Genomic DNA, 55,002 nt, shown 5'->3' with positions numbered 1-55,002 from the left:
GGGTGAGCCGGTCGAGGCGGGCGCGTTCGTTGAGTTGGGCGACGAGGTCGTTGGTGGGGGCCAGCAGGATGGAGTCGCGGCCGGCGGCGCGGTCGGCGGCCCAGGCTTGGAATGCCATGTCGGCGGCGGTCTGGTCGGCGCCGACATGCACCCGGTGGTGGTCGATGTAGAAGCCGATTCCGGCAGGGTCACCGGCGCGGATGGCCAGGCTGGCGGCGGCTTCGGCTTTCCCGGTTTCGGGGTGGGTGAAGCGCACGACGGTGCTCAAGGTGACGGTGTCGTGGCGCTCGGCCAGGTCGCGCAGGACGCCGCCGGCCGAAACCGACGCCAGTTGTTGGTCGTCGCCGATCAGGCGCACGCTGGCTCCGCGTGCCAGGGCGTGGGCGATGAGGGTGGCGAGGTCCGCGGTGGAGGCCATGCCGGCTTCGTCGACGATGAGCAGGGTGTCCGAACTGATGCGGTCGAACCATGCTCGGGCGGGGTCATCGGCGGGTGCGGGGGTGACGGTGCTGGTGTCGGTGAGTTGGTTGAGTTTGGCGATGGTGTCGGTGGGGGAGGCGAGGTCTTGGGCGAGGACTTCGGCCGCGCCGGCGGTGGGGGCCAGGCCGATGACGGTGCCGCCACTGTTGCGCCAGGCGGCCGCCAGGGCGGCCATGGCGGTGGTTTTGCCGGTGCCGGCCGGTGCGAGCGCGAGCTGGAGGCGGGCACCGGAAGTGGCCATGTCGCGCACCAGGGCGACTTGTCCTTGGTTGAGTGTTAGGCCGTGGTTGGCGTGGGTTTCGGCCAGGGCTAAACCGATGTTGATGTCATCGACGGTGCGCCCGTCGCGCGTGGTGGCGGCGGCCAGGATGCGCCGTTCGGCGGCCATGATGGCGGCACTGGTGTAGACGGTGGTGTCGTGGCGGGTGTAGACGCTGGCGCCGTCGCGGCGGCGCAGCACGGCGGGCTCGTTTTTGTCCGTATCAGCGTCGGTCGTCAAGGTGATGCTGTGTGCGCCAAGGGCGCTCGCCACGATGCGGTTGACGAGCTCGGGGCCGCCGGGGTGGTTGGCATAGCGCAGCGCTCGTTGGGCTTGGGCGCGCACGTGGTTGACCGTCCAGGTGGCCCGGGTTTGGGCGACGGTGGCGATGACCGCCGCGGCCTGCTCACTGATCCATTTTTCGGTGATTTCGACTTGTTGTGCGACGACCTGATTGGTGGCGTCGACGATCATGGCGGTCAGGGCGCGCTGGCTGCCCAGCACCTCGACGGCCTGCACGCGCCACACGTGGCGCTGCTCGGCCAGCGAGCGCGGTTCGTGTTTGGCTTGCCGAGTTTCCAAGGTGGCCTGCTGCGACAACGCCAGCATCTCCACCATGGTCGGTTCACGCCCGTGCGCGGTTTGGAATTGCTTGGCCAGCTGGCCGACGCGATGGTCAATGGCCGCGCTGCGTGAGGAGTATTTTTCGATCAATTCGGTGGGGATGCCGGCGATTTCGCGCACCGGCCGTTTACCCGGTTTGGCATCGGTTTCGGCGAACCGGACACCGAGTTGTGCGGTGAGCAGGGCTTCGATGCGGGTGTTGTACAACTCCGATGCGGCGACGGTGGCGTGGTGTAGCGGGGTGCCATCTAACGCCAGCCAGCGCGGGATGCCATCGGCGCCAACGGCTTGCACTTTGTTGCTGATCACCAGGTGGGTGTGCAGGTTAGGGTCCCCGGCGCGGGAGTCGCGGTGATCGAAGGCCGCCGCGGTCAATCCGGTGGTGTTGACCTGGGCGACACCGTGGGCTCCGATGCGGGAAAACGCGGCGTTGTCTTCGAGAAATTCCAGGGTTTCGGCCACGGCGTGGTGGTGGCATTCCTCGATCGCCCGCGCGATCGGTGTCGGCGCGATCGCCCACAGCGCCGACACCGATTTGACCGGGGTGAATGTCAGGTCATAGCCGGCCACCGCGGTGGTGGCCGCACGCGAATTGCGGGCGATGAACCCCGACAGTTCCCGGTCATCGGCGGGGGGTCGGGCGTAGCTTTCGGCGAACATTTGGCGCCCGAGTGCGGTGCGAATGCGGGCGCGGATGTCGGCGGCGAGGGTGGCGTGCTCGTCGTTGCCCACGGTGGTGTTGTAGTCGCGGTAGGCCTGGCGCAGCCGGGTGACGAACTGGTTTTCGCTGTTGTTGATGGCAAACGGCCGGCCCAGCCGCGCGGCCGCGATCGCGCCGGCCTGGGCGAGGCCAAATCCGCTGAGATGCCGGGTGATTCGGTCGGCGTTGGGGTGTAAGCCTTCACCGAAGAGGGCTTTCATTTGGTCTTCGCTGACTTGTGATCCGTGCGGGACCGCCCACAGGTCGGCGACCAGCGGGTCTGAGGCATCCCGGGCGATGGGCTGCCCGAGTGCGGGCAGGCCGCGGCCCATCCAGGTGCCCGGAGTTTCACCCTTGGCGCTGTAGTAATCCGAAAGGCTAGGGCGCCCACGGTCGGTCGCATCCGAGGCGGCGACTTGGCGGATCAGGTACATGTAGCCGTCGCCAGCGGTCAGTTTGTGTAGGCCCATCACCGCGGCATCACCACAAATTCGACTCTGACATCGCCTCGGGCGTTACGCGACGGCCGTGGGCAGAAAAATCGCTGCGGTTAGCCGCCCTAACGATCGGCCGTTAGCAAACCGTGACCTGAGTGCAAGAGGTGTGATGTTTGGTGAGGCGGTGAAGTTAGGGTGCCCTAAGTGCTGTTTGGCTGGGGTGGTGACTGGTCGGGTCCGGGCTTGGTGAGGGGCTCGGTCGGGAAACTTTTTGGGTTCGGGTGCGGCGTAACGGGTTTGAGGGTCTTAGCGTGTGGTCCATGGGAAACAAGGCGATAAGCAAGGAAGCGCGCCGGGCGGCGCGCGAGGCGGCCGCGGCCGCGCAGGCGGAGCTGGCGCGGCGCACGCGGGCCAACGTCGAGGATTTGGCGCGGTTTTTTTCCGCGCGCGAACGCGCCGACGGTGTTGATGAGTGGTTCGCCGAGCGCCTGCAGGCGCTGCGCGAGCAGGCGGCGCAGCGGCGCGGCGAACAGCGGATGCAGTGTGGTCTGGCGTTGCGGGCAATGCGGGATCGCGGTGAGAGCCTACGGGAGGTCGCGCGGATGGCCGGTGTGGCCGAAAAGACTGCGCGGGAATTGATCCGCGAGGCGGACGCGGCGACCGACGCGACAGAAGCGGTCCCGCCGGCGCCGGAGGCGGGCGGGCCGGCGGGACCGCCTGAGGGCGTATGGCAGACGGAGGAGGCCGAGTTGGCCAAGACGTCCGGCGAGCGGCTGCAAGCCGCGTCGCGGGTGTGACCGACCGATGTCGGTGGTGTCGGTGATGACGAACGCCAGGAGGGACCAACCGGGTTCCGGGACTTCGAAAAGCATCGGGATCTATGGGGGGCGTCGCAACCACTACGGCTGCTGGTGGATCGGCGTTTGCATGCCGAGGAGTTACGCCGTTTTGAGGACAACGTGGTGCGGGGGCCAGGAGACGATGATTGCGCGATCTGGACGGGCGCGGTCGGTGGTGATGGCTACGGGCGGTTTTGGGCGCGCCGCGGCGGCTCGCGGATCATGGTCCGCGCCAACCGGTATGCGTTGGCGGCGGCTCTGGACGGTGAGGTGCTGGAGACGTGGGTGCGGGCGCTGCACGGCTGCGACAATCCGCCGTGTGTGCGGGTGAGCACACCGGCAAACAGCGGTCTGCTACATGTGGTGGGCGGAACGCAGCGCGACAACATGCTGAGGATGGCGCGCGCCCGCCGCGGCGGCGGGCGGGTGGCGGTGCGCCGCGGCGACAACGGCATTAAGGCGTGGCGGGCACGCGCGGTAGCGTTGCGCGACGCGGTCCGAAATGGTTGGGACAGTGAGGCGGTGGCGGCCGCGCTGCTCGGCTCACCGGAACCGGTACTGTGCTGAGGATCGGTGCTCTCACAACCCGCACGGTCGGCGTCCACCGGTGAGGGGTCTGGCGGGCCGGTGGCAAACCCGTGTCGACCGCTTCGACCACAGGCCTGCTCTGATGTCCGTTGTTCGCGCCGGGGCGCCCTGTTTGGTGCGTGTGACGCACGTCGGTTTACCTTCGTTGCCGGAGGGCCGGCGCGCGCCTGGCGGAGCGCCGGGGCCGGAAGAAAAAAAGGGGGGCCCGGCCAACCCCCTCTGGTGGGCAGCTGGCCGGGCCCCGATGCGGTGTGGCGCGGTTACAGGGTTTGCAGCATCCGGAACGCTTGGGCCTTCAGCGATTGGGTGCTGCCGGCGGCGCTGATGTTGCGCAGCGCGCGGGCCTCACTGGCGGCGCCGGCGGTGCGTGCGCCGCGGACCGGCACGATGTGATCCAGGAACTCGGTCACCGCGTTGTAGGCCGCCCAGCGAGTCCCTGCGATCGGGGCGATTGTCGGTGAGGACGTCCACAGTTTCACGATCCCGGCGGCCCGCTCGCGGCGGTGCCGCGCGGTGGCCTCACTACCGGCCGAATCGACCTCCAGGAGGGCGTTGGCGAAAACGCGGACCTGATCGGTGTCCATCGCCTCGGCGTACAGTTTCGCCGCTTCGGTTTCGAATGCCTCGATGTAGCGCCAGCTCAGTTTGAGCGCGGTGCGCGCCTCGTGGATCGAGGTATGCGCCCCGCCGGTGTGGCGGATGGCGAAACTGGCTTTGGCCGAACCGATCGCGGCGCTTTGGGTGTTGGCGCACACGATGCGTACCGGTGTGACGAGGAACCGAAACGCCGACGAACCGTCGTGAGAGTTCAGGGCCGCAAGGTAGAAGTCGGTGCGGTCCTTGGTCCCGTCGATGCCGTCGAACACCATGGAGTTCGGCAGCTTCATGGTGACGAACGTTTCGCGGCCGCCGCGCAGGGCGCCGGCGGTTTCGAAGTGGGCGCCGCTTTCGTCAACGAGGGCGTCGAGCAGCTCGCATGAGGCCTCGTTTTGGACAGGCTCGTACTTGCCGCCGACCACGCCCAGAACGTCGAGCGCACCGTTGATGGGGTTGGTGCGCACGGTGGCGTAGAAGTCCGGCACTTGCAACGGTGGCGTTGTGGTCACTCCGTCGTCGTGAAGGACGGGCCGTTGGGGGACCTGTAGCGCCATCTTGCGGACGTTCCAGCCGGCCAGGTGCGCAGCATCGAGAGCTTGGCGCGCCGTCATGGTGTGGCCGACTGATTGGCCGAGGCGGTGCCAGGCATCGCTGCGCGAGTTCGCGAAGGAGACCTGTCCGTCGGTGGTGTCGAGTTCGTGTGCCATGGGTGGTTCTCCGTTCCGGGAAGGTGATTGGTTGCGCCGGTTAGCGCTGGGTGTTGGGGGACCGGCGGGGTGGCGGTGTCAACCCCGAAGAGGCCGGCGGATAAGCAGGAGGCGGATTTTCGGCCCGGCGAGCCCGGTGCGCAGCGCCTGGGGCGAGCTGTCATAGGGCCGCAAAATGCCGTCGGTGCCGCACGGGCGCAGCGGCAGCCGGCCGTCAGGCCGGCGAGAGCGTAGAACGGGCGAGCCCGCCGGGCGTGGGTTGATGCCGTCGGGGTCCCTGTCGGTCAGACTTGGCACCCTGCTGACGGCTTAAAAGGGTGAGGGGCTACGGATTTCGGCCGCCGTCAGGTGGCCGGTCCGGCCCACTCACCGGAAGAAAAAAGGGGGCCCGGCCAACTCCTCCATGGTGGGGGAGCTAGCGGGGCCCCGGCAGGGACTAATCCTGCTGGGGTTTGGATGCGCGGTCGGCGATGATCTGGCGGATCTGGTGCGGCGGTATGCCCGCTTGCAGCGCGCTGGACAACAGCACGGCCAGCCGGGGCGGCGCGGTGTCGATCGCCTGGGCTTCCTCGAGCGCGATGTCGGTGGCGATGCCGGCACGCACCGCGTCGCCGAGTAGGCAGTAGCAGACGGCGGCGACGGTAAGGGCTTCGGCGCGGGGCGCGCCGCGCAGGCGGCGCGCGATGTGGGTCCACAGATCGGCTGCGGCCTGTGGGTGGTCGAGAGCTACGGCGAGCATGGCGTCGCGGACCGCGGGCTGCGCGGTGATGACGATGCCGGCCCGCGTGGGCAGGGTTCGGCTGATGGGATATCCGTTGAGGGCGTCGTTGATCTCTTCGGCCGTGGTGGTGACGAGCTCACCTTGGTCGCCGAGGGCGACCGGCGGTGCGGGCTCGATCGGGGCGAATTCTGCCTCGATGTCGCTGCGCCCGCGCGAGATTCGGTCGCCGGCCAGGATGCGCTGTGTGGTGACCAGCGCGTCGGTGTAGGGATAGGTGGGCCCGTGGGCGCCGGAGTCGGGGTCAATCCATTGGCCTTCGGTGGTGACGTCGCGGGTCATGATGCGCCGGATGACCGGGATGTCGGCGTTGTCGAGGGCGTGGCGCAGGGTGTCGAGCACGGTGCGGGCATGCTGGTCGAATCGCTCGTCGCACACGGCGAGCAGGATCGCGGCGTGATTGTCGGCTGGCCGCAGGTTGCAGGTGGCCGGGAAGTTCGCGGCGTGCGCGGCGGTGACGGTGATATCGAAGCGGATCGCGCAGCGCACGATCAGCTCGTCGGTGGGGACGCGGTGCAGCATGTAGACCACGACGCTGTTGGTGGGGGCAAACCCGAGCAGCGCTGCCGCGGCGGCGACAACATCGGCGGGAGTGCGCAGGGAGGTTTTGGGCATGGTGGTTCTCCGTTCCGGGAAGGTGATTGGTTGCGCCGGTTAGCGCTGGGTGTTGGGGGACCGGCGGGGTGGCGGTGTCAACCCCGAAGAGGCCGGCGGATAAGCAGGAGGCGGATTTTCGGCCCGGCGAGCCCGGTGCGCAGCGCCTGGGGCGAGCTGTCATAGGGCCGCAAAATGCCGTCGGTGCCGCACGGGCGCAGCGGCAGCCGGCCGTCAGGCCGGCGAGAGCGTAGAACGGGCGAGCCCGCCGGGCGTGGGTTGATGCCGTCGGGGTCCCTGTCGGTCAGACTTGGCACCCTGCTGACGGCTTAAAAGGGTGAGGGGCTACGGATTTCGGCCGCCGTCAGGTGGCCGGTCCGGCCCACTCACCGGAAGAAAAAAGGGGGCCCGGCCAACTCCTCCATGGTGGGGGAGCTAGCCGGGCCCTTGGTTGTGGGCGCGCGGGCAATGCGCCGTGTCAGGATCGATGTCGTGAGGTGACGGCGTGCGGCGGGCATCCCATCACCGCCATCGGGTCACGGCGCTCGCCGAATTGTCTGGTGTCGGCGGGCTTTTGTTCAGTCAGACCGAGCCGCGCCGCGACACGGAAAATCGTCCGCGCGGTCGTGAAGAGGCGCCAGGCGAGGAGGTCCGCCTCGACGCGACCGTACATGCGCCGGACCGCTTCGTCGCGGTCTGCTCCGCGCAGGCGCAATCGTAGGCCGTCGTGGGCAACCTGCAGCACGGCGAGTTCGTCGATGTCGTCGACGGGTGGCGGTGATTGTGTGGCCATCAGGGCGAGCTGCTGTAGGGCTTCGGCCTGGCTGGTCGGGTCGTGATCGCTGATAGCCCATTGGTCGAGTTGTGCGGTCATAGTGTTCTCCGTTCTGGTTGGTGACCGGGCTGGGTGTCGGTCGGTGCAGGTGTCGGGGAACCGGTGGGGTGGCGGGGTCAACCCCAACGAGTCCAGCCCGGGCGCAGGCGGGTTTTCGGCCCGGGCTCGGCGGCGCGCAGCGCCCTGGCGAGCTGGCGTTGGGCCGAAAACGGTCACTCGGTACGCCGAGGCCGGGCCGGGCGTGGGTTGATGCCGTCGGGGTCCCTGTCGGTCAGACTTGGCACCCTGCTGACGTCTTAAAAGGTTGAGGGGCTACGGATTTCGGCCGCCGTTAGGTGGCCGGTCCGGCGGTCGCGCGGGGCGCCCCGCCGCCCACTGACCGGAAGAAAAAGGGGGGCCTGGCTAAACCGGGGATGCGCGCCTGGCCGGGTCCGCGAGGTGCTGCGGACCCGGCCAGGCGGCTAGGTGGCTTCGGCGGCGAGGATCTGGTCGACGAGCTCGGCGATGCTGTCTGAGGCAGCGCGCACTCCGCCGGCAGTTAGCGTCCAGATCGGCTCGTCTCCGACGCCGGCGGTGATGATGTAGGTGCGGTGCCCGGTGGCGCGGAACGACCAGGTGCCGGGGATGGCGTGGAACATCAGGTCGCCGGCTTGGACCTTGACGATGCGCGGCTGGGGGTCGGTGTCGAGGTCGGCTGAGGTGACCTCGACTGCGGCGGCGGTCTGGCCGCTGTCTTTGTAGGTGGCCAGCAGTGTGAGCTTGTGGCCCGCACCGCTGCTGTAGGTGTGACGGCTGGTGAGCAGGAGGTCCTCGCCGTGGTTCTGGTGCTCGATGGTGGTGATGCCGTATTGCTGCAGCTGCAGGCGGTCGACGGCGTTGTCGAGAAGTTCGAATGCAAGGTCGAATTCGTGGTCCATGGTGTTCTCCGTTTCGGATAGTGCTGAGTGCGCCGGTTAGCGCTGGGGTTGCGGGGAATCGGGTGAGGGTGGCCCGTCAACCCCGAAGAGTCCGGTGGTGGTGCCGGCGGATTTGTGGCCCGCGAGCGGGAGCGAGCTGATAGGGCCGCAAATGTCCTCGGCCGCCGGCGCCGGCGACGGGCGCGGGTTGACGGGTCGGGCCCCCGGCCGATTACGATTCGGACCCCTGCTGACTGGTTTATTGGTGAGGGGCTACGGGTTTGGCGGCCACCGGTAGGTGGCCGGTCCGGCGCTCGCGCGGGACGCGCCGCCGCCACCAGTGCGGAAGAAAAAGGGGGCCCGGCCAACCCTGCATGGTGGGGAGTTGGCCGGGTCCGATGCGAGTGGTGCTAAGCGGCGCGATAGTCGCTGCGGATCGGGGGCCCGGCCAACTCCGGGTGCTGCAAGCGCTGACGCCAAATCGCGATGCAGTGAGGGTCGCTGTGGCCGCCGCATCGCGGGTAGCCTAAGAACGTGATGGAAACGGCGGTGCTACAGGAGCTCGTGGAATCGGATCGTATTCCGACACCGGTGATCGACTGGCTGGTGAACGGTCACTGGTCCACGCCGGTGCTGGCTTGTGATGTGTCGTATCCTCACGCCGATTACTCGGGACTGCTGGAGTTTTGACCAAGACGGCCGGGTCCGTTTAGGGCGCGAAGTCCGCTCGATAGTGAGGCAAAGCGGCCGTACTCTTGGCCGCCCGCGGTCGTTTTCTCCCCTAGCCAAATCCCGATGATTTGCGGGAATCCGTGCAGGGTCCGCGTCCACACCGGGCCTCCGGAGTCACCGGGGACGCTGGGCGGCATGCCAGTGGTCAGGTATTGGTCTTCACCTTGGCTGGCGGCGATTTGACGGCAATGCTGGCCACTGGAAACACCGATCCGGCAGACGGTTTCGCCGATTTGGGGCTCGGGGTGGTCACCGGTGAAGGGCATGTGGTTGTCGACGATGAATGCTGACGCCAAGGAGTTGGTGCTGAAGTCGATCAGTGCATAGTCCGCGCCGCCGTTGCGCGGGGGCTCGAACACGGTGCGCACGAAGTCTCCGGTGAGCCTGCTTCGCTGGTCTCGCGCATAACCTGATGCCGGGTTGGCGCGGCAGTGCCCGGCGGTGATGGCGTAGGTGTGGAAGTCGACGCCGGTGTAGACGTAGCCGATCGTGCAGAACTGGTTGCCGCCGGCGGGGTTGATGTAGTCGACCTCTTCGCCGGGGCTGACGACGGTCAGTGCGGCGTGTGACGGAGGTGAGCCAGCCAGTGCCAGCGCTGCCGTGGTGAGCAGGCCTGAGACGATGGCTGCGAATCGGCGAGCTGCGGTGGGCATGGGTCGGTCACCTTTCAGGTTCTAGGCGGCCCGCGTGTGGCGCGGGCGGCGTTCGGAGCGCAGTTGCGCGCGGGCGGTTATGCTGTCGATCCAGGCACGAGCGGTGCTGGCCGCCGGCCCGGGCCGCCCTGCGGCCGCCGCGATGGCTGCGGCCGCGCGGTTGGTGATGGCGGTCTCGAAACGCGTTGTCATGCAGACTCCTTCAAACGGGCGGCGGTGGCGGGTTGAACTGGAGACCGACGAGTGTTCTGCCGGTAGTCGACGGTGAGCCGCTCGAGAATGCCCTCGACGGCGTGAGCGGCGGCGCGCACCACTGGTGACCGCTGCTGGTTGCTGTGGCGCTGCAGCTCTTGTTGGGTGTGTTGCACTGCGCGCAGCTGGTCGGCGGCTTCAGCGAGCCATCGCGCGGCGTTGCGTGCGCTGCCGGGCACCAGGCCGCGCCGGTCGTGGTGGGCGCGGGCTTCCCGTAGGGCGGTGTCGAAGCGGTCGGCGGCCCAGCGGGCCTTCGCGGCGGCGGCCAGGGCGTGCAGCTCGGCGGGGGTGATGGTGGCGAAACCTCCGAAGGGGTCGCTGCGGTCCCACAGACCGGCGTTGACATGGTCGGTGACGTCGGCTTTATCGACCTCGGTGGCCGGTATGAGCAGCACCACCTGGGCGGCGCTGGCGTGCAGACGTTCATGTAGGTTGATCGCCCGCTGATAGCCGGCGAGGTCCCGGTCGGCCACGATGGCGACGTTGAGTCCGGTGAATGCGTCGACCAGTGCGGCGGGGAAGTTGGCGGCCCCTTGGGCGTTGGTGGTGGCCAGGCGACCGAGCGAGGTAAGGGTGTCGGCGTCTTTCTCGCCCTCGGTGACCCATACCCATGCGCCTGTCTTGGCCGCGCTCTGAATTGCGTTGGGCCGATACAGCATCGGGGTGAATCCGTCCGGCTTGCGGTACACCCATTGGTGTGCGTCGCGGTAGCGCTGCCGGAACTGTTTGTGGGGTTGACCGGTGCAAGCGCATTCTTCGCGAATGACCTGCTGCACTGGTTCGCCGGAGGGGGTGAGGTAGGTGTAGACCCGGACCCGGCGCCACTGGTGCTCGGCGTGTTCGCGGGGCGCGGTGATACGCGCTGGCAATGGTCCTAATCCGGGAACTCGTCGGGCCGCCTTCGGTTGTGCGGCGCGCGTCCAGCCTTGCCCGGTTGCGGGGGCAGGGTTGTCGAACAGATCGGCCAGGCGCAGACCGAGGGCGCCGGCGATGTCGGCGGCGGGGGCCTGGCAGCTAAAGCAGTGCAGCAGGACCGCCCCGCCCCGGCCGGCGCGGGTGTTTTTGCGACACCCAACCGATAGTGAGGGTGAGTGGTCGGTGTGCAGGGGGCAGCTGGCCATGAACGCTTCCCCGCCGCGGGGGCGGATGCTGTGCCCTGCTGCTTGCAGAGCGTCGCGCATGTGGTCCAAAGCGGTTCCGGGTCGGGGGGTTTGGTATGTGCTGGCCATTACGGAGTCTCCTGGTCGATGACCGTGTGCACCACGGCGTAGGCCGCGCGGGTGTTGCGGATGCTGTCGTCGAGGAAGGTGGCGACATCGCGTCCGTCACGGCCGTCCACAAACTCGGCGTCGTAGATGGTGTTACTGCGCAACTGCTCAAGACTGCTCGCGGCCTTCTGCAGGGCTTTCACGGCGGCCGACAGGTGGGCAAGCAAATGGCTTCGCGTTTCACCGATTTGCTCGAAGCGGTTCAGTTCGGCGAACTCGGCAACTGCTTGCTCCAGTGCGGCGTCGGTGTACATGGGGGGTGAGTCCTTTCGGTCAGGGGTGGGGTCTAGGCGGCCGCCAGGAGAGCCACGCGATCCGGACGGAAACCCGACCAATGCACCGTGGGGGAGACATAGACGGCGGGCGCGCCCAGGTAGCCCAAACTCATCACGTATTCGCGGGCCTCGGGATTTTCGGTGATGTCGATCTTCTGGTAGTCGATCCCCGCTTTGTCGAGCGCTTTGAACGTGGCGTTGCACTGCACGCAGGCCGGTTTCGTATGTACCGTGATTGGGGACATTACTTGCCTCCTTCGTAAATAGAGGGTGCTGCGCTGGATAATTAAAGATTACTGCCGTGATTGGCCCTATGCCATAGTCGCGCAAAAGAATTTCGAGCAATTGTGGATAGTTCGCAACACCGATTGAAGTTGGATATGCGCACCCTCCTTTCGGCGCGATCGCCCCAGCATGTTCTCGTGCCGTAACTGCCTGCGAACTGCGCTGTTACAGCATTGTGCACAGGCAGCGCACAGGAGTCGGCGAACCGGCCACTGCACCAGGGATTTCACGCTTGTTCTCGCTTTCCGCGACCTGGCGGTAATCGTTTGGCAGCAGCGATCGTGCCCGGTTATTCTTCTTGTATTCCGTCACGGATTTACCTTGCATAACCGGTCGATGTAGCCGTTTGCGCTCACTACCTCCACACTCCTGTCGCTGTAATTGCCGCCATTGTTTTTGCCTTTCTGGCATTCACGATATGAACCGGCCAACGGGCAGTGAGTGGAGCGCAAGGCCCGGGCGCGCAGTTTTCGCGGTGAGCGTCAGCGAGCGCCCCGGGGAAAGTTCGCGAGCCCACCGGCCAGCAGCGCGAAGGCCGGCGCCTTGCAGGTAGCGGTCCGGCCCGTCAGAATCGAACGGCGAGACGGCACAACATGTTTCGCCGCACACTCAAGGATCGAACCACCGCCGCCCCGCCGCCGTGATGAGCGAGCAGCACCGGCTGGCGGGTGGGACCGCCGTCGCCAAAGGTGGGGCCAGTACCTCAGCCCTGACCCCACCCGAGCGGCGCGCTACTCCTTTACCGCATCGGCCAAATATTGCTGGTACACGTCGTCGGCGTCCTTGGCCTTGGTCACGACTTCCTCGACAGGAGCCAGCGGGTAGTCGTTGCGCGCGAGCCAACGCAGGTACTCGCCGCTGCCGACGTGGTGGCCCCACCCGTCCGCATTGTTGCGCCAGGCATCCTTGGGGGTTCGCGATTCGAGCGCACCGAGCACCAGGGCCAGCGTGATCACCTCAGCGCGCCCGTCGCCGTTGGCGGGCAGGTCGGCCACCAGCTTGGCCACGGCCTGGCCGCTGTCCACTCCGAGCAGTGCAGCAGTCGTGTCCAGCGCGTTGTGGTTGGTGAGCAAGAAGCTGTCACGAGACAAGCAGTCAGCGATGAACATGGCAGCGCCCTTGGGAGGCGCCTTGCGCGCCAAGAGCTTCTTGACGAACTCGCGCCGCACATTGAGGGCCGCGTCACCGAGCTTGTTGAGGGCCAACACTTTCCGGCGCTCACGCTTCTCGGTCTCGGCGCGCTCGATCGCGGCCTGCTGGCGTGCCGTCTCGCTTGCCTCGTCGTCCAAGTCGACCGCTTCGCCGGTGTCGGTGTCCGCCATGCCCGCCTGCCGCGCGAACCAGCTCTGCGGCGTTAGTCCTGCGGCATGGTAGTCGAGGCAGTAGTAATCGGGGACGAACACCGCTGTCTCGGTGACCGAGTTGGCGTGGCGCAACCCCTCTGCAGGCTCGGCGTCTGGCTCGTCTTCGGTCTCCCAGTCCACGATCCCTTCGTCAACAACGTCGCCGGTTTCCACGTCGCACAGTGCGGTGTCCTCAGAGAGCAACACAGCCCAGTGGGCGGGGTTGGTGACAGCGTTGTCGTCGGCTTCGTCCCCCTCGCCGGTCACCAGGTGATGCAGCGGTATGCAGGCCGCATCCCACGACTCGGGCCGCTGCTCAAGGACGGTGAACCCCTTGTCGGTGTAGACCCGGGCTGCCTGGGCTCGGACCTGGGCGGTGGCGCGTTCTTGACGCAGCTGGGCGACCGTGTGCTCGAACCAGCCCCTTCCAGCCGAGCTCATCAGCCGCTCAAGCGCGCCGGGCACGTCCTCGAACTCAGTGATCGCGGCTGCTTCGACCAGGCTGAGCTGGCCGCTGGCCAAGGCGTCCATGGCGGTAGCTGACTGCGCGGCGGTGTGCGCGGCCTTCACGGCGTCCTTGGCGACGGACAACCGCTTGGCCACCTTGGTCACCGATATCCCTGCGTCGATCATCTGCTGGATGCCGCGCGCCCGCTGGGCGTCGGTGAGGTCCCGCTTCTGATCGTTGGTGACGATCTGGTGCACGATGCGGTCGATGGTTTCCTGGCTGGCATCAACAGCGGAAGACGGCAGCACATACACCGGAACGCTGGACAGGCCGACTTCGCGAGCAGCAAGAGTGCGCCGCTGGCCGTTGCGGACGCGGATGACCTCGGGCCGCTCGGGGTCGCGAACACCCGTGATCGGCACCAGCACTCCGTTCTCGGCGATGTTGGCGATGAAAGCCTTGCTCAAGGCTGCGTCGTCGCGGACATTGTCACCGATGTCAAGCAGCGCCGGGTCAAGGTGTTCCATCGTGCCTGACGGTTGGTCAGCGCTGCTGGCCGCGCTTTCGGTCTTGGCCGTGTCGGTCATGGTTGAACCCTTTCTGTGTGAGTCAGGCGTCCCGCGTGGCCGCCTGTTCTGTTTGCCTTCTGGCAATTGAGATTTGGGCCGGCATAGGGACGCGGAGTGCAAGGTCCGGGCGCGCAGTTGCCCGCGCGCGAGCGAAGCGAGCGTAAGCGGGGGACTGTGCGAGCCTTGTGCCCGGAGCGAAGCGGAGGCCGTGGCCTTCGCGCGAAGCGGACCGCCGGCAATAATCGAAAGCCAGAAAGGCAAACAAACACGGGCTTTGGGTCAGGGCCCAAGCTATTCAGCAGCGCCGGAGGCGCTTCAACTTCAACTCCCCGCTACGATCGCAAAGATGGGGCTTCGGCAGAGCCGGCGCCGGTGGGAGGAGCCCGTCGTTCGCACTGCCCCGAATGTGCTGCGGAGCTCGGCGCTCACAAGGTGCTTGTCGGAGTAGCGCATTGCCGGTGCGGACGGATACACCGTTCTCGCTGTTGCTAGCAGAACGAGCGGAATTGCCTGTGCTGCAACAACATTACGCAGTCCTACATCGTGGATTCGACGTGCCGGGCGGCGGAGATCGGCGATCGCAATTGGCATGCGCTGCTCGACGCGCACGACGCCGCGGTGAGGGCGCAGCTACGTCGCTTTCGAGGCCCGAGGTGAACACGGCGGGTGACGGCTTCCTCGGATGGTCGACGGCTGGCTACTGCATCTGGTCGAGCATGGTCGAGAACGCTGCCTTGAGCCGCAACCCTTTCTTGACCTCATCGGCTGCCACGTAGGGGTACTCGCTGATTTCCAGAAAGCTCGGTACGTGATGCTCACGAACGAACTGGACGAAAGCCTCGGGACGTTCTCGCCAGTCTTCGGGGAATCCTTCAAGGTTTTCGAAGGTGGTCGTGATGCCCGACTCGCTGAACAAATTCACCGCATCCTCGGTGTACTTGTCGAAGTCGGTGTCGAAGATCCCGTGGTACTGGAAGTAGGTCGTCGCCGATATTGAACAGCTGCCACTTCAGATAATGCAGCTTCAGGACATCCAAAACCTCGGGATCCTTATCGACTGCTGACGCCAGGGTTCTGCCGTGCTCGCGGATGGCCTCTTCTCGGCCAGGTTTGACCTTCGCGATGATCGTGAAGCCGTAGCAGGCGGGCGTGCGCGGAAAAACCGGTCCGTACCGCCCCCGCTCCAGCTCGAAGTAACCCTCTTTGGGGATTGTTAGCGCCGCTGGGCTTGGTCCAGTCGTGATTGGTGATAGCGGCCCGTCCGGCAACATCTAGGCCCCTCAAAATGGATCTACTGCCGGTCAGAGTTGCGCCGCTGGCGGGAGAAGCTATTTACTCGTGGTTGGAAGCCGCTGCTCGCCCCATGAGACTCTCAACGAAGCAGACGTTGAGGCTGCTCGGATGCACTAAGAGGAGTTCGGTGTGCGCGTGTCCCGTCGAGTCGCGGCCTTTAACAAGCGAATCACCAACCCAGCCGCCCTTCGGGTGGTCGACCGAATGCCTGGTATGGGAATTCTTTACCACGTCGGGCGCCGATCCGGAGCACGCTACCGTACACCGTTGCTGGTGTTCGACACGACCGACGGCTTTGCATTGCTCGTCGGCTACGGACCCCAAACAAACTGGGTGCGAAACGTTCTCGCGGGCGGCGACACCGCCATCTGCAAGCACCGCAAGACTGTCGCGGTCGGCCATCCCGTCCTCCTAGCCAAAAGCGAGGTGGCCCCCCAGGTGAGTCCCTCCTCGCGGTGGCTGTACCGCCTCTTTCCGTACAATGAATCGGTGATGGTGCTCAAGCGCCTCTAAGTCGGCGCGCTAGCGCAGCGGTGGGTTGGCTTTCGCGCCACGCTGGCGCCGCCAGAAGTGTCGATTCGTCGCTGGACCCTGATGGCTGAGACTCGTGACACAGGCGGATCAACTCTGGCGCAATAGGTTCGACGCCTCAAAACATCGCGACGATATGCGAGGTCGCATGGCGCGTTACACCCACGGTATGGATGGTACGGCCTCGATCTACTTCTTCCGACGTCGGTGGCGAAGCGATCGCCCTGGGGAGAAACCGGACTTGACGGCTTGCGATGCGGCGGCGGCGAGTGCCGGCAGACCTGCGTAGGTACGCGCATCGAGCAGCGCGGGCCAGGTGTGCCAGCTATTGGGCCGGTCGTTTTTGGCGAGCCGTTCGGCGAGCCACCATAGGCTCATCGGAACCGCGAAGGGATACAACAACAGGTGCTCGGCAAGGGGGTCGCGGTGGTAGCTCACCGCGGCGCCGCCTTGGGTGTAAGCTAGGACCAGCCTGTCCACATCGGCGACGTCGACGATCTTGTCGTGCACGCCCTGGATGAGTAGCAGGGGCATGCTCGGTGTCTTTTGCCCGAGCCGCGTCACCTCGAACACATGCTGCAGCTCGGGCAACGCGAACAATTCCTGAAAGCTCAGGTCGACGTAGTCGGCGATGTCGACATTGCGGAAGCGTCGGATCGCCCCTCCGGTCGACATTCCCTCGATCTCTGCAAGCAGGGCCTTGCCATCCTGGGTCGCGTGTTCATCGACGACCTTTTTCGCCTCGGGGAACACATGCACCAACGACGCGATCATCAACGCAGCAAGACCCGCCCACGGCGACGCATTCAACCGGCGCGCAACGCTTTCGGGATCCACCACCGGTGAACCCAGCACTGCCCCGACGATGTCGAGCTCGGGTGCGTACGTGGCGGCGACTTCGGCGGCCCATCCGCTGGCCAGGCCACCGCCGGAATACCCCCACACCGCCATCGAGGCCTTCGATGAAAGGCCTAACTCCGGGTAGTTGACAGCGGCACGCAGACCGTCGAGAACACGAAAGCCCGCCTCATACGGCGCGCCCCACATGCCGTTGAGGCCCTCGTGATCCGGGATACTGACCGCCCACCCGCGAGATAGGGCCGCGGTGATGAAAAAGAATTCCGCCTGAACCGAGGCCCCGACCAGCTCGGCGCCGTGCCGCAGCTCATAGGACGGGAAACACCGCGCCGCCACGGCGTCGATGGCGCACTGGTAAGACAGCACCGGGCACCGGGCCGGGTTCTCGCCACGCGGAACTATTACCGTGGTCACCGCCGCCTCGGGGAGATCGTGGGCGTCGGTGCTGCGGTACATCAGCTGCACCGCCATGCCCTGCCGGAGGCGACCGAAGAACGACACCGGCACCACCCGCGACCGCAAGACCGTCCCGGGTGCGACCCCGCCCAGACCGGCGGGGCGGGCATAGAAAGGATCGCGATCAGGTGTGGGGAAGCCATGGCGTGTCCAGGAGGACGAGTTCTTCAAGATGTGTTGCTTTCCAGGCTGTTGATGGTGCGCGCCCAACAAAACGTTAGGCACGACCTGCTTGTCTAGCTGGCGCGCGCCGCGGTATGTAATCAGGCTGTGTTGGTGATGCCTTGAGCGATATCGCGCACCGGGGTGTTCGTGTGCTGGGATTGCTGTCTCAGTAGTCCCTGCAGAAGAAGTTCAAACGGTCGGTCATCCAGCGCTATCGGGGCGTTTGGGAATCCACCGTCATCGGCAGACTCCGCCGCCCGCGCTGCACCGTGCTTCTGCGTCATCCTGGCGAGAAGTAGCGACCCTCGAACGAGTTCCGACACCGCGGAGTAAGTGTCGTGCGCTGTCTGCTCATCGAGACCGGAGTCGATCATGTTGGCGATCGCTTTCTGTGTCTCGTGTCCGCCGAGCCGTCGAGCCATCTGGGCGATTGCCGCTTCGGCGACGATGCGAATGCCTTTGCGCCGACACGCGCTTCGCAAATTCTTCAGGTAGCTTTCGCCGATCAGGTTCTGCTCGACGAGAACTCCGATTTCGGGGAGTCCGCGTTTGGCAACGAGGTCCGCGATGAAAATCGGCTCGTCGGTCATCGAGCCCTGCGGGAAGGCGAAGGTCCACTCGCCTAGCCAGTCGTCGGTGCCGGTGACGGCGATCGCCGGGACCTTGAACCGCTCTTCGATCGCTTCGCGGGTGGGCACGCAGTTGTCGGTGATGTGGGGTCCGAACACCACCAGACAGGCTTCGTCGACAAGCTCACCGAAAGCGTCGATGACCGCCTTGACCGATCCCTTGGGCAGGTCCTCTACCTCGCGGTAGATCATCTGCACAGGGCGGTCCATCAGCCCCTGCTCGGTGGCCTCTTCGAAGATGAGGTCAAAGCAGCGGGTGAAGTCCGCCTTCATCTCCTCTGGGAACATCGGTGGCAACGTGAAGTCCATCAGGTAGCCGATCTTGATGGGCTCTGCAGTGCTTTCGTAGGACATCGCACTTCCTTCGGGTTTATGCGGGTCAACCTAAGATTTGTTATCTGCCGCGCGGATTCGCTAGACGTTTTCGTTGAGGTAGACCTCGATCATCTGGATGAGTCCGTTGGTGATGGCGGGATCGTCGCTGAGGGGTCCGGCGATCGCGGCGCGTGCCGCTTTGGGTGCGGGCAGGCCTTGGGCGATCAGGCGGCCCGCTGCGATGAGCACCCGCGTGGACGCCACTTCGCGCAACCCCCCGGTTTCCAGGCGCCGGATCGCTTGACCGAACCGGACAAGCTGTGCGGCGTGGTCGCTGCTGATTCCTGCTTCGGTCGCGACGATCTTTTCTTCGATGTCGGCGTTGGGGAAGTCGAACTCTAAGGCGACCATGCGTTGCCGCGTGGAGTCTTTGAGATCTTTGAGGACGCTTTGGTAGCCCGGATTGTAGGAGACCACCAGGCCGAACCCGGGTGCCGCCGCCAGGGTGACGCCGAGCCGTTCGACGGGGAGCTGGCGGCGGTGATCGGCTAATGGGTGCAGCACGACGGTGGTGTCTTGGCGGGCCTCGACGACTTCGTCGAGGTAGCAGATGGCTCCTTCGCGCACCGCGCGGGTTAGCGGCCCGTCGACCCATTGAGTGTCTCCGCCGACGAGGAGGAATCGTCCGACGAGGTCGGCGGTGGTGAGGTCGTCGTGGCAGGCGACGGTGATCAGTGGCCGACCCAGGTCGTGGGCCATGGCCTCGACGAAGCGGGTCTTGCCGCATCCGGTCGGACCTTTGAGCAGAATCGAAAGGCCTTGCAGGTAGGCGGCTTTGAACACATCTTCTTCATCACCGACGGCGACATAGTAGGGACGGGCTGCACTGTCGCCGACGTCGGCGCGGGTCGATTCACCGTTGCCGGCGGTGCCGGCGGTGCCCGATGGGGCCACTGCGCCCTCGGTGCTGGCAACGTGCAGCCGCCCGCCGTCGTCGTCGTGGTCGGGTCGGGCGGAGACGTCGGTCAGGTGGCGGGGGTCGGTGGATCGCGTCATGCGCTTCGTGTCCGTTCTGTTGAGGTGACGTGCTGAACCGGGCGGGTGGCATTAATCAGGCGGCGGCGCGCTTGTGCCGAGCGAAGCGCGGACCGAAACAGGGGTCCGACAACACCTTTGAGATCCTCGGGGCGTGCAACGGTGGCGTGGGCGGTGCTGCCGAAGACGTGGCGCAGCGCCGCGACGTCGGTGCTGGCGCCGATGGTCAGACACAGACAGCCAGTGCCGCGGCGGCGAGCCTCGGCCAGCGCGCGGCGCGCGTCGGCGGCACCGTAGTCGCGTTCGTATCCGTGGTCGTAGGCCAGGCCGTCAGAGATCACCACGAGCAGTCGGCGCGGCGTGCCGGCGTGTTTTTCTACCACCGCTGCGCCGTGACGGATCGCGGCGCCCAGTCGTGAGAAGGCGCCGGGAGTGATGGCCTGCAGCCGTTGCATGGTGCGGGTGTCGAGGTGATCGTCGAAGCGTTTCACCGGTGTCACCTCAACCATGGATCGACCTTGAGAGGCGAACGCATACAACGCGACTCGGTCACCGAGGTCGTGCAGCGCCACGGTGAGCGCTGCTGCGGTGGTGCGCTGCTGTTGATGTACGGTCTGACCGTGCGTTCCCGGTTCGGCGGTGGATCCAGAGACGTCGAGCAAAACCAACACCCCCAGATCGCGTCGGCGCCGCAGGGTATCGAGGTAGACCTCCTCGGCCGAGGGCGCTTCGGCCCGTGTTTCCACTTGGGCTTCCACCGCCGCGTCGATGTCGATGTCGTCGCCTTGGGCCTGGCGGCGCGACCGTTGCAGCCCGACCCCGAGGCGTGCCAGCGGCTTACGCAGCCCGATATCGCGTGCGATGTGCGCGGCCGCACCGGTATTCGGGGGTTCGATCTCGTGCACCGTGCACCACTGCGGGCGGTAGCGGCGCTCGCGCATGTTCCATTCGGGATATGTCGCGCCGCGCGGGGCGAAGGGATCGTCAGTCTCGGTTGCCGATCGTGCGTTGGAAACCACTGCAGTGCTGCCCGTCGCGCCGGCCCGGGTGCGATGCGTCGGTGTGTCAGCGCCTGGTTGGCCGCCTCCGGACAGCTGGCGCACCACGCTGAGCATGCGTGCCAGCAGTTTGCCCAGCACGCCGCCACCGCCGACCGGGCTGGTGAACGGGTCTTGCATGTCCTGGTCGTCGGCGATGTCGTCGTCGGCCAGTTCCTGGAGTTCTTTGTCCTGTTGTCGTCGTGGGGTGTGCTCGCCGGCCGGCCCGGGCCCGTGGTCGGCGCGTTTGTCGACGACGACCTTGCGGGGACGTAGGACGCCGAAATCGGCGGGCGGGTCGGGTATGGGTTGGCGACTTAACGCGATGTCGAGTGAGGCGGCCGGCGAGTGAGTGCGCGAGGCGAGGTCGCCGTCGATGAGCGTGCGCACTGCCGGGGGCAGCCACATCTGGTTGGCGGCCAGCGCGCGGTGACCTTCAATGGCCAGGTAGCGGCGCACCGCCGCGCGATGTGTGCTCAATGTGCGGGTGATCGCGGGTTGGAGGCTGTCGGCCGCGATCAGACAGGCTTGAACGGTGATCGCGGTGAGTCGAGCTGTGGGCGGGCTGTTTGGGTCGACGAAAATCGTGCGCCTGTTGGTCCAGCACGGCTGCCCGGGCTCTGTCGCGGCGACGGCAACCGGTTGCCCTGACAGCGCTGAGGCCAGCATCTCTAGCTGTGGCAAGGGTGTGGCGGGGCGATCGGGTGTCATCTGGTCCTATGTCCGTGCCGGGCCGCGCGTCGGAGTCAGGCTGCGGTCGGCGATGCCACGGATCACGGTGTCGCGGGCCAGGCGCAGCGCCGCCCGTCTACCCAGGCGGTGGACGAGGTTTTCGGGTATCCACAAGACGCCCATGACGCAGCGCGCCAGCATCTCTAGCGATGATGTGTGCGCCTGCAGGTCGTGTGACCGGATGCCCTCGCGCAGCAGGCTTTCCAGTTCGGCCAGTCGCTGGGCGAAGGCCAGGCCTGGTTCTGGTGTGTTCGGCGGGTGCTGGCGCAGCCACGCGAGCTGAATCTTCCACTCGTGGGGGAAGCGGTCGATCGCGTTGATGTTGACCCAACTGAGCGCATCGAGCTTCTCGACCGCGGTGGCGTCGCTGGCCAGGACTTCGGCGAAACCTCCGCCGGCCTTGCGTCCGAACGCCTCGATGATCGCTCTGAACAACCTGTCTTTGGAGCCGACCACCGAGTACACGCGGGCAGGACCCAATGCGGTGGCCTCGATGATGTCGCGCATCGTGGTGGCCTCATATCCGCGGCGACCGAATTGTTCTCGCGCCACGGCGTGGATGTAGGCGGACTTGCCGGTGACCTCGACATGGCTGTCCTCACCCCACGAGCCGATGGCCTTTTCGGCGGCGGCGAAGGCGGCCGAGGAGTCCAGTTCGTCATCTGTAGGCGGCCGGCTGCTCAGCCCTGTCGTCATGATTCGGCACAACAGGGCGGCGACATCCTCGGCGGCGGCGGTGTGGCGGATGACGTCGAGCCCGACGTGCATCAGGCTTTGGCAGATACGATCGGCCAGCGCCGATATGGCGACACCTGATCGAAGCAGACCGTTGGCCGCGCCAGCCGCCAGTATCTGGGTCATCGTGTATTGCAGCGTCGTGGGTCTCGCGGACAGAAGCAGGCTCAGTGACGGGTTGGCGCTGGCAGCCTCGAAGAATGACATCTGCAATGCGGCCGGGTGGCGCGCCGCACAGCGCGCGATGGCTGAGCCGAAGTCATAGAACCCGGCGGGGAATGGGCTGGCCTGGCGGTGGTCGGTGTCATCGAGCGCCGCCTTTGCGACGCCGTCGATGTCGGCGCGAAAACCCTGGACCAGTTCGAAAAGCAACTCTTCTTTGCTGCTGAAGTGGTGATACAGGCTGCCCCCCAATATGCCGGCGGCTGCGGCGATGTCAGCCAACGAGGCGCGCGGGCCTGCCGAGGCGATCACCGATTCGGCCGCCTGCAGGATCCTGGCACGTGCCGTGCACTGGCGGGCCCAACAAGTGTCCGCCGGCAAGCGGGGACCACTATGCGGTGGTGACATCGGTTCGGCCCGACGGGGCTGAGCCGATCGCATGACGCGGGCGCGGGTCACCATGACTGACACTCGATAATGTCTGGAGGTCTGTTGGCGGCGCCGGGTGCGGCTGACCTCCGTCCGACGTTGTTGTGGCCGGCGCCGAATCGACCGTGCTCTCGCGGCGTGCGACCACGCGTGGTGCCGATGAATTGCCAAGGCAAGCATCGGGTGGCGAATCGGAGCAGGCCTGTCATGACGGCGAATCCCCAAGAGCGTCGAAGGGTGCGGCAGGGCGGCAATGTTCCCTGGGCGCAACGCGAACCCGACAGCTGCTCGACCCGGTCGGACCCAAGCTCATCGAGGAGCTACCGACGAGACATGAGATGGCCACCAGCTCAGCAGACACCTCTAACCGGCCGGTCGAGACACGCGGGCAGCTTAGCGACATCGCTCGTCCTCTCCGTCCCGACCTATTGTGGTGCAGTCTGACTCCAGAATAAGATCTGGTGCTAGATTGCACCAGATCAGTTGGGTTGGTCAAGGGACCGCAGCCAGACGCCCAGTCACCGCTTCCTGCTCTTGGTTGATGGACCGGCCTGCAGGTTAGCCGTATCACGTTGATAAGCAACCGAAGTGGAGGAAGATCCTTTGTCCGGACGTCTCGACGGCAGGTCGCCGTCATCAGGGGAGCTGCCCGCGGCCAAGGGCGCGCGCACGCCGTCGCCATAGCCAAAGCGGGCGCCGACATCGTTGCCCTCGATATCTGCGGGGACGTCCCGAGCAACCCCTACCCGTTGGCGACACCCGACGACCTCTCTGACACCGAACGATCGGTGAAAGAACTTGGGCGGCGCGTGGTCGCGCGGATCGCCGACGTGCGTGAACGCCACGAACTGCGCGACACCGTCGAGGCCGCTCTGGCCGATCTCGGCAGGATCGACGTCGTCGTCGCCAATGCCGGCATCCTGCCGATGGCGATGGGCAACCCCGACCCATGCATTTCGTCGACGCCTCCGACGTCGACCTGGTCGGCGCGATGAACACCGTCGCGGTCACCATGCCCGCTACCTGTGGGTAGTGGGTCAGTTTGAAGTTATTGGCTAGTTGCGCGGCCTTGGCCCGAGATCGTCGAGAATCTCTTTGGCCATGACAACGGGGAGCAGGTGACCGGTCGCGGGAACCGCCCTCAGCGTGCTGTTGGGCAACAGGCTAGCCAAACGACGTGCATGTTTCATCGGCACCAAGGTGTCCTCTTCCCCTTGCCAGATGGTGACCGGCTGCTGGATCTCGGGGAGGTCGAAACCCCATGAGCCGAAGTAGTGACGGTACTCTTCGACCATTCCCTGTACGCCGCCGCTCATCACTTCGCGATGCGTCGCCAGCAGGGATAGGGGCGGCGGGTTGAGTGCTGCGCCATCCCGGCTGCCTGCTAGGTGCGGGAGGACCCACCCGAGCACGCGTGGCGGTACACGGCGTATCAGTTGCAGCAGCGCCGCAGCGGCCCACGGCGCCCATCGGGCGGCCGGGATGAGCAACTCATCGGGCAAGAACCCGATCTCGAAGACGTTCCTGAGTCGCTCCAGGGGAGCCATCCCGTCGATGGTGGCGACCACGCGTACTCGCCCGGGCATCGCCGCAGCGCACGCCAACGCGAAGGGGCCTCCGCCCGACCAGCCGGCGAAGGCGAAGTCATCTAGAAGCAGCAGGTCAGCAACCTGAGCCACGGTGTGCCCCCACTAGCCAACCGAGGCCATGCTCCACAGGTCGCTGCGCCCAATGCCCGGTCGGTCAATTGCGATGATTTCGGCACCACAAGAACGCGCCGCCTCGTCCATCACCGTGGCGTCCATACCGCAACTGAGTCCGCCGTGGTTCCACACCAGGGGCCACCCACCAGGTGACCCAAACCGCCACACACCCACGCGACGCGAATCGACCAGCACGGTCGAACCCGAATCGGTACCCCCGTTGTTGCTCTGCATTGATCGCCCCTCCGAAAGGTCACCCCGCCGCACCGTTCTCGGCTATTGCACCAAATATCTGTTCCGCGCTAGTGGTATTTCCCTGCACATGTTGGCGACTAATGATCGCGGCTTGGTGCAAAGGTCTAGTCGAGTAGCGCGCGCACTTGTGCGACGGCGCCTCCATCATCGTCACCGGTTCCACCGCCGGCATGATCCGGGGCGCCACCGACAACCCGACCATGGGCCCCGGTGGGGCGGGCTACGCCTGGAGCAAGCGCGTCGTCATGGAGGACGTCGAGGAGATGTGCTTGCACCTGGCGCTGCGGATGATCCAGATCAACGCCATCCACCCGACCAACTGCAACACCCACCTGCTGCAGAACGATGGCATGTACAGCATGTTCCGCCCGGATCTGACCCAAGCGGGCAAGAAGGCCACCCGCGAGGACGCCGAACCGTTATTCACCCTTTTCCGGGCCATGCCCACTCCCTACGTCGAACCCGAAGACATCGCCAACCTGGGCGTGTTCCTGGCCAGCGACGAAAGCCGCTACATCACCGGCCAACACATCCGCGTGGACGCCGGGCCTGCTGAAGTGGCCAACGGGCCCGGCAGATGGGACGTGCCCCTAACTGCTTGACCAATGGACCCGTTGTGGTGCAGTCTGACTCCAGAATCATGGTCTGGTGCCTAACGACACCAGAAAGAACGGGTAGGGAGCAATGTCGGTTGACTCGACAGAGGCGCAGGTCGACCCCATGACAACGCGGCGCCGGGGGCGCCGGCGACGCGTGCGCTGGTGAGCCGCTAGATGACATCCGAGTACGACAGGCGTTCACCCCATCCGCCTCCACGCCAGCCCCGCCGCAGCGGGGCTCCGGCGGGATCGATGCGATCCCGAGACGTAGTCGGCGATCGCCCCGGCCCGGAACAAATGTTTGTGGAGGGCGGTTGGTGACCACCGAGCAAACCACAGCACCTTCGCGGACACCGGAACGCGTCGCTGCACGGTCCCCCAGAGGCAGGATCGCAGCCTGGTTGCTCGCGGCGCTCGGCGTCGCGTTGGTCATCGCCGTCGCGTGGAACGCGCGCGACTATCCCGATGCGCGGGTTGGTAATCCGGAGGTCTCCGGCGCGCCGCGCCCCATCGAGCCGCTGGTGGGCTATGACCACTGGCTGGGGCTGTTCCAGATCTTCGCGGTCGTGTTGGTCGCCGGCCTTTTTGCGCTATTCCTGTGGGGATGGCGAGGCTATGGGCCGCACCCCTACGTCTTGATGGGTGTGGTGACCACCTTCATCGCCTGGCAAGACCCCATCATGAACTGGGCGCCCTACGCGGTGTACAACCCCAGGCTGTGGCATTTCCCCGAGTCATGGCCGCTGGTTTCGATATCTCCGACCATCGAGCCCTTCGTCGTCCTGGGTTATGCGTTGTTTCAGTTTGGCCCGTATTTTCCTGCCGTCTGGATTCTGCGCAAACTTCAGGCCCGGCGCCCGGCTGACGCCTTCGTGTGGCGTCACCCGCTGATCAGCCTCGCCGCGTTGATCTTCGTCTGCGGCTTCCTCATCGACATGCTGTTAGAGGTGTTCCTCGTGCGCACCGGGTTTTACATCTACTCCCAGGTGATCCCGTTCGGCTCCATCTTTGTGGGCACTGCCTACCAGTTCCCATTGCTGTGGGAGTCGTCGTTGGTGACGCTGGTCATGATCCCCGCCGGCATCCTGGTGTATCGCGACGACACCGGCCGCACGGTGTCAGAAAAACTGGCCCAGCGCGCCCGCGTCCTCCCAGGGCGGCCGGTGCTCGCCTCGTTTCTGGTGATGCTGGTCATCATCAACGTCTCCTACCTGGTCTATGGAGTGACGTTCACCGCGCTGAAGTGGTCTCGGCTGGCCTCCTCGGTCGCTTGTCCGTGGCCGTACCCCGACGCCAAAGTCTTTGACCCCCAAGGGTTTTACGAGCAGAACGGCCAGAAAGGTCCCTATTCAGTCGGGATCATGTCGACCTGGGGCAACGGCCAGCCCCACGGGCGCCCGAACGCGCAGCGCGGCTCCGAAAGTGACCGTTGTGCCCAGGGCGCCAACAGGTGACCGCGCAAATTTCACACGATCAGTGATGGGTGAGGAGAGACAATGACCACTGAACGAACCTCCAAGCCGGCGAGCCGACCCGACATCGAGCCGACCCGCTGGTCGACCAGCGGGATCTGGAAGTGGGTGTGGCTCGCGCTCGGTGTCGCCGCGGTGGTGGCCGTCGGGTGGAACGCGCGCAATTATCCTGATGCGCGGATCGCAAACCCCGCGGTCACGGGTACGCCACGGCCTTGGGAGCCGCTCCTCGGCTACCAGCACTGGATCCCCGTCCTGCAGATCTTCACCGTCATCGCCGTCGTGGGCCTCATCGTGGCAGGCGTATGGGGCTGGCGACGCTACGGGCCGCACCCCTACATCCTGATGAGCCTGGTGACCACGATCATCGTCTGGCAGGACCCGCTGATGAACTGGGCGCCCTACGCCGTGTACGACCCGCGGCTATGGCACTGGCCCGAATCCTGGCCATGGGTCTCGCTGGCGCCGACCGTCGAACCGTTCGTCGTCTTCGGCTACGTCATGTTCCAGTTCGGACCGTACTTCCCGGGAGTCTGGGCGCTGCGCAAAATTCAGGCCCGGCGGGGCACTGACACCTTCGTGTGGCGCCACCCCCTGCTGAGCCTGGGGGTACTGATCTTCATCTTCGGGTTCATCATCGACATGATTCTTGAGGTCACGATGATCCACACCGGGCTCTACATGTACTCCCAGGTGATTCCCTTCGGGTCGATCTTTGTGGGCACTCCCGTTCAATTCCCCTTGTTGTGGGAATCCTCATTGGTGACGCTGGTGATGATTCCTGCCGGGATACTGGTCTATCGGGACGACACCGGCCGCACGGTGTCGGAGAAACTGGCCCAACGTGCCCGCATCTTTACGGGCCGACCGGCGCTGGGCTCGTTCATCGTGATGCTCATCATCGTCAATGTGTTCTATTTGGTGTACGGGCTGGCGTTCGCCTCGTTCAAATGGACACGGATCGCGACATCTGTCGCGTGCCCCTGGCCCTACCCGGAAGCCAAAGTCTATGACCCGCAGGGCTTTTACGAGCAAAACGGTCAGCAAGGCCCGTACTCGGTGGGTATTGCCTCGACGTGGATGATGGCCCAACCGCACGGACGTCCCCACGTGACGCTCGGATCCATCAGTGACCGGTGCGCTTCGAACAAGCAGTGAGTGCTGGGCGCATCGGTGGCGTCTGCAAGCAACGAGTGCGCAGTCTGCACGTCGGGAACGACCGTGTGACCCTGTGATTGCCGTTGGGGGCGATCTGTGCCGAAGGCGCCGATACGTTCGCGTGGGAAACCGGCGTGGTGAGGCGACAATTGGTCATCGTGGATGTCCTGCCCCGCGGGCGCTTCCGGGGGAGGCGCGCTTTCTGCCGATGGCAGCGTCATTACGGCAACCGTCTTGCTCAAGGGCGATGTTGGTGAACGCCAGAAGGCGTCGGCGTCGCTCAACGAGCACTTGGCGAAAGACATGCCCGCTGGAATCAACGCCGCGATGGCCGGCAACAGTCCGCTGATGGGCGACCTCACCGAAGTCGACGGACAGGACATGATGACCGCCGAGATGGTCAGTCTGCCATTGGCGTTCATCGTGCTGCCGCTCGCGCAGCGGTCCGTGCTGGCCGCGATGATGCCGATGGTGCTCGGAATGTGCGCTGTGGGGGTCACTCTCGGCTTGTTGTCGCTTCGGTGTCCCTCATGGACTGGAACGTATTCGTCGAGTCGTTGGTGGCGATGATGGGCCTTGCGATCGGGATCGACTACTCGTTGCTGATCGTGCGGCGCTACCGTGAGGAACTGTCCGCCGGCATGGTCCCGCGGCAGGCCATCGTGCGAACACTCGAGACAGCGGGTCGCACGGCGCTCTTTCGGGCATGATCGTCGTCATCTCACTGGTCGCAATGGCAGTCACCGGTCTGCCCGTTTTACGCTGACTCCGCAATCGGAGTCATCCTCGTTATCCTCGTCCTGGTCACCGGCGCACTGACCCTCTTGCCGGCATTGTTGCTGGTCGTCCTGGGCGACCGGCTGGACAGAGGGAGGAGGCTTCACCCAGCTCCAAACGATTGGCAGACAACGGTAGTCGATGGGAACGTTGGGCGCGTGCGGTGATGAGACGCCCGGTGCCGGTTCTTGTGGCCTGCACACTGATCCTGTTGGTGGCCGCGATCATGGTGGCAATTTTCAGATCTTTCTGCCTGGACAGAATCCCGGAGATGAAACAGATGGGATTCGGACTCGCTGTTGCGGTAGCTGTTTGACGCCACACTCATCCGCGTCACCCTTGTGCCTGCCTTCATTGAAAATCACCGGGAACTGGAACTGGTGGATCCCACGCCGCCTGGACCGGCTGCTACCCGAACTCCAGCACGGATGAGCTCCCGAACGCGTTTTACCACGTGACGGGCAGCTCATTCATACCGTAGATGCCGGACTCGGCTTTGAACGTGAGATCGGCTGACGGTACGGCTAATTGCAAGCTGGGCAGGCGCCTTGCCAGTGACGCAAACGCTACCTGCATTTCGACTCGCGCAAGGTTCTGCCCGATGCATTGATGGACTCCGTAGCCAAAACCGAGGTGTCCCCGCGTCTTTCGCTCGACATCGAACTGATCGGGATGGCTGGCGAAAGTATCATCCCAGTTGCCGGCCGGCAGGTTCATCAACAGCCTTTCTCCCGCACGCACGAGTTGGCCACCGATTACGAGGTCTTGGGTAGCCACCCGGTCGACTTGACTCTGCACGATGGTGAGATACCGCATCAGCTCTTCAACGATGTTGGCAACCAAAGAGTGATCGTCGGTTTGGCCCAGTCGATGAAACACCTCTGGCCGATCCAGCAGCGCAAGGGTACCCAACGCGATCATATTCGCCGTGGTTTCGTGACCCGCCTGCATCATGATCACGCCCGTCATGGCTGTGGTGTCTCGATCGAGTTGGCCGGTCATTACGTAATCGGTGACCAGGCGGCTGATCAGGTCGTCGCCGGGCTCGCGTTGCTTTCGCTGTGTCAACTCGTGAATGTAAAGGTACATTGCCGCAAATGCCTGCGAACGCTGCTCGTCGCTCACACTTGAGTCCAAGGTGATCGCGGTGTTGCGCTGAAAAAAATCGAGATCTTCCTCCGGGACGCCCAGCAGCAAAGCGATCACCAAAGACGGTACGGGCAACGCGAATTCGCGCACCAGATCCGATGGTGGCCCGGTGGCAATCATCGTATCCAGGCATTCATCGACCAGCTGTTGGATTTGTTGCCGACGCGATTCGCTGCGCCTGAAGGTGAATTGACTGGTCATCATCCGTCGGAGCCGATGATGTTCGGGGTCGTCGGTTCGCGCAAACATGACGGGTGTATTTTCGCGGCCCGCAGGCATGCGGGACCAATCGATCGTATCGGCCGAAAGTCGTTGATCGACTAACGCTTCCCGGATGTCGTGGTAGCGACTCACCACCCAGTGTGGTTGGCCTTGCCATGTCGCACGTCGCAGACCCGGCTCCTGGCGCCAGGTCGTGAATGCCGCAGGCGGCTCAAGCGGACACTGAACTGCGCGGGGGACCGGCATCACTGGCATATCGCCGCCGGAGGAGAGATCTGAGGTTTCCGAAGACATCGACGGTCAGTCCAGCGGGGTGAACTCTAAGTGAAGGTTGGTCAGACCGCGCAGGATGAAGGTGGGTTCATACCCGTAGTGGCGGGTGTCGGCGGGGCCGTGGCAGGCCTCGCTGATGCGGATGTCGGCCATCCGGTCAAAGATGCGGTTCAGTGAGATGCGGCCTTCGGCACGCGCGAGCGGCGCCCCTGGGCAGGAGTGGTTGCCGCGGCCAAAGGCGATGTGTTCACGCACATTCGGGCGGTCCAGCCGAAATTCGTTGGGAGCGTCGAACTTTGCGGGGTCACGGTTGCATGCTCCAGGGAGCAGCATCATGGTGGTGCCGGCCGCGATCGGCACGCCGCCCACCGTGGTCGATTGCCGTGCCAGGCGGAAGTGGCTTTTCACCGGGCTTTCCATGCGCAGCGTTTCTTCCAGGAACACCGGGATGCGACTGCGGTCCTCGCGCAGCACCGTCTGAATGTCGGGGCGCTCCCCGAGAACGCGCAGCGCGAAGCTGAGAAGTTTCGTGGTGGTCTCCATGCCCGCCGAGAACAGGAACGTCGCCAGGTGCACGACATCCATCACCAAAGGTGTTGACCCGTCCGGGTACTTGGCTTGCGCCAGTTCAGTTAGCACGTCCTGGCGTGGCTGCGCGCGGCGCTCGACGATGTAGCCGGCGAACTTCTCATCCAGCCACAGCAGCGGGTTGTGCGCTGGCGCGTCGTCGCCGAGAGCGCCGGGGACCTCGTCGTTGGCTGCCAGCGTCGCACGGAACAGCTTGTGGTCGTCTTCGGGAACACCGAGCAGATCGGCGATCACCAGCAGCGAGAACGGTCGCGCGTAGTCCTCCAGGAACTCGCAGCTGCCGCGGGACACGAACTCGTCGAGTTGCTCGTCGGCCAAGCGCCACATGAAGTCTTCGTTCTCCGACAGGCGCTTGGGGGTCAGCAGACGGCTCAACAGCCCTCGGGTGTAGGCGTGCTCGGGGGGGTCTTGGGTGACGATGTGCTCGCTCATCGGGATCTGGTCGCGCTTTTCGGCGATCAGGGCGCTGATGTCATCGGTGTCGGTGTCGAAGGACACCCCGGCGTAGGGGCCGGCCACCGACACACACGCCGAAAAGGTGTTGTCCTTATAGACGGTGAGGGCTTCTTGGTGGCCGGTGATGGCCATCACCTGATGGTGCGGCTCGGCGGTCACCGGGCATTTGGCGCGTAGATGGTCGAAATACCCGTAGGGGTCGGGCACCAGCTCAGGGTCGGTGAAATAGTCGACGGAATCGAAGTCGTTCACAGCCAAATCTCCTCTTGCAGTGGCGCGGTCACAGTACGGGCGCGGCGGATTCGGTGACCGAGGCGTCGTGGAGGTTCATGACGTCGGCAAGGTTGTCGGCGATGTCTTCGGCGGTCAGCGCGTCCCTGGCGAAGCCGGGTCCACGCACCACGGCCAGGCGCGCGACGCTGCCCATCCCAATCTGAAGAACCTCACCGGTCAGTGGGCACGAGTCGTGAGCCAGGAACACCGCTGCCGGCGCGCATAATTCGGGCGGCATGGCGGCGTTGATTTGGTCCATGACGTCGGTGGGTATGGACAGGTGCTCGGCCAGGGCGTGGGAGTGTGAGGCCGACATGCGGGTGAACGCGCGCGGCGCGATGGCGTTGACCGCGATGCCGTGCGCGGCTCCCTCGGTGGCCAGATTCCGGGTCAGTCCAAACACTGCACCCTTTGCTGCCCCGTAACTGCTCAATTCGGGGATACCGCCGAGCATGGCTTCAGAAACGGTGTTGACCACCCGGCCGTATCCGGCGCGGATGAAGTGCGGCCAGGCGGCGCGGGTGACGAGCACGGTGCCGAGATAGTGGACGTCGATCATCGTGCGAAACTGGCTGACGGTCAGGTCGTGGAACGGGGCGGGATCGTGGATGCCGGCGTTGTTGACGATGGCGTCCAGCCGCCCAAACTGTTGGAGCGCGGTGTCGATGATGTCGGCGGCGGCGCGTTCATCGGCGACCGAGGCAAAACAGGCGACGGCTTGGCCGCCGGAGGCGTTGATCTCCTCGGCGACCGCTTCGGCGGGCGCCCGAGAGTGACCGCTGCCGTCGATGTCGGCGCCGCTATCGACGACGACGACGCGTGCTCCCTTGGCGGCCAACAGCAGTGCGTGGCTTCGTCCGACCCCCCGGCCCGCGCCGGTGACCACGACCACCCGGTCATCGAAGCGCAGTCCGGTCACGACCCCCTCCTGTCTGCGATTGTGCGGTTCGAGGCGACTGCGCCCACGTGGCAGACCGGTCCACCGCAGGCGATTCGGGGCAGCGCCGCAGTAAGCGGTGCTGCGGGCGCCCGCCGTGCATCATCGCGTCGACCCGTCGTGGAACCCACCGCCACCTCTTAGGTGTCGGCGCCGAACCGGACCGGCAGCGACGTCGGCGATCGGAACACCTGCCCGCGGATGTGGGGATCGTTGCCGTCGGGGTCCAGCCGCAGGTTGGGAAGGCGGTCCAATAAGAGATTGACCGCAACGCGCATCTCCATGCGGGCCAGGTGCATTCCCAGGCAGACGTGCGGACCGTGACCCCACGAGATCGGGGTCCTGGGTTGACGGAACAGGTCGAACCGGTCGGGGTCGGGGTAGCGGTTCTCGTCGCGGTTGGCGGCACCGAGCATCGGCATCACCGAGGACCCGGCGGGGATGGGCACCCCGGCCAGTTCGGTGTCGCGGGTGGCCACACGCGTGATCGACAGCAGCGGCGCCTCCCACCGCACGGCCTCTTCAATGGCTGCTGACAGCAGTGTGCGGTCGTCGCGCACGGCGTCGAGCTGATCGGGGTTGGACAGCAGCCCGAACAGCAGGTTTCCCAGTGAGCGGTAGGTGGTTTCCACCCCGGCGGGCAACAACAGATGCAGGAAGCAAAAGATTTCCTCATCGGAGAGTTTCTCTCCGTCGATCTCGGCGGCGGCCAGGCCGCTGGTGAGATCGTCGCGGGGCTGCTCGCGGCGGGCCGCAAGGATCGGCACCAGGTAGTCACCCAGCGCCTTGGTGGCTTCGGCGGCGCGCTCGGGATTGACCCCTACTGACAGGAGCGAAATGGACCACCGCTGAAACTGTGGATAGTCCTTTTGGGGTAGGCCCAGCAGGCCGGCGATGACTCGGCTGGGGTAGGGAAAGGTGAATTCCTTCACCAGATCTGCGCTGCCGCGATCGGCGAACGTGTCGATCAGCTCGTTGCCGACTCGGCCGGCAAGATCGGTTTCCCAGCGCGCCAGCGCTTTGGGGGAGAAGGCCTTGGAGACCAGTGCGCGGTGGCGGGCGTGCTCGGGCTCGTCCATGCCGACCATGACGTGTTTGCCGATCCCGAAGAAGTCCTTGATGATGGCCGAGGAGAAGGTTTCGTTGTCGCGCAACAGTTCCTGAATGTCCTCGTGGCGGTACACCATGAAGACCGGTTTGCCCTCCTCGCCGGGCATGACCGAAAAGTCGAGGCGCTGAATGGGTTCGGTGCGCCGCATCCGCGACAGTTCGGTATAGGGGTCGCGGACGTCGCCGGCCACGGCGTCATCGAAGGACCCGAAGTCCTCCAGATCATCGAATAATTGCATGCGCTAAAACCTTTCAGCTGGCTGGGTAGGCCACGGACTTCACCTCGGTGGACTGGTCGAACCCGGCGACACCGTTGTGGCGGCCGACACCGCTGGCCTTGAAACCCCCGAACGGGGTGTCGGCGCCGTATCCGACTGTGCCGTTGAGTCCGATGAACCCGGTGCGCAGCCGCCGCGCCACGGCCAGTGACCGTTCTAGTGATCCCGACATCACGTTGCCGGCTTGGCCGTCGACCAGCTGTCGTCAATGAGCATCCGCGACTCAGACCGACCGGTAACTGCCTCAGACACGGTTCTCGCTTTCCGGGCGTGGCGCTGCGCTCGTGGCCTTGGCGGCGCCGTGCCGTGGAAGGCCCATGGCGATGCGGATGATCTGGTGCATCGCCCTGGCGGGCAAAAGCCGGTTGAGGATGAGCAGCATTTTGGCGTCGACGCCGACGGCGTGCCGGGCGTAGGGCGCAGTATCGTCGAGGGCTTTGGCCAGTGCGTGCGCGAAACGTCTGGGCGGGCTGGCCATCCGGATGGCCAGTCGGCCCCGCCGCTCGATGGTGGTGGTCAAGGCGCCGTAGGGTCCGCTGAAGTCGCGGTGGTCCTGCACCCCGGCGTCGGTGATGATGTCGGTGTCAAACACCCCGGTCACCAGGACGCTGACACCCAGCCCGAACGGCGCGATCTCGGCGGCCAGGGCTTCAGCCCACCGCTCAGATCCGGCCTTGGACGCCGAGTACGACGCCGTGCAGGGCATCCCGCGGACACCGTTTTCGCTGGCGATCACCACGATGCGGCCGCGTCCGGCGGCGCGCATCGAGGGCAGCAGCGCGTTGGTCAGTGCCACCGGGCCGAACAGGTTGGTGGCGAACAGCTGCTGCCACACGTCGAGGTCGAGTTCTTCGACGCAGCCCACCGCGGTGATCCCGGCATTGTGCACCACAGCATCCGGGGCTCCAACCGCCTCGAGGATGGCCTTGGCTGCGTTCGTGATCGATGCCGGATCGGTGAGATCGAGTTGCACGCCGATCAACCGCGAACTGTCGGCGGGGGCCCCGGTGGCATCCAGTATGTTTTGCAGGCCGATCTCCGGTGTGCGCATCGCCGCGACGACTCGCCATCCGGCCTTGTACAGGTGGGCCGCCGAGGCCAGCCCCAGCCCGCGCGAGGCCCCGGTGATGACGACGCTGCGGGGCTCACCCATGGCTGACCTGCAGCGCGCAGCGTGGACTGTCAGAAACCGTATCGACGGCGCGATGGCTCTGCGATCGGCCCCGTATCCGCGTCGACCCCATCACTGCCCGGCACGGTCTCCGTTGGCCGGCCGTGTCATAGAAGCTCTGCACGCTGGTCACTTTCGTGTCATCCCTTACTCCCGTAGCGCGGGTCGAATCGGAAAAGCTCGCCGTGAGCGTCTCCATCGCCACGACGACTCCTTCGCGGCATGTCGGCTCTGCGTGAGACAACCTCAGCGACCGCAGGTTTGGGTGGCGCCGGGCACGAAGGACACCAGTCCGACACCCTGATACCGGGCGACGATGCGCTCGTACTGGCGGCGGTTGCGGGCCAAGGGTGTTTCGGTGATGCGGCGCGGCAGCCGACGGTAGGCCCCGCGCAGTACCCGGCTGAACACGAGAAATTCGATGTCGTGTCGGCGCGTCCAGGGCATCGGGACCAGGGCGCGGACTCTGGGGTGCATGATGCCGAATCCGAGGATGGCCGCAATATGCCCGAAGATCGGGCCCAGAAGGAAATACAGCGGCGCGGTGATCGCCGGCATGTGCGCGGGCCGCCTTGGGTGCAGTGTGGCGGCCATGACGATGTCCAAAGCTTCGGTGTGGGTGAGCTTTTCGGCGGCAACATGATCGTAGTAGGCGCACAGCTGTGGATAGCTGGTCGGAAGTTCACGCGCCCGGCCGGGCATCTGCAAGTCGGCGGTGAGTGCTCGGTAGCGGTCCCAGACGGCCTGATCGCCCGTGTCGTCGAGCTGTTCACCGGTCAGCGCGATGAAGGCGCCGCGGTGCATGAAGAAGATGCTGATCAGATTCCAGTTCCAGGCCTCGGGGTTGAGCCCGCTGTACCGGATCCCGTCGTGTGTCACGCCTTTGATGTCGCGGTGCAGCCGCACCAGGCGTTGCATCTCTTCGCGGCGATGGGCGCCGTTCGCCAGCAACGCCACTTGGTCTGACGCCGCCGTGCGCCGTGCCCGCCCATACGGGTTGTCGCGGATGCGGGCGGTGTCAACCAGAGAAGCTGACACCATCGGCAGCATCATCTCGTCGAACAGGGCCGGGGAGAACAGTGCCAGCAACCGGGTTCCCATGATGCGTTCGAAACGGTCGGCCACCGAGGCGGTTGGCGCGTCAGCAAGACACGACGCCGCGGGGTGGTCGTGGATCGGTGCTGATGACGCGATCAACACGTCAGGCGATTCAACCGACATGAGGCCTCTCCCTCAGATCTGGGCAGATCTGGCGCAGCGCGACACCAGAATATATTCTGGTGTCAGATTGCACCAAACAGTCCGAAGGGTCAAGGGCTCTGGGATACTTTTTGCGATGACTTCTGTTGCGCGCTCTTACGGTGGCGTCACTGCCGAGCGGCGTCGCGCCACCCGGCGTGCGGCGCTGCTGGAGGCAGCCCTGGACCTCTTCGCCGAATACGGTGCGCGCGCGGTGTCTAAACGTGCGGTGTGTTCACGCGCGCGACTCAACGACCGATATTTCTACGAGCACTTCACCGATTCCGACGCACTGCTAGAAGCCATGGTCAGGGATCAGACCACCGCCGGGCTGGAGGCAGTCGGCGCCGCTGCCAATGGTGTCGGTTCCGATGTCGGCGCGCAGATCCGCGCCACCGCTGCTGCGTCGCTGGTATTTCTCACTGCCGATCCGCGCCGTGGCCAATTGCTGTTGCGCTCGCACACCTCCGACGTGATGCAGCGTGCGCGCGTGGACAGCACTCGGGCGATCGCCAACGCGATGACCGCGATGCTCACCGATACGGCCACCACTGGACCTGCTAGCCGGCTGGATACCGAGATGGCGTCGTTTGCGTTGGTCAGCGGTGCGATGGAAGTGATCGCCGGCTGGCTGCGCGGTGATTTCGCCACCGACCAAGATCACGTCGCTGACACCGTTGCCGGGCTGTTACTGGCCATCCCCGACATCGCGGCCGCGTTGCCAGCCGTCTCGGCGAACAGCATTCCACTGCGCCGGTGAGCTGTTAGGCGGTGGGCACCAGCGCCGAGATGTCCTCGCCTTGCAGGATTTTGACGGTCAGGTTGACGTCGAAGTAGTCGGTCCAGCGGGTGATTGTGCCGTCCTCGTCGACCACGAATGTTCCCATCACCGGCACGCCCGGTTTGGATCCGTCGGGGGCCTGAATGTAATCGAGTCGTTCAGTGAGAACGATCGGACCGTCGTGGGCGATGTTGACGATCTCAAACGCATAGGCGTCGGGAAACATGGAGAACTGGGCGGCCATATTTTCCACGATGGCGTCGGCGCCCACGGTGGCGGGCATGCCGACGTTCTGATATACCGCACCGTCGGCCAACAGCGGGCGCAGCGCCTCGGCGTCGCGTTTTTCCATCAGCGCGCAGAACTGGCGGACGACATCAACGGGATGAGGCATCAGCAACCTCCGGTGAGCTACAGGGGAACGGACAAACGGGTGTTTAAATGCAGACGGTAGGTCACCTACAACCAGTATGCAATAGGCTGGTGGCGTGGCCGCTGGTCGGGAACGTTTCGACACCAAGGCGCGGCGCACCGCGCAGGCTGAGGCCACCCGTGCAGCGTTGATCGACGCTGCGCGTGAACTTTTCGTCGAGAAGGGCTACCACGACACCGGGACCGAGGAGATCGTGCTGGCCGCCGGTGTGGGGACGCGCGGAGCGTTGTATCACCACTTCACCGATAAAAAGGCGCTGTTTGAGGCCGTCTTCCTGACGGTCGAAGAAGAACTCGTGATGGCGGCAGCGCAGAAGCTCACCGGCGATGCGGATCTGTCGGCGCTGGACGTGCTGCGACGCGGCCTGCTCGGCTTCCTCGACGCCTCTTTGACCAAGCCCGTGCAACGGATCCTGCTCATCGACGGACCGGTGGTGCTGGGCTGGCAGCGCTGGCGCGAGCTGGAAAGCCACTACGGCCTGGGCGCTATTAACGCCATGCTGCAACGCGCCGCCGACGAGGGCGACCTCGCCGCGGCACCGTCGATCGACGTGCTCGCACATCTGCTGCTCGCGGCCGCCGACGAGGCCGCGCTGTTCATCGCCAACGCCACCGATCAGGTCGCAGCGCGCGATCGAGCGGTGCACACCCTGGATGCACTCGTCGAAGGATTGCGCAACACCGACCGCGCGACCGCTCATGATTGACCCACATACAGGCTGTATGTAGGCTCGCACGTCACGCGGCAGATCTCATGGAAGAAGCTGCCGTCAAAGGAGGCGTGATGGGCAACAGCTGCACCGTGGATGGCGCAGTCGTCGACTTCACCGACACCGGATCGGGGCCAGTCGTGGTGTTCGTGCACGGCGTTTACGTCAGCGGGGCGATTTGGCAGCGGGTGGTCGCAGCACTGGGGGAGCGGGTGCGCTGCATCGTGCCGACCTGGCCGCTGGGTGCCCATCTGCCGGTCGCCCGTGATGTCGACCTGGGTGCCGGCGCCGCGGCGAGGCGCATCGTGGCCTTTCTCGACCAGCTCGACCTGCACGATGTCACGGTGGTGGCCAACGACACCGGCGGCGGGCTGGTGCTGGCCGCGCTGGGCGACCCGTCGCTGGACGTGTCGCGCATCGCCAGCCTGGTCTTCACTAACTGTGACAGCTACGAGCACTTCCCGCCTGGCCAGTTCAAGCTCGTCGTGCAGTTGTGCCGACGAAGTCCCGCCGTGGGCCGAGCGGTACTCGCCATGCTGGCCAGCGCGGTGGGTCAGAACGTGTTCCTGCGGGCGGTGTGTCGCACGCGACTGTCCGCGGGAGAACGCGCCGAGCTGTTCGGTGCCTTCCTGACCAACGCCACCACGCGTGCGCAAGCCGCCACCGTCACAGCGTCGTTGGATCCGGCGCTGACCCTGCGGGCGGTCGACGCGATCCAGCGCTTCGACAAGCCGGTGGCCGTGGTGTGGGGCACCGATGATAAATTGTTTCCCTTCTCCGATGCCGAGCGGCTCGCCCGTGATTTCCCTCGGGCCACGCTCATCAAGATCGCGCGCAGTCTCGCTTACGTGATGATCGATGCACCCGAGGAACTGGCCAGCGCCATCGTCGACATCGCGGCCGCGTCATGACCGGCAACGATGGCTGGGATGTCACCACCAATCTCGGAACCACCGCGCTGGGGGTGGCGGCCCAGCGGGCCGCCGAGACAGCCCAGAACGATCCGCTGTTTCGTGACGAGTTCGCCGCGGTGCTGGTCGCGGCCGTCGACGAGCCCGGTTGGCAGATGATGGCCTCCGGTGACCTGTCCTGGATGGGTCCCGAAGATGACAACGGCCGCCGGGCAGCCACGAGCGGGCGCGATTACGTCGCCAGCAGAACCGTGCATTTCGATGACTTCCTCGCCGCCGCCGTCACCGCGGGAATCCGTCAGGTGGTCATCCTCGCTGCCGGTCTCGATGCCCGGTCGTATCGCCTGAACAGCCTGTCCGGGGTGGTGGTCTACGAAGTGGATCAACCCAGCATCCTGGGTTTCAAGCACACCGTGTTGCAGGCTCATGGCGCGGTACCGGTGGCGGATATGCGCGCGGTGCCGGTCGATCTTCGCGACGACGAGTGGCACTCAGCGCTGAGCGCGGCGGGCTTTGATGCCTCGGCGTCCACGGCGTGGCTGGTCGAAGGGCTGCTTCCGTACCTGTCGTCTGCCGATCAGGAGCACCTCTTCGACCGGGTACTCGGGCTCAGCGCCGAGGGTAGCTGTATCGCGGCGGACGCCTATCCCAGTGCGTCGACCCATCTCGGTGAGGATCGGATGAGCAGCTGGCGGCACGGGGCCGCTGAGATCCGCGACAAGATCGGCGTCGCCATGGACGTGGCGGCCTACATCAAGCACGAGGACCTCACCGACATTGCCGATTGGCTTGCGCGCCGCGGATGGATCGTCGACGCCCTCGACAGCCGCGAGCTGATGGCGCGCCTCGGGCGCGCTCTGCCTGCCGACCTGATCGGTGTCCTTCCGATCAGCTCCCTGATCACCGCCACAATGCCTCCGGGATCTGCCCTGACCAGCCCATGACGTCTACAGCCGCATTTCGTGACTGGTCACCGCGGTGATTCATTCGGCATGTTCGGTCGCGCCGTTCTTGGCTTTCAGTCGCAGCGATGCAGGAAACCGTGCAGGATCGCTTGGACGAGTTCGTCGACGATCGCCTCACGGGAAGGCTGGTTGGCCCCGAAGAAGGTCGAGCGCAAAGCGACCATGCCGGCGATCGTTGCGACCGTGGTGTGCGCGGGCAGGTCGGGCCGACCGGCCCGCAACCCGCGCAGACGCATGCCCTCAGCGCTGATCTGACCGAGCACGCCGAGCGCCCGCGTGATGTCGGCGATACCCGCGTCGGTGATCTCGTCCTCGCTGAGCGTCTCCGATGCGACGAGCGTCAGCAGAAGCCCTCGATGTTCGACGACCACGTCGTAGAGCTGTCCGACGAAATGTCTTGCCAATTCCTCTTCGTCGGTTTCGTCGGGGACCACTGATTGCCACGTTCGGCCGAATTCGTCGACGAAATCGGTGAACGGTAGGACGAGGGCTTCCCGGAACAGTCCGGCTTTTGAGCCGAAGTTGCGGAACAGCAGGTACTCGTTAACGTCAGCGGCTTCGGCGATCTCGCGTGTCGTGGTGCTGCGGTAGTCCTTGCGAGCGAACAGCTCACGCGCGGCATCCAGGAGAAGTCGGCGCGGCTCACCGCGGGGCCGGCGCAAGGCCTGTACCGGCGCATCTGCCGTTGCCCGATCCTTGGCGGAAGGTCGCTGGGGCACGGTTGTTCTCTCCTTGGACCGCGCTGAGCGGTTGACGGCATTCACAATAGTCGGCCTTGACCAACCGCCTTAGAATAGTGTCCACTATTAACGCGGTCGTGGTGCTGGTTCGGCGAAAGGGTGTGGGTATGGGCGCAGTCATCATGCTCGGCACGCTGCTCGGGTTGATCATCGTGATCTTCGGGCTGGTCTGTTATTTCGACCCCGAAGCGCGCCGCCGTTCGGGTCAAGAAACCACGTCATGACGACCGAGCTGACGCCGTTGCTGATGGCGGCCAATGCCTTCGGCTGGCTGAGCGGCATCGGGTTCACCGTCACCGGGATCTATCTGAGCGTTCGCCGCCGCCGGTTGCACCCGCTGCTTCTTCTGTGCATCTCGGCGATCTCGTTCTCATGGATCGAAGCCCCGTACGACTGGGCGATGTATGCGCAATTTCCGCCGGCACTTCCACGCATGCCGTCGTGGTGGCCGTTGAACATGACCTGGGGCGGGCTGCCCTCGTCGGTGCCCCTGGGATACATCGGCTACTTCTGCATTCCGGCCGTCGTCGGCGCCGCACTGGGGCGCGGGCTGAGCGCACGGTTCAACTGGCGCAGGCCGATCACGCTGCTGGCCGTGGGCCTGGCCGTCGGGTTCTGCTGGGCCTTGCTGTTCAACGGGGGCCTGGGCGCCCGAATCGGCGTCTTCTACTACGCCTACGTGATCCCCGGACTGGGACTCTTCGAGGGGGCCCTGCACCAGTACCCGATCTATGACGCCATCGCGATGGGTATTCAGATGATGGTCTTCACCTATCTGTTGGGCCGGACGGATCCGCAAGACCGCAATGTCATCGAGATGTGGGCCGACCGGCTCTCTAAGACCAAATTGCAGTCGGCGGCGCTGTCTGCCGTCGCCGTCATCGTCATCGGAAACGTCCTCTACAGCAGCGTTTTCGCCCCCCACCTCCTGACCAAACAGATGGGTTACGTGACCTCCGGTCCCGATGTGCAATTGTTCCCCGGCGTGCCGAACCAACCCAGGTAGTGAAAGAGGATCTGTGATCAGCAATCGATCTGCGGAGCTATACTACGACCCGTTCGACTATGACATCGATGACGATCCGTATCCCGTGTGGAAGCGGATGCGCGCCGAAGCGCCACTGTACTTCAACGACAAGTACGGCTTTTATGCGTTGAGCCGCTACGACGATGTCGCGCAAGCGCTTCCGGACTGGCAGACCTATCGCTCCGGACGGGGCACTACCGCAGACATCTTGTTCAGCGGCCTCGAAGTTCCGCCAGGAATCCTGCTGTTCGAGGATCCTCCGCTGCACGACTTGCACCGTCGCCTGCTGTCACGCGTTTTCACCCCACGGCGCATGCTGGCCGTAGAAAGCCTGGTGCGTGACTTCTGTTCTCGCGCACTGGATCCGCTGCGCGACGCCGAGGGCTTCGACTTCGTCGCCGATCTCGGTGCAATCATGCCGATGCGCACCATCGGCTATCTGCTCGGCATCCCCGAAGAAGGCCAACAGCGCATCCGCGACCGCAACGACACCAGCATCACTGTTGGATCGCAGCATGAAGACACCGGCGGCGTCAGCGCGACCATCTTTGAGGACTCGATCGCATTGTTCGCCGAATATATCGAGTGGCGAGCGACCCATCCCTCCGACGACTTGATGACCGACCTACTTAGCGCCGAGGTCCAAGAACACGACGGATCCCGGCGACGGCTTGAGCGCACCGAAGTCCTCGCCTACACCGCCATGATCGCCGGCGCCGGCAACGAGACCACCGCACGCCTGATCGGTTTCATGGGCCAGCTGCTAGGGGAACATCCCGATCAACGACGTCAACTCGCCGCCGACCCGGCCCTGATTGGCTCAGCAGTGGAGGAGACCTTGCGCTACGAACCGCCCTCACCCGTCCAAGCCCGCTACGTTGCACGCGACACCGAACTCTACGGACGCACCGTGACCGAAGGCTCCTACATGTTGCTGCTCAACGGCTCAGCCAACCGTGACGAAACCAAGTTCACCGACCCCGACCGCTACGACATCCACCGCAAAGGCGGTCATCTCAGCTTCGGACAAGGAGTGCACTTTTGTCTTGGCTCAGCCCTAGCGCGACTCGAGGCACGAGTCGCCTTCGAGGAGGTCCTCAAGCGATGGACCGACTGGACCGTCGACTACGACAACGCAAGCAGAGCCCACACCTCCAGCGTCCGAGGATGGGCACGCCTTCCGGTCACAACCGTTTAGCCCGCCCGCGCCGCGCTGCGCAGCTTGAAACGGCGCTGCAGTCCTTACGGGAAGTCGATCCGCGGTGTGTCTCTACGAAACCGTGTCCCGAGCGCCGGGCGGTCAACGGGGCGCGGATTCGCTCGTGCCCGAGCGCCTGGGGCCGACCATCGCACAGTGGATGAGTCTCTACACCGAGGTGGCTCGCCCGCGCTCCCGGATCTTCTCGCGGTGACGTTCGCGGCTGAGTCGTCTGCAACGGTTCAACGCCTACCAAAGGATCAGTAACTACATCCGCGAGCACAGGTCGACCAAATATTTGTCCGCAATCGTCCCTCTGGGTCAGATATGACCCATCGCAAACGGTATGAACGGCTGAGGCGGCGCTGTCCCTTGAACCAAACATCTGTTCCGACTACAGTGCCTTAGGAAGCCGAGAACAGGGCGGGCAATGACAGTGAAGCCTCGTTTACTGCCAGGGCTCCTCCGTATCACACCAGGCGAGGCTATGGCACGCAGGCAGCCCAACAGCCGCTCTGCCGCGGTGACCAACACGGCCCTTCGTATCGGTGTCATGGTCATGCCGTGGATCCCGCCGTGGCTCAAACGCCTCCTCGCTGGCCGCAGAAGGGTCACCATCGACGGCAACACTCTTGACAGCACGCTTCAATTGATACTGGCCGCCCAACGACGCACACGCACGGGCGGCCTGTCGGCTGCTGGCGATCCAGGAATCGCCCGCGCCCTGATGCGCAACTCGCACTCGGTGATGGGCACCCACGTCGCCGTCCCCACCACCGACCTCACGATTCCGGGTCCCGACCGCCCCCTGCGGACGCGACACTACCGACCGACCCTCGCGGGAGCGGCCCCACTGCTTGTCTTCTTCCACGGCGGTGGTTTTGTCGTCGGCGACATTGAATCCCACGACGGACTGTGCCGGATGATCTGCAAAGACGCCGCGATACATGTGTTGTCGGTGGACTACCGGCGCGCGCCTGAACACAAGGCCCCAGCCGCGGTCGACGACTGCGTCGCGGCCTATCGCTGGGCACTTGGACACGCTGCCGCACTGGGCGCCGACCCATCCCGAATCGGCGTTGGCGGCGACAGCGCGGGCGGAAATCTAGCGGCGCTGGTCGCGCTGCGCAGCCGCGACGAGGGTATTGGGCAACCGGCGCTGCAGGTGCTGCTCTATCCGAGCCTCGACCTGTCCGCGGAAACCCGGTCGCGCACCCTGTTCTCGGACGGATTCTTCCTGTCCAAGCAGGACATGGACTGGTTCAAAGAGTTGTATCTGGACGGCGCCGGCCTGGCAGCCGACGATGCGCGGGTATCGCCACTGAAGGCCGCCGACCTATCCGGCCTGGCACCGGCCCTGGTGCTCACCGCGGGATTCGATCCACTGCGCGACGAGGGAAACGAATACGCCACGGCATTACGCTCGGCCGGTGTCAGCGTAGACCACCGCCAGTTCGATGCACTTACACACGGCTTTGCCAGTCTCGCCCCCTTCGGAGGCGGCAGCGCCGATGCTATCGCGGCCACCATCTCGGCCATCCGCGCCCACCTCAGCCGCGCCTGACCCGAAAACCGGCGCATTATGCCAACGCCGGTCCCCGCAGCCCAGCACTGCAAAACACGACTACAACCACCGCCGCCCACATTCGCCCTGGCCCGCCACCCACCTACCAACCCACTACGCAGCCCCGATGAGTGAGGGCCCCGCTCATCGTGGACGCTCAACACGCTGGTGAACCGCAATCGGAGGACCCATCTGTGATGTCGAAGCTGGCAGTAGTGACCGGCGGGGCTTCCATGTCGACGGGTGGGATGTCTCCGCAGTATTGGTAGCGGCGGCGGTGGTTGAACCAATTGACCCATTCGGCGGTGGCCAGTTCGACTTCTTCGATGGTGCGCCAGGGCTTGCAGGGTTTGATCAGCTCGGTTTTGTACAGCCCGTTGATCGTTTCGGCCAGAGCGTTGTCGTAGTGGCGAACGCCCCGACCGAGGGTTGGATTCCCGCTTCGGCGAGTCGTTCGGTGAACCGGATCGAAGTGTACTGGGCCGCGATCTGTATGGTGGACGACATCTTCAGGTCGAACACGCCCTCTAGCGACGGGTCCAGATGGCCTGCTCGATCGCGTCGAGCACCATCGAAGTCGCCATCGTCGCCGCGACCCGCCTGCCCAGGATCCGCCGGGCGTAGGCGTCAACGACGAAGACGACGTCGGCGAACCCCGACCAGGTCGACACGTAGGTCAGATCGGCCATCCACAGCCGATTGGGTGCCGGCGGCCCAAACAGATGCCCAGCAAGATCAGCCGGACGCGCTGCGACTGGATCGGCAACTGTTGTCTTGCGGGCTTTGCCGCGGGTCGCCCCGGACAGGCCGAGTTCGGCCATCAACCGCTCGACGGTGCAACAGGCGGTGCCGCCTGGAGGATCCGCACGGCGCTAGGCCCAAATGCGCCAGAGTTCTTCCAGTGCCGCTGGACCGGCGGCGCTCCCCGAGCAGATCCGGGAATTGCTGCGGCTACATCACGCAAGGGTTTACATCATCTCTGGTCATGCCGGCCGCTCGTGCCTACGGATCACAGCTTCAATTTCATCCGCTCCGCATCCGCCGCGCCGCTCGTATCGCGTGTTCTGAACCCCCAAGATTGGTCCAGTTCGTCCAGCTTGACCAGCATGAACGTCTGGCTTCTGACTTCGCCTCAGCTTCACACGCGGAAGGTCGCTGGTTCGATCCCAGCCGGGACCACCCATCATCGCAGGCCCGCCGTCGCCCGCACCCTCGCGGCCGGCCCAGACGCCGAGTCCCACGGCGCCAAAACCGCCGGCGCTATTGCCGGATCGCGCCCGCTCAGCCACCATGACTGCATGAGTAAGGTAACCCTAACAACCGAGTTACCGATCCCGGTCGAGACGGCGTCCGCGCTGGCGCGCAAGCCCGAGCTGATGCGCCACGTGTTGAGCCCGGTGCTGCGGGTGTACCGGCTCGACGTCCCCGATCGCATCGAGGCGGGGACCCAGGGGTCGGCGCGGTTCTGGTTGTTCGGTGTGATCCCGGCCTGGACGCATCACCTCACCATCAAGCGACTCGAGCCGACCGAGATCTACACCAACGAGCACGGCGGACCCGTCCGCACCTGGAATCACCGCCTGACGTTCGAACCCATCGACGAGCGCAGCTGTCGCTACACCGACGAGATCGAAACCGACGACGGCCTGCCCGGGCTGCTGACCCGCGCCTTCGTCCGGGTGATGTTTCGTCACCGGCATCGGCGATGGCGCAACCTCGCGCGGATTTTGCACTGACAGCGCCCACCCGCGAGGATGGTGAACATGGTCGGCAATCAAGAGGGCGTCGGCATGCTGAAACTCGAATGCCCACAACAACATCCCGTCGGCAGAATCCTCAAAGACGCCCCGCATCAATCCGTGCAGTTCGACCCCGGGGCCCAGGTCGGGCCGCGCCGGTTCTGGCCGGACGAAGACGAACAACCAAACTTCAAGGCGCTCTGCAGGTTCTGCGACAAGCCGGTGGGGGACGCCACGTCGACCCTGCAGTCCAAACTCACCGCGGTGATCGACGACGCATCGGCGACCGCGGAGACGGCGACGCTGCCTTACCTATAACCCGATCCACTCGCCGTGCGGAGCGACCTTCAGCACGTTGCTGATGCCGGCCTGATCGAACGCCGCGACGAATTCGTCGACGCCCTCGGTGAAATGAGCCCAGCCGTCGACGTGCGCGGGGATCACCGCCTTGGCGCCCAGCAGTTCGGCCGCGGCCGCCGCGCGCGTCGCCGTCAGCGTCAACGGCCGCCCACGCTCCTTGGCGGGCACACTCGCCGCCCCGGCGAACAGCACGGCGATGTCGACCTGACCCACGCGATCGGTGACGTCTTTGACCGCGGCCATCGACGCGTTGTCGCCGCTGAGGTACACCGTCGGCAGGCCTGGCCCCGACAGCGCGAAACCCGTCACCCCGCAGTTAACGTGACCGTCGGCGTCGCGCTGTCCGTCGGCCGGACCGTGGACCGCCGGAACCGCTTGCACGGTAGACGATTCGGGTCCGCCCTGTAATTCGTGGGACTGCCAGGGCGCCAACCCGACCGCCGGCGGGCCCAACCGGCTCGCGGCGCCGGGGTGGGTGAGCAGCAACGGTGCCGCCAGCGCCATCCGGCGGCCCTCGTCGTCGAAATTGTCGGGATGCTGGTCGTGGCTGACCAGCACCGCATCCACCGGCCCCAGGGCCTCGGCGCTCACCGCCAGACCGGTGAGCTTGGTCAGGTAGGCGTGCACGCCCGGCGGATCGAACGTCGGGTCCATGACGATCCTGCGGCCCGCGATGTCGATGACAGTCGTGGGACCACCCAGCACGCTGATCGCGCCGTCGCGTCGCGCCGCATCCACCCGAGTGCTCAAATGCCCCGGCCGCGATCGCGCCAAAACGGCTCCCGCAACTGGTTTTTCAGGATCTTTCCGCTCGCGTTGCGGGGGAGTTCGGGCACGAAGTCCACGGTGCGCGGACACTTGAAGCCGGCCAACTGCCGTCGGCAGAATTCGATGATGCCGGCGGGATCGACGTCGCCGTCGGCCACCACGATCGCCTTGACCGATTCGCCCCAGAAGTCGTCGGGCACCCCGATCACGGCGGCGTCCTGCACGGCGGGATGCTCGATGAGCACGCTTTCCACCTCGGGGCCATACACGTTCTCGCCCCCGGTGATGATCATGTCCTTGATGCGGTCCTCGATGTAGAGGTAACCGTCGGCGTCCACGCGACCGATGTCGCCGGTGCGCACCCAATCGTCGGCGGTGATGGTCTCGGCCGTCGCGTCCGGGCGGTTGAGGTAGCCAGTCATGTTCTGGTTGCTGCGCACCCACACCTCACCGGACTCGCCGGCCGCCAACGGGTTACCGGTCTGTGGGTCGACGATGCGAATCTCGCAGCCCAGCACGGCCTTTCCGGCCGCCAGTTGCAGCTCGGGCCGCGCCGCATCGCGGTGATCGTCGTCCGACAGGGCGGTGACCGCGCCGCACAATTCGGTCTGCCCGTACACCTGCACGAATTTCGTGCCTGGCCACGTGGACAGCGCCCGCTGCAACAGCGGCAGCGGCATCGGTGCGGCGCCGTACACGATGTAGCGCAGCCCGGCGATGGCCGCGGCCGCCGCCGCGCCGGCGTCGAGGAACCGGGCGATCACCGGCGGAACGAAGAACGCGTGCGTGGCGCCGGCGCGCACCGCGCCGATCAGCGTTGCCGCGTCGGGCTCGCGCGTCATGAATGTCGGTGCGCCCGAACGGATTCCGAACAGCGCATAACCGATCCCGCCCACGTGGAACAACGGCATCGCCGCCAGATTCGCGTCGCCCTCGTTGAAGGGAAACGCCGGAGCCAGGTTGGACGCGTGATTGACCAGCGCGCGCTGGCTCAGCAGCACGCCCTTGGCGCGCCCGGTGGTGCCGGAGCTGTAGATCACCAACGCGGTTTCGTTCTCCTCGACGCTCGCGTCCGGCCGCGCCGGTGCCGCCGCTGCGAGCAGCGATTCATATTCGTCGCCGACCTCGATGACGCGTTGCAAGCTCGGGACACGCTCGGCGGCGGCCTCGGCGGCCGGGCGCAGCTCGGCGCCGACGAGCAGCACGCGCGCGCCGCTGTCGGTGAGGACGTGGACGAGCTCGTCACCGATCACCCGCCAGTTGACAACAGTGGTGACTACGCCGATGGACGCGCCGGCGATGAGGACTTCGAGACAGGCGGGGTGATTCTTGTCCAAAAAAGCCACGCACTGGCCCCGCTCGAGACCGGCGGCGCGCAGCGCCCCGGCCGCACGGCGGATCCGCGAGCTCCATTCGGCCCAGGACCACTGGCGTTCGCCGTAGTGGATGGCGATCGCGTCGGGCCGCTGCTGTGCGTGTCGTTCGATGATGCCGGCGAGCGTCTCCGCCGTGCTGGTCGCCGTGTCGGCTGGTGGCATGAATCCCTCCGCGTTCGATTCGTACCAGTTTGTAATACGCGATCGGTTTTGCGCGCGCGACGCCGACCCTCGCCCGCGCAATCGGCTAGCGGCTCATTGCAGGGAGCTGATCATCATTGCGCCCTCGCCGACGGCCTGGGTGGTCGCGCTGCTGTCCTGCCGGAAGTCGATGAACGCCGACCGGCCGTTCGAGGTGCTCAGCAGCTCGGTGAAGGTGCCGATCACCGGAATCGCGCCCTGCGGATCCAGCACGTTGGCGGTGTAGTTGATAGAGGCTTCCTGCTGGAAGTTGGGGCCGGGTAGGCGTTTGGTCTCGGGCGGGCCCAGGCGGTTCACGTCGGTCAGGATGGCCGACGCGCTGCCGGTGAACTGATCGACGTCGGCCTGCAGCAGATCGGCGGCATCAGCGCTGCCCGCGGGTTTGACGGTGATCCGCAGCTGTGCGCTGGTGTCGGCATTGCTCAGCGCCACCCAGTTCGGGCCGCGGTGTCCGACCGTCCAGCCCGGCGCCGGGGTGACGGAGACGCCTTGCGCGATGGCGATGGCGTCGTCGGACATCAATGCGACCGCGGCGGTCGGTTCGGCCCGGTGGGCGGTGGGGCCGAGCAGGACCACGGCGGCCGCGACGATCGCCCCGAATCGCCACCCGGTCCGACGGGACAGCGCCCATGGCTGAAGTGTTGGCATCGTTGTTCCTAACGCCGTCGGGCGCTGCGGAGTTCGCCCGTGGGCTTATCGTCCTCCAGTTGTGACGGCAATGTCCAAGACGGGTTTGCTATCCCTCGATAATGCCGGCCTATCGAACCGGCAAGGAAATTTGTAAAGCCAACGGGGCGAACGTGTGTCACCATGACGGGGCCGACCGGCTGACCGACCGACAGATAAGGATGCGACATGGTGAACGCCGACCGCGCCCGTTCCCGCAACTTCGTCGTGACCGGCGCCGCGTCCGGAATCGGGTTGGCCACGGCGCGGCGATTGTTGGCAGAGGGCGGCACCGTGATCGGCGCCGACCTGGCCGCCCCGCCCGATGACCTGGGCGCGCGGTTCACCTTCGTGTTTGCCGACGTGACCGACGAAGCCGCGATCGCCGCGGTGCTGGCCGCCGTGCCGGGCCGCCTCGACGGCCTCTTCCACGCCGCCGGGGTCGCCGGGGGAGGCCCGGTGCACCTGCTCGACCGTGCCGAATGGGACCGGGTGATCGGGATCAACCTCACCGGCACCTTCCTGGTGGCCAAGGCGGCCCTGGCCAGGATGATCGACCAGCCCCGAGCCGACGGCGAGCGGGGCTCGATCGTGACGGTCGCCAGCGTCGAAGGCCTGGAGGGCACGGCCGGGGGCAGCTCGTACAACGCGGCCAAGGGCGGCGTCGTGCTGCTCACCAAGAACGTCGCGCTCGACTACGGACCCAGCGGCATCCGGGCCAACGTCATCTGCCCCGGCTTCATCGAAACACCCATGGCCCACAGCGTCTTCAGCATCCCCGGGATGGAGGGGCCGCTGGCCTCCATCACCAAGGAGCACGCCCTGCGGCGGCTGGGGCAGCCCGACGAGATCGCCGCCATGGCCGCCTTCCTGCTCTCTCCCGACGCATCCTTCGTCAGCGGCCAGGCCCTCGCCGTGGACGGCGGCTACACCGCCGGCCGCGATCACGGTGTGGTCGAACTCTTCGGCTTTCCCGACTGATCCGACTAAGATTCGTCCATGAGCGGTGGACTTACTCCTGACCAGGCGATCGAGGCCATCCGGGGCGCCGGCGGGGCACAGCCCGGTTGCCGCGCGTTGCACGCCAAGGGCACCTTGTACCGCGGCACATTCACCGCGACCCCCGACGCGCTTATGCTCTCGCGCGCACCGCATCTCGACGGTTCGACGGTGCCGGCGCTGATCCGCTTCTCCAACGGGTCGGGCAACCCGAAGCAGCGCGACGGCGCGCCCGGCGTGCGCGGGATGGCGGTGAAGTTCACCCTGCCCGACGGCTCCACCACCGACGTCTCAGCGCAGACCGCCCGGCTGTTCGTTTCCAGCACACCGAACGGATTCATCGACTTGCTCAAGGCGATGCGGCCCGGCCTCACCACGCCGCTGCGGATGGCCAAACACCTGCTCACCCATCCGCGGCTGCTCGGCGCCCTACCCATCCTGCGCGAGGCGAACCGGATCCCGGCCAGCTACGCCACCACCGAATACCACGGCCTGCACGCCTTCCGCTGGATCGCCGCCGACGGCAGCGCCAGATTCGTTCGCTACCACCTGGTTCCGACCGTATCCGAGGAGTACCTGTCCGGATCGGACGCCCACGGCAAGGACCCGGACTTCCTCACCGAGGAACTGAATGCGCGGCTGGGCGGCGGGCCGGTGCGGTTCGACTTCCGGGTGCAGATCGCCGGGCCCACCGACTCGATCGTGGACCCGTCGGCCGCCTGGCAGAGCACCCAGATCGCCACCGTGGGCACGCTGGCGATCACCGGTTTGGAAACCGAGCGCGAGCACGGCGGCGACATTGTGGTGTTCGACCCGATGCGGGTGACCGACGGCATCGAACCCTCCGACGATCCGGTGCTGCACTTTCGGACCCTGGTTTACTCGGCCTCGGTCAAGCTGCGTACCGGCGTCGAACGCGGCGCCGAAGCCCCGCCCGCCTGACGGACGGCAGTCGCCTTCGGTACGAAATCTGGGGCACGCTAAGGTTTTTCTTCGGTGTCGCCATTTCAGATGTTCCTCGTATGCCTGGCCGGGCTGGGTGCCGGTGCGATCAACGCGCTGGTCGGTTCCGGCACACTGATCACCTTCCCGACGCTGGTCGCGCTCGGTTATCCGCCGGTGACGGCCACCATGTCGAACGCGACGGGCCTGGTGGCGGGCAGCGTCTCGGGCACCTGGGGCTATCGCGCCGAGCTGCGCGGCCAGTGGGATCGGCTCAGGTGGCAGCTCCCGGCATCGCTGGCCGGTGCGGTGCTGGGCGCCTACCTGCTGCTGCATCTGCCCGAGAAGGTGTTCGCCGACATCGTGCCGGTGCTGCTGGTGCTGGCGCTGGTCTTGGTGGTTATCGGGCCGCGGATCCAGGCGTGGACGGCCCGGCGCGCCGCGGGGGCGGGCCGCTCACCCGAACACGTCAGCCCGCGCCGGATGGCGACGCTGGTGTTGGGCACGTTCGCCGTCGGCGTCTACGGCGGCTACTTCACCGCCGCGCAAGGGATTCTGCTGGTCGGTCTGATGGGCGCCCTGCTACCGGAGTCGGTGCAGCGCATGAACGCGGCCAAGAACCTATTGGCGTTGGTGGTGAATGTGGTTGCCGCTCTTGCCTATACGACGGTGGCGTTCGACCGGATCAGCTGGCCGACCGCCGGGCTGATCGCGGCGGGGTCATGGGTCGGCGGGCTGCTGGGCGCGCGGTATGGGCGCCGGTTGTCGGGCAATACGTTGCGGGCGATCATCGTGGCCGTGGGGCTGATCGGGCTGTATCGGCTGCTCGCGGTGACCTGAGCAGAACCCGGTCGCGGCAACGGGATTGGCCGCAAGGATATGGCTCAACTCAGCGTCGCCGCGGCGGCCTCGGCGATGACATCGGACACCTTATTGCGCTTGCGCCACGCCCGCAGCTGACGCATCGCCCCGTTGCCGTCGGTGACGACGCGGGCGAGCTCGTCGCGAACGTGGTCGTATTCGCCCAGCGACTCCAGGGCCGGGCGCACCCGCTGCATTAACGCCCTCAGTTGCTCGGCCGCCGGTACCGCGCCACGGCCGTGAATCAAATCGAGTGCTTGGCCGGACAATCCGTCGTGTGCGGCCTTCCAATACGCCGCGCGCAATGCCCCCGGTGGCAGCCGCCGCGCGTCGTCGGGCGAGTCGAGCGCCGTCATCACCGCCGCCCTTATCAGCGTGGCGAGCAGCACGGTTTCGGCGACGGTGGCCGGCACGTCGGCCACCCGGACCTCCACGGTCGGGAAGTCCGCGGAAGGCCTTACGTCCCAATAGATCATGTCCTTGTCCAGGATCACCTTATTGTCGACCAACATGCGCACGGCCTCGTCATACTCGTCGGGTGAGGCGAAGTACGGCGGCGCCCCGGCGGCGGGCCAGCGCCGCCACAGCACGCTGCGCCAACTCGCGTGTCCGCTGTCCGAGCTGCGGTACACCCGCGAATTAGCCGACAGCGCAAGCAAAGTCGGCAGCCACGGCCGAAGCCAATTGCTGACGTGGATGGCCGCGGCGCGGTCGGGCACCTGCACGTGCACGTGGCACCCGCAGATGCCCTGCTCGTGGGCGATCATCCCGAACTCTTCGCCGATCCGCCGGTAGCGCGCGGTGTCGGTGACCGGGAACTCGTGCGGCGTGGAAGGCGGCAGGCCACAGGCCAGCAGTGCAACCCCGGCGGCCTGTGCGGCCTGCGCCGCCGTGCGTCGCAACCTGCTCAGTTCCGCGCCGAGCTCGGCGCTGGTCGCCGCCACGTTCGACGTGGTTTCCACCTGGCAACTGCTGAGCTCGAGCTGCAGTTCGACGCCGCGCGACTTCGCCTCTGCGGCCACGGCAACGTTGCGCGGGGCGGGCTCGCCGGTTCGCGGGTCGATGAAAAGAAATTCCTCCTCGGCACCCACAGTGGGATGGTCGACCATTGAGCCGGTTACAGCCCGAGGCCTACCAGCGGTCAGCCGCGGACAGCGCGGAGTCCACGGTCGGGTAGATGGGCAGCACGCCGGACAGGCCGCAAGCATCGACGACGCGGGCGACGATCGACCCGCAGCTGACCAGGCGCAGGTCGATCCCGCGTCCCTGGCAGCTTTTCGCCTCATCGGCGAGCACCGCGAACGCGCAGCAGCCCATGAAGTCCAGCCCGGTGACGTCGACCACGAAGGGGCCCGGAGCGGTGACGCCGCTGGCCGCCTCGCGCACCAGGTGGCGCCAGGTGTCCTCGTTGCAGGCGTCGACCTCGCCGCCGGCGTAGATCACCACCGACGGGCCGCAGCGATCCGCGGTAGCCCGCAGCGTGCTGTTGGGGTCACCGAGTTCGTAGACAAGCTTCGTGCTCAGCGTCAAATGAGTGGTCGGCATCTGCTCGACAATGACGGAATTCGTGATGGACCCCCTGATCGACAGGCGCCGCAGACGCCTCGATGGATGCCCGTCCTAATGTCTGAAGACAGACTGTTCGCGGATGCGAATCTCATTTCTATAACGAGACAGGGCGGTCTGTCTACCGGCGAGGGGCTAAGAGTACGGTAAGGCCTGGTATGAGCCCTCCCGATGTCGAAACCTCCGCCGCGTCGCCCCGCGAACGCGTCCTGGCCGCGGCCTATGACCTGTTCAGCCAACGCGGCATCCGCGCGGTGGGCACGGACGAGGTGATCGGGCGGGCCGGTGTCGCCCGGGCGACGCTGTACCGCCATTTCGCGACCAAGGACGACCTGGTGCTGGCGGTGCTGCAGCGTCGGGAGGAGATCTGGACGCACGGTTTGATCGAGGAGCAGTCGCGCCAGCGCGGTGACACCCCCGAGGAACGGTTGCTGGCGATGTTCGACGTCATGCACGAGTGGTTTCAGCTGCACGACCGATACGAGGGCTGCTCGTTCATCAACGTGCTGCTCGAGCTGGGGCCCGAGCATCCGATCGGAAAGGCGTGCATCGGCCACATCGAACACGTCCGCGACATCGTGCGTGGCCGCGCCATGGCGGCGGGTTTGACCGACGTGGAGGACTTCGCGTCGTCGTGGCACATCCTGATGAAGGGCGCCATCATCCTGGCCGCCGTCGGCGATCGGGACGCCGCGCTGCGAGCCCGCAAGATGGCCCGCCTGTTGATCGACGAACACCGGCCACCGCTGGCGGTGGACACCGGCGAGGCCGTCTAGGGCGTGTCTGGCAAAGATTTTGGATGTTGTGCCCGAGGCTTGAGTCATGTCGCGGTTTCAGTTGCTCACCGATGCTCAGTGGTCGTTGATTGAAGATTTGCTTCCGACTCGGACAGGCAAGCGGGGCAGGCCCTTTCAGGATGCCCGCTCGATGGTCGAGGGCATTATTTATCGGTACCGGTGTGGGATCGCCTGGCGAGACGTGCCCGGGGCGTTCGGGCCGT

50 protein-coding genes, 1 tRNA gene and 8 pseudogenes are annotated in these 55,002 nt (G+C 65.7%); 25 read left to right on the top strand and 34 right to left on the bottom strand.

Features of this window, described 5'->3' with window-relative positions:
- The coding region (mobF, locus tag BST14_RS13265; RefSeq protein ID WP_158085873.1) for a MobF family relaxase at positions 1-2,533 on the bottom strand (2,533 nt) is incomplete at its 3' end.
- Positions 2,534-2,820: 287 nt separating this feature from the next.
- On the opposite strand from mobF, the gene BST14_RS13260 reads away from it, so the two are divergent.
- Positions 2,821-3,297 carry a hypothetical protein gene (locus tag BST14_RS13260; RefSeq protein ID WP_083064885.1) on the top strand — a complete coding sequence of 159 codons (477 nt, stop codon included), beginning with the start codon at positions 2,821-2,823 and terminating at the stop codon, positions 3,295-3,297.
- A 114-nt stretch (positions 3,298-3,411) separates the two neighbouring features.
- Complete coding sequence (locus BST14_RS13255) at positions 3,412-3,906, top strand: hypothetical protein (RefSeq protein WP_438502158.1); 495 nt, start codon at positions 3,412-3,414, stop codon at positions 3,904-3,906.
- Positions 3,907-4,187: 281 nt separating this feature from the next.
- Here the strand turns inward: BST14_RS13255 and BST14_RS13250 are convergent, their stop codons facing one another.
- The 4 genes from BST14_RS13250 to BST14_RS13235 form a co-directional block, all read right to left on the bottom strand.
- Positions 4,188-5,231 (bottom strand): DUF932 domain-containing protein, encoded by a 1,044-nt coding sequence (locus BST14_RS13250; RefSeq protein WP_083064883.1) that lies wholly within the window; start codon positions 5,229-5,231, stop codon positions 4,188-4,190.
- A gap of 436 nt (positions 5,232-5,667) precedes the next feature.
- Positions 5,668-6,624 carry a DUF4192 domain-containing protein gene (locus BST14_RS13245; protein ID WP_083064882.1) on the bottom strand — a complete coding sequence of 319 codons (957 nt, stop codon included), beginning with the start codon at positions 6,622-6,624 and terminating at the stop codon, positions 5,668-5,670.
- A 457-nt stretch (positions 6,625-7,081) separates the two neighbouring features.
- The gene (locus BST14_RS13240) at positions 7,082-7,477 is read right to left on the bottom strand and encodes a hypothetical protein (protein ID WP_083064881.1); all 396 of its coding nucleotides are present in this window, start codon (positions 7,475-7,477) and stop codon (positions 7,082-7,084) included.
- 422 nt (positions 7,478-7,899) lie between these two features.
- On the bottom strand, positions 7,900-8,355 hold the full coding sequence (locus BST14_RS13235) for a hypothetical protein (RefSeq protein ID WP_083064880.1): 456 nt from the start codon (positions 8,353-8,355) through the stop codon (positions 7,900-7,902).
- A gap of 513 nt (positions 8,356-8,868) precedes the next feature.
- Here BST14_RS13235 and BST14_RS30070 point away from each other — a divergent pair.
- Positions 8,869-9,024, top strand: coding sequence for a hypothetical protein (locus tag BST14_RS30070; protein ID WP_158085872.1), 156 nt, complete (start codon positions 8,869-8,871; stop codon positions 9,022-9,024).
- On the opposite strand, the gene BST14_RS13230 is transcribed toward BST14_RS30070, so the two are convergent.
- The 7 genes from BST14_RS13230 to BST14_RS13210 form a co-directional block, all read right to left on the bottom strand.
- Positions 9,000-9,719 carry a chymotrypsin family serine protease gene (locus BST14_RS13230; protein WP_083064879.1) on the bottom strand — a complete coding sequence of 240 codons (720 nt, stop codon included), beginning with the start codon at positions 9,717-9,719 and terminating at the stop codon, positions 9,000-9,002. The genes BST14_RS30070 and BST14_RS13230 overlap by 25 nt on opposite strands.
- A 21-nt stretch (positions 9,720-9,740) precedes the next feature.
- Complete coding sequence (locus BST14_RS29515; protein ID WP_142279390.1) at positions 9,741-9,911, bottom strand: amidohydrolase; 171 nt, start codon at positions 9,909-9,911, stop codon at positions 9,741-9,743.
- Entirely contained in the window at positions 9,908-11,200 is a 1,293-nt protein-coding gene (locus BST14_RS13225) for a toprim domain-containing protein (RefSeq protein WP_083064878.1), read from the bottom strand. Before BST14_RS13225 ends, BST14_RS29515 begins: the two co-directional genes overlap by 4 nt.
- Positions 11,200-11,493, bottom strand: a complete 294-nt coding sequence (locus BST14_RS13220; protein WP_083064877.1) for a hypothetical protein — start codon at positions 11,491-11,493, stop codon at positions 11,200-11,202. The genes BST14_RS13225 and BST14_RS13220 overlap by 1 nt, the downstream gene beginning before the upstream one ends.
- A gap of 32 nt (positions 11,494-11,525) precedes the next feature.
- Positions 11,526-11,759 carry a glutaredoxin-like protein NrdH gene (gene nrdH, locus BST14_RS13215; RefSeq protein ID WP_083064876.1) on the bottom strand — a complete coding sequence of 78 codons (234 nt, stop codon included), beginning with the start codon at positions 11,757-11,759 and terminating at the stop codon, positions 11,526-11,528.
- 205 nt (positions 11,760-11,964) lie between these two features.
- Complete coding sequence (locus BST14_RS30065; RefSeq protein WP_158085871.1) at positions 11,965-12,111, bottom strand: hypothetical protein; 147 nt, start codon at positions 12,109-12,111, stop codon at positions 11,965-11,967.
- Positions 12,112-12,530: 419 nt separating this feature from the next.
- Positions 12,531-14,177 (bottom strand): ParB/RepB/Spo0J family partition protein, encoded by a 1,647-nt coding sequence (locus BST14_RS13210; RefSeq protein WP_083064875.1) that lies wholly within the window; start codon positions 14,175-14,177, stop codon positions 12,531-12,533.
- 522 nt (positions 14,178-14,699) lie between these two features.
- Between BST14_RS13210 and BST14_RS30950 the strand changes: the two are divergent.
- Positions 14,700-14,839, top strand: a pseudogene (locus tag BST14_RS30950) (nucleotidyl cyclase domain-containing protein); the annotation flags it as partial.
- Positions 14,840-14,856: 17 nt separating this feature from the next.
- Here BST14_RS30950 and BST14_RS13205 read toward each other — a convergent pair.
- Positions 14,857-15,410: pseudogene (locus tag BST14_RS13205) on the bottom strand (hypothetical protein).
- A 309-nt stretch (positions 15,411-15,719) separates the two neighbouring features.
- Here BST14_RS13205 and BST14_RS31580 point away from each other — a divergent pair.
- Positions 15,720-15,965, top strand: coding sequence for a hypothetical protein (locus BST14_RS31580; protein ID WP_306460716.1), 246 nt, complete (start codon positions 15,720-15,722; stop codon positions 15,963-15,965).
- 207 nt (positions 15,966-16,172) lie between these two features.
- Here BST14_RS31580 and BST14_RS13195 read toward each other — a convergent pair whose 3' ends face one another.
- The 5 genes and pseudogenes from BST14_RS13195 to BST14_RS13175 form a co-directional block, all read right to left on the bottom strand.
- On the bottom strand, positions 16,173-17,468 hold the full coding sequence (locus BST14_RS13195) for a lipase family protein (protein ID WP_245845394.1): 1,296 nt from the start codon (positions 17,466-17,468) through the stop codon (positions 16,173-16,175).
- A 407-nt stretch (positions 17,469-17,875) separates the two neighbouring features.
- A pseudogene (locus BST14_RS13190) lies at positions 17,876-18,445 on the bottom strand (ABC transporter substrate-binding protein); the annotation flags it as partial.
- A 60-nt stretch (positions 18,446-18,505) separates the two neighbouring features.
- Positions 18,506-19,462, bottom strand: a complete 957-nt coding sequence (locus tag BST14_RS13185; protein WP_083064873.1) for a CbbQ/NirQ/NorQ/GpvN family protein — start codon at positions 19,460-19,462, stop codon at positions 18,506-18,508.
- On the bottom strand, positions 19,459-21,189 hold the full coding sequence (locus BST14_RS13180; protein ID WP_083064872.1) for a nitric oxide reductase activation protein NorD: 1,731 nt from the start codon (positions 21,187-21,189) through the stop codon (positions 19,459-19,461). Before BST14_RS13180 ends, BST14_RS13185 begins: the two co-directional genes overlap by 4 nt.
- Before the next feature lie 6 nt (positions 21,190-21,195).
- Positions 21,196-22,488 (bottom strand): TetR/AcrR family transcriptional regulator, encoded by a 1,293-nt coding sequence (locus BST14_RS13175; RefSeq protein ID WP_245845393.1) that lies wholly within the window; start codon positions 22,486-22,488, stop codon positions 21,196-21,198.
- Between the two features lie 651 nt (positions 22,489-23,139).
- Between BST14_RS13175 and BST14_RS13170 the strand changes: the two are divergent.
- A pseudogene (locus BST14_RS13170) lies at positions 23,140-23,554 on the top strand (SDR family NAD(P)-dependent oxidoreductase); the annotation flags it as partial.
- A gap of 37 nt (positions 23,555-23,591) precedes the next feature.
- On the opposite strand, the gene BST14_RS13165 reads toward BST14_RS13170, so the two are convergent.
- Positions 23,592-24,215 (bottom strand): alpha/beta fold hydrolase, encoded by a 624-nt coding sequence (locus BST14_RS13165; RefSeq protein ID WP_083064871.1) that lies wholly within the window; start codon positions 24,213-24,215, stop codon positions 23,592-23,594.
- 401 nt (positions 24,216-24,616) lie between these two features.
- Between BST14_RS13165 and BST14_RS13155 the strand changes: the two are divergent.
- The 4 genes and pseudogenes from BST14_RS13155 to BST14_RS13140 all read left to right on the top strand — a co-directional run.
- Positions 24,617-25,088 (top strand): annotated as a pseudogene (locus BST14_RS13155) (SDR family oxidoreductase); the annotation flags it as partial.
- Between the two features lie 322 nt (positions 25,089-25,410).
- Positions 25,411-26,547 (top strand): spirocyclase AveC family protein, encoded by a 1,137-nt coding sequence (locus BST14_RS13150; RefSeq protein WP_083064869.1) that lies wholly within the window; start codon positions 25,411-25,413, stop codon positions 26,545-26,547.
- A 42-nt stretch (positions 26,548-26,589) separates the two neighbouring features.
- Entirely contained in the window at positions 26,590-27,723 is a 1,134-nt protein-coding gene (locus BST14_RS13145) for a spirocyclase AveC family protein (RefSeq protein ID WP_062893266.1), read from the top strand.
- Between the two features lie 162 nt (positions 27,724-27,885).
- A pseudogene (locus tag BST14_RS13140) lies at positions 27,886-28,433 on the top strand (MMPL family transporter).
- Positions 28,434-28,947: 514 nt separating this feature from the next.
- On the opposite strand, the gene BST14_RS13130 reads toward BST14_RS13140, so the two are convergent.
- From BST14_RS13130 to BST14_RS13100, 7 genes and pseudogenes are all read right to left on the bottom strand, one after another.
- Positions 28,948-30,165, bottom strand: coding sequence for a cytochrome P450 (locus tag BST14_RS13130; RefSeq protein ID WP_077087691.1), 1,218 nt, complete (start codon positions 30,163-30,165; stop codon positions 28,948-28,950).
- 6 nt (positions 30,166-30,171) lie between these two features.
- Positions 30,172-31,440 carry a cytochrome P450 gene (locus BST14_RS13125; RefSeq protein ID WP_083064868.1) on the bottom strand — a complete coding sequence of 423 codons (1,269 nt, stop codon included), beginning with the start codon at positions 31,438-31,440 and terminating at the stop codon, positions 30,172-30,174.
- Positions 31,441-31,468: 28 nt separating this feature from the next.
- On the bottom strand, positions 31,469-32,380 hold the full coding sequence (locus BST14_RS13120) for an SDR family NAD(P)-dependent oxidoreductase (protein ID WP_083064867.1): 912 nt from the start codon (positions 32,378-32,380) through the stop codon (positions 31,469-31,471).
- 158 nt (positions 32,381-32,538) lie between these two features.
- Complete coding sequence (locus BST14_RS13115; protein ID WP_083064866.1) at positions 32,539-33,747, bottom strand: cytochrome P450; 1,209 nt, start codon at positions 33,745-33,747, stop codon at positions 32,539-32,541.
- A gap of 13 nt (positions 33,748-33,760) precedes the next feature.
- A pseudogene (locus BST14_RS13110) lies at positions 33,761-33,976 on the bottom strand (aldehyde dehydrogenase family protein); the annotation flags it as partial.
- 54 nt (positions 33,977-34,030) lie between these two features.
- Complete coding sequence (locus BST14_RS13105) at positions 34,031-34,939, bottom strand: SDR family oxidoreductase (RefSeq protein ID WP_062894806.1); 909 nt, start codon at positions 34,937-34,939, stop codon at positions 34,031-34,033.
- Between the two features lie 264 nt (positions 34,940-35,203).
- Complete coding sequence (locus BST14_RS13100) at positions 35,204-36,178, bottom strand: oxygenase MpaB family protein (protein WP_081231523.1); 975 nt, start codon at positions 36,176-36,178, stop codon at positions 35,204-35,206.
- A 115-nt stretch (positions 36,179-36,293) separates the two neighbouring features.
- Here BST14_RS13100 and BST14_RS13095 point away from each other — a divergent pair, with 115 nt between their 5' ends.
- A complete protein-coding gene (locus tag BST14_RS13095) occupies positions 36,294-36,956 on the top strand; it encodes a TetR/AcrR family transcriptional regulator (protein WP_158085870.1) in 663 nt (220 codons plus the stop codon).
- 4 nt (positions 36,957-36,960) lie between these two features.
- Here the strand turns inward: BST14_RS13095 and BST14_RS13090 are convergent, their stop codons facing one another.
- Complete coding sequence (locus BST14_RS13090) at positions 36,961-37,371, bottom strand: limonene-1,2-epoxide hydrolase family protein (RefSeq protein ID WP_024636715.1); 411 nt, start codon at positions 37,369-37,371, stop codon at positions 36,961-36,963.
- A 94-nt stretch (positions 37,372-37,465) separates the two neighbouring features.
- Between BST14_RS13090 and BST14_RS13085 the strand changes: the two genes are divergently transcribed.
- The 3 genes from BST14_RS13085 (at position 37,466) to BST14_RS13075 (ending at position 39,974) form a co-directional block, all read left to right on the top strand.
- The gene (locus BST14_RS13085; RefSeq protein WP_062894812.1) at positions 37,466-38,116 is read left to right on the top strand and encodes a TetR/AcrR family transcriptional regulator; all 651 of its coding nucleotides are present in this window, start codon (positions 37,466-37,468) and stop codon (positions 38,114-38,116) included.
- Positions 38,117-38,193: 77 nt separating this feature from the next.
- Positions 38,194-39,030 carry an alpha/beta fold hydrolase gene (locus BST14_RS13080; protein ID WP_062894814.1) on the top strand — a complete coding sequence of 279 codons (837 nt, stop codon included), beginning with the start codon at positions 38,194-38,196 and terminating at the stop codon, positions 39,028-39,030.
- Positions 39,027-39,974 (top strand): SAM-dependent methyltransferase, encoded by a 948-nt coding sequence (locus BST14_RS13075; RefSeq protein ID WP_062894816.1) that lies wholly within the window; start codon positions 39,027-39,029, stop codon positions 39,972-39,974. The genes BST14_RS13080 and BST14_RS13075 overlap by 4 nt, the downstream gene beginning before the upstream one ends.
- 74 nt (positions 39,975-40,048) lie before the next feature.
- On the opposite strand, the gene BST14_RS13070 is transcribed toward BST14_RS13075, so the two are convergent.
- Positions 40,049-40,714, bottom strand: coding sequence for a TetR/AcrR family transcriptional regulator (locus BST14_RS13070; RefSeq protein ID WP_066911740.1), 666 nt, complete (start codon positions 40,712-40,714; stop codon positions 40,049-40,051).
- A gap of 241 nt (positions 40,715-40,955) precedes the next feature.
- Here BST14_RS13070 and BST14_RS13065 point away from each other — a divergent pair, with 241 nt between their 5' ends.
- From BST14_RS13065 to BST14_RS13055, 3 genes are all read left to right on the top strand, one after another.
- Positions 40,956-41,741, top strand: a complete 786-nt coding sequence (locus BST14_RS13065) for a spirocyclase AveC family protein (protein ID WP_062894819.1) — start codon at positions 40,956-40,958, stop codon at positions 41,739-41,741.
- A gap of 13 nt (positions 41,742-41,754) precedes the next feature.
- Positions 41,755-42,960 (top strand): cytochrome P450, encoded by a 1,206-nt coding sequence (locus BST14_RS13060; protein WP_024636709.1) that lies wholly within the window; start codon positions 41,755-41,757, stop codon positions 42,958-42,960.
- 487 nt (positions 42,961-43,447) lie between these two features.
- The gene (locus BST14_RS13055; protein WP_081215563.1) at positions 43,448-44,524 is read left to right on the top strand and encodes an alpha/beta hydrolase; all 1,077 of its coding nucleotides are present in this window, start codon (positions 43,448-43,450) and stop codon (positions 44,522-44,524) included.
- A gap of 157 nt (positions 44,525-44,681) precedes the next feature.
- Here the strand turns inward: BST14_RS13055 and BST14_RS13050 are convergent.
- Positions 44,682-45,369 (bottom strand): annotated as a pseudogene (locus BST14_RS13050) (IS3 family transposase); the annotation flags it as partial.
- A 235-nt stretch (positions 45,370-45,604) separates the two neighbouring features.
- Between BST14_RS13050 and BST14_RS30060 the strand changes: the two are divergent.
- From BST14_RS30060 to BST14_RS13035, 3 genes are all read left to right on the top strand, one after another.
- Positions 45,605-45,703: transfer RNA gene (locus BST14_RS30060), tRNA-Ser, on the top strand.
- Positions 45,704-45,822: 119 nt separating this feature from the next.
- Entirely contained in the window at positions 45,823-46,260 is a 438-nt protein-coding gene (locus BST14_RS13040; protein ID WP_142279389.1) for an Rv1443c family protein, read from the top strand.
- Between the two features lie 27 nt (positions 46,261-46,287).
- Positions 46,288-46,581, top strand: a complete 294-nt coding sequence (locus BST14_RS13035; protein WP_083064887.1) for a hypothetical protein — start codon at positions 46,288-46,290, stop codon at positions 46,579-46,581.
- Here BST14_RS13035 and BST14_RS13030 read toward each other — a convergent pair.
- The 3 genes from BST14_RS13030 to BST14_RS13020 form a co-directional block, all read right to left on the bottom strand.
- A complete protein-coding gene (locus tag BST14_RS13030) occupies positions 46,576-47,361 on the bottom strand; it encodes an MBL fold metallo-hydrolase (RefSeq protein WP_083064864.1) in 786 nt (261 codons plus the stop codon). The genes BST14_RS13035 and BST14_RS13030 overlap by 6 nt on opposite strands.
- 8 nt (positions 47,362-47,369) lie before the next feature.
- Positions 47,370-48,929, bottom strand: coding sequence for an AMP-binding protein (locus BST14_RS13025; protein ID WP_083064863.1), 1,560 nt, complete (start codon positions 48,927-48,929; stop codon positions 47,370-47,372).
- Between the two features lie 93 nt (positions 48,930-49,022).
- Positions 49,023-49,616 (bottom strand): hypothetical protein, encoded by a 594-nt coding sequence (locus BST14_RS13020; protein WP_169926086.1) that lies wholly within the window; start codon positions 49,614-49,616, stop codon positions 49,023-49,025.
- 207 nt (positions 49,617-49,823) lie between these two features.
- On the opposite strand from BST14_RS13020, the gene BST14_RS13015 reads away from it, so the two are divergent.
- The 3 genes from BST14_RS13015 (at position 49,824) to BST14_RS13005 (ending at position 52,415) form a co-directional block, all read left to right on the top strand.
- On the top strand, positions 49,824-50,615 hold the full coding sequence (locus BST14_RS13015) for an SDR family NAD(P)-dependent oxidoreductase (protein ID WP_083064862.1): 792 nt from the start codon (positions 49,824-49,826) through the stop codon (positions 50,613-50,615).
- Between the two features lie 18 nt (positions 50,616-50,633).
- Positions 50,634-51,575, top strand: coding sequence for a catalase family peroxidase (locus tag BST14_RS13010; RefSeq protein ID WP_083064861.1), 942 nt, complete (start codon positions 50,634-50,636; stop codon positions 51,573-51,575).
- Positions 51,576-51,644: 69 nt separating this feature from the next.
- Positions 51,645-52,415, top strand: a complete 771-nt coding sequence (locus BST14_RS13005; protein WP_142279391.1) for a sulfite exporter TauE/SafE family protein — start codon at positions 51,645-51,647, stop codon at positions 52,413-52,415.
- Positions 52,416-52,459: 44 nt separating this feature from the next.
- Here the strand turns inward: BST14_RS13005 and BST14_RS13000 are convergent, their stop codons facing one another.
- Together BST14_RS13000 and BST14_RS12995 are read right to left on the bottom strand one after the other, a co-directional pair.
- The gene (locus tag BST14_RS13000) at positions 52,460-53,545 is read right to left on the bottom strand and encodes a glutamate--cysteine ligase (RefSeq protein WP_083064859.1); all 1,086 of its coding nucleotides are present in this window, start codon (positions 53,543-53,545) and stop codon (positions 52,460-52,462) included.
- Between the two features lie 22 nt (positions 53,546-53,567).
- Positions 53,568-53,981 carry an anti-sigma factor antagonist gene (locus tag BST14_RS12995; protein WP_083064858.1) on the bottom strand — a complete coding sequence of 138 codons (414 nt, stop codon included), beginning with the start codon at positions 53,979-53,981 and terminating at the stop codon, positions 53,568-53,570.
- 179 nt (positions 53,982-54,160) lie between these two features.
- On the opposite strand from BST14_RS12995, the gene BST14_RS12990 reads away from it, so the two are divergent.
- Positions 54,161-54,778 (top strand): TetR/AcrR family transcriptional regulator, encoded by a 618-nt coding sequence (locus tag BST14_RS12990; RefSeq protein WP_083064857.1) that lies wholly within the window; start codon positions 54,161-54,163, stop codon positions 54,776-54,778.
- A 46-nt stretch (positions 54,779-54,824) separates the two neighbouring features.
- On the top strand, positions 54,825-55,002 hold a 178-nt coding region (locus BST14_RS31690), incomplete at its 3' end, for a transposase (protein WP_142279208.1).

This window comes from Mycobacterium arosiense ATCC BAA-1401 = DSM 45069, assembly GCF_002086125.1.
GTDB lineage: Bacteria > Actinomycetota > Actinomycetes > Mycobacteriales > Mycobacteriaceae > Mycobacterium > Mycobacterium arosiense.
This window is presented reverse-complemented; position numbering and strand designations above follow the sequence as displayed.

Coding starts and splice junctions, on each gene's coding strand:
- BST14_RS13260 (WP_083064885.1), top strand. CDS start 2,821: ATGGGAAACAAGGCGATAAGCAAGGAAGCGCGCCGGGCGGCGCGCGAG.
- BST14_RS13250 (WP_083064883.1), bottom strand. CDS start 5,231: ATGGCACACGAACTCGACACCACCGACGGACAGGTCTCCTTCGCGAAC.
- BST14_RS13245 (WP_083064882.1), bottom strand. CDS start 6,624: ATGCCCAAAACCTCCCTGCGCACTCCCGCCGATGTTGTCGCCGCCGCG.
- BST14_RS13240 (WP_083064881.1), bottom strand. CDS start 7,477: ATGACCGCACAACTCGACCAATGGGCTATCAGCGATCACGACCCGACC.
- BST14_RS13235 (WP_083064880.1), bottom strand. CDS start 8,355: ATGGACCACGAATTCGACCTTGCATTCGAACTTCTCGACAACGCCGTC.
- BST14_RS13230 (WP_083064879.1), bottom strand. CDS start 9,719: ATGCCCACCGCAGCTCGCCGATTCGCAGCCATCGTCTCAGGCCTGCTC.
- BST14_RS29515 (WP_142279390.1), bottom strand. CDS start 9,911: ATGACAACGCGTTTCGAGACCGCCATCACCAACCGCGCGGCCGCAGCC.
- BST14_RS13225 (WP_083064878.1), bottom strand. CDS start 11,200: ATGGCCAGCACATACCAAACCCCCCGACCCGGAACCGCTTTGGACCAC.
- BST14_RS13220 (WP_083064877.1), bottom strand. CDS start 11,493: ATGTACACCGACGCCGCACTGGAGCAAGCAGTTGCCGAGTTCGCCGAA.
- nrdH (WP_083064876.1), bottom strand. CDS start 11,759: ATGTCCCCAATCACGGTACATACGAAACCGGCCTGCGTGCAGTGCAAC.
- BST14_RS13210 (WP_083064875.1), bottom strand. CDS start 14,177: ATGACCGACACGGCCAAGACCGAAAGCGCGGCCAGCAGCGCTGACCAA.
- BST14_RS13185 (WP_083064873.1), bottom strand. CDS start 19,462: ATGACGCGATCCACCGACCCCCGCCACCTGACCGACGTCTCCGCCCGA.
- BST14_RS13180 (WP_083064872.1), bottom strand. CDS start 21,189: ATGACACCCGATCGCCCCGCCACACCCTTGCCACAGCTAGAGATGCTG.
- BST14_RS13145 (WP_062893266.1), top strand. CDS start 26,590: ATGACCACTGAACGAACCTCCAAGCCGGCGAGCCGACCCGACATCGAG.
- BST14_RS13130 (WP_077087691.1), bottom strand. CDS start 30,165: ATGTCTTCGGAAACCTCAGATCTCTCCTCCGGCGGCGATATGCCAGTG.
- BST14_RS13115 (WP_083064866.1), bottom strand. CDS start 33,747: ATGCAATTATTCGATGATCTGGAGGACTTCGGGTCCTTCGATGACGCC.
- BST14_RS13105 (WP_062894806.1), bottom strand. CDS start 34,939: ATGGGTGAGCCCCGCAGCGTCGTCATCACCGGGGCCTCGCGCGGGCTG.
- BST14_RS13100 (WP_081231523.1), bottom strand. CDS start 36,178: ATGTCGGTTGAATCGCCTGACGTGTTGATCGCGTCATCAGCACCGATC.
- BST14_RS13095 (WP_158085870.1), top strand. CDS start 36,294: ATGACTTCTGTTGCGCGCTCTTACGGTGGCGTCACTGCCGAGCGGCGT.
- BST14_RS13090 (WP_024636715.1), bottom strand. CDS start 37,371: ATGCCTCATCCCGTTGATGTCGTCCGCCAGTTCTGCGCGCTGATGGAA.
- BST14_RS13080 (WP_062894814.1), top strand. CDS start 38,194: ATGGGCAACAGCTGCACCGTGGATGGCGCAGTCGTCGACTTCACCGAC.
- BST14_RS13075 (WP_062894816.1), top strand. CDS start 39,027: ATGACCGGCAACGATGGCTGGGATGTCACCACCAATCTCGGAACCACC.
- BST14_RS13065 (WP_062894819.1), top strand. CDS start 40,956: ATGACGACCGAGCTGACGCCGTTGCTGATGGCGGCCAATGCCTTCGGC.
- BST14_RS13055 (WP_081215563.1), top strand. CDS start 43,448: ATGGCACGCAGGCAGCCCAACAGCCGCTCTGCCGCGGTGACCAACACG.
- BST14_RS13040 (WP_142279389.1), top strand. CDS start 45,823: ATGAGTAAGGTAACCCTAACAACCGAGTTACCGATCCCGGTCGAGACG.
- BST14_RS13035 (WP_083064887.1), top strand. CDS start 46,288: ATGGTCGGCAATCAAGAGGGCGTCGGCATGCTGAAACTCGAATGCCCA.
- BST14_RS13025 (WP_083064863.1), bottom strand. CDS start 48,929: ATGCCACCAGCCGACACGGCGACCAGCACGGCGGAGACGCTCGCCGGC.
- BST14_RS13020 (WP_169926086.1), bottom strand. CDS start 49,616: ATGCCAACACTTCAGCCATGGGCGCTGTCCCGTCGGACCGGGTGGCGA.
- BST14_RS13015 (WP_083064862.1), top strand. CDS start 49,824: ATGGTGAACGCCGACCGCGCCCGTTCCCGCAACTTCGTCGTGACCGGC.
- BST14_RS13010 (WP_083064861.1), top strand. CDS start 50,634: ATGAGCGGTGGACTTACTCCTGACCAGGCGATCGAGGCCATCCGGGGC.
- BST14_RS13005 (WP_142279391.1), top strand. CDS start 51,645: ATGTTCCTCGTATGCCTGGCCGGGCTGGGTGCCGGTGCGATCAACGCG.
- BST14_RS13000 (WP_083064859.1), bottom strand. CDS start 53,545: ATGGTCGACCATCCCACTGTGGGTGCCGAGGAGGAATTTCTTTTCATC.
- BST14_RS12995 (WP_083064858.1), bottom strand. CDS start 53,981: ATGCCGACCACTCATTTGACGCTGAGCACGAAGCTTGTCTACGAACTC.
- BST14_RS12990 (WP_083064857.1), top strand. CDS start 54,161: ATGAGCCCTCCCGATGTCGAAACCTCCGCCGCGTCGCCCCGCGAACGC.